The organism is Nonomuraea sp. NPDC049725, assembly GCF_040674795.1.
In the GTDB taxonomy this organism is placed as follows: Bacteria; Actinomycetota; Actinomycetes; order Streptosporangiales; family Streptosporangiaceae; genus Nonomuraea; species Nonomuraea ceibae.
Window position 1 is genome coordinate 1 of record NZ_JBFANJ010000005.1, and the last position, 55,845, is coordinate 55,845.

The following is a 55,845-nucleotide window of genomic DNA, read 5'->3' on the forward strand; positions in this document are numbered from 1 at the left end:
GTGGATGATCAGCTTCAGCGACGTGATCTCGCCGCCCGCGGCCCCGGTGGAGCTCGCCCGCGCCGTGGGACGCACGGTGCTCACCGCGACGACGCCGCGCCGGGCCGCCACCAGGGCGAGCAGGCCCACCACCACGGGAGCGACCAAACCGGCCGCCACGGGGACGGCCCGGCCCAGCGTCACGGGGACGGGCAAGCCGGCCGCCACGGGGACGGCTCGGCCCAGCGTCGCGGTGAGCACCGTGCGTCCCACGGCGCGGGCGAGCTCCACCGGGGCCGCGGGCGGCGAGATCACGTCGCTGAAGCTGATCATCCACCGCCCGGTGAAGCCGAGCGGCTGCTACCCGCGCGGCAACGAGGTGTACGCGATGGTCCGCGGCACGGAGGGCGCCAAGGCCACGTACCGGTGGATCGTCAACGGCGAGGACCAGGGCCGCAGCACCACGTACCTCTCCCGGCGGGAGCTCATGATGCAGGGCAGGCGGCTGGAGGACCCGGGCCGCAACACGGTGGTCCTCAAGTTCGAGACGCCCCGGCGCGTGGAGCGCCGGGTGTCGTTCACCATGTGCGAGGACTACTTCTGACGCTCGCGCAGCTCGTCGAGCAGGCCGAGGGCCGCCTCGGCGATGACCGTGCCGGGCGGGAAGATCGCCGAGGCCCCGGCGGCGCGGAGCTCGTCGAAGTCACCCGGCGGGATCACGCCGCCCACGACGATCATGATGTCGGCGGCGTCCAGGTCGGCGAGCGCCTGGCGGAGGGCGGGCACCAGCGTGAGGTGCCCGGCGGCGAGCGTGGAGACGCCGACGATGTGCACGTCGGCCTCGACCGCCTGCCTGGCCACCTCTTCCGGCGTCTGGAAGAGCGGGCCGACGTCCACGTCGAAGCCCAGGTCGGCGAAGGCGGTGGCGATCACCTTCTGGCCTCGGTCGTGGCCGTCCTGTCCCATCTTGGCCACCAGGATGCGCGGGCGGCGGCCCTCGGCGCGGGCGAAGTCGGCGCACGCCTGCCGGGCGCGTTCGATGTCGGCGGCCGGTCCGGCCTCGTCGCGGTACACGCCGGAAATCGTACGGATCTGCTCGGCGTGCCGGCCGAAGACCCGCTCCAGCGCGGCGGAGATCTCGCCCACCGTGGCCTTGGCGCGGGCGGCGTCGACGGACAGCTTGAGCAGGTTGCCGTCGAGGCCGGGGGCGGGGTCGGCGGCGGCGTCGGTGAGCGCGGCGAGCGCGCGGCGGACGGCGTCCTCGTCGCGTTCGGCGCGCAGCGCGGCCAGCTTGGCGAGCTGCTGGGCGCGTACGGCGCTGTTGTCGACCTTGAGGACCTCGATGGGCTCGTCGGCGGCGGCCCGGTACTTGTTGACGCCGATGACCGGCTGGCGGCCGGAGTCGATGCGGGCCTGGGTGCGGGCGGCCGCCTCCTCGATGCGCAGCTTGGGCAGCCCGGCCTCGATGGCCTTGGCCATGCCTCCGGCCGCCTCGACCTCGTGGATGTGCGCGGAGGCGCGTTCGGCCAGGTCGTGGGTGAGGCGTTCGACGTAGTAGGAGCCGCCCCACGGGTCGATCACCTGGGTGGTGCCGGACTCCTGCTGGAGCAGGAGCTGGGTGTTGCGGGCGATGCGCGCGGAGAAGTCGGTGGGCAGCGCCAGGGCCTCGTCGAGGGCGTTGGTGTGCAGCGACTGGGTGTGGCCCTGGGTGGCGGCCATCGCCTCGACGCAGGTGCGGGCCACGTTGTTGTAGACGTCCTGGGCGGTGAGGGACCAGCCGGAGGTCTGGGAGTGGGTCCGCAGGCTCAGCGATTTCGGATTCTTCGCATCGAAACCGGACACCAGGTTGGCCCAGAGCAGCCGCGCGGCCCGGAGTTTGGCGACCTCCATGAAGAAGTTCATGCCGATGCACCAGAAGAACGACAAACGCGGCGCGAACCGGTCGACGTCCATTCCGGCGGCGATTCCGGCACGCAGGTATTCGACCCCGTCGGCGAGCGTGTAGGCGAGCTCCAGATCGCACGTCGCCCCCGCTTCCTGGATGTGGTAACCAGAAATGCTGATGGAGTTGAATTTCGGCATCTTTTCACTGGTATATGCGAAAATATCCGAAATTATCCGCATCGAGGGGCCCGGCGGGTAGATGTACGTGTTCCGTACCATGAATTCTTTGAGAATGTCGTTCTGGATGGTCCCGGCGAGCTGCTCCGGCGCCACCCCCTGCTCCTCGGCGGCCACGATGTAGAGGGCCAGGATCGGCAGCACGGCGCCGTTCATCGTCATCGACACCGACATGCGGTCCAGCGGGATGCCGTCGAACAGGCGGCGCATGTCGTAGATGGAGTCGATCGCCACCCCGGCCATGCCCACGTCGCCCGCCACCCTCGGGTGGTCGGAGTCGTAGCCCCGGTGCGTGGCCAGGTCGAAGGCCACCGACAGGCCCTTCTGCCCGGCGGCCAGGTTGCGGCGGTAGAAGGCGTTGCTGTCCTCGGCCGTGGAGAAGCCCGCGTACTGGCGGACGGTCCACGGCTGGTTGACGTACATGGTCGGGTACGGGCCCCGCAGGTAGGGGGCGGCGCCCGGGTAGGTGGACAGGAAGTCCAGGCCGTCCAGGTCGCGTGCGGTGTAGAGCGGTTTGACCGCGATGCCCTCGGGGGTCTCCCAGACCGGGCCCGGGGCGGCGGGCTCCCCGGCGGTCGCCGCCGGAGGCGCGCCGTCCAGGGGGACGCCGGTGAAGTCGGGGATCATGCGGTCACCTCCAGGTCGCGGAAGGTCGTGCGGAGCACGTCGAGGGCGTCGCACCCGGCGAACAGGCAGGCGTCGACGCCCGGGTGGCTGCCCTTGCCGGCCAGCCACACCCGGCGGGCGCCCGCCCGGCGCAGCGCGGCGGCCACCTCCTCGGCGTGCTCGGCGTACAGCTTGTCGGTGGAGCACAGGCAGGCGACGGCGGCCCCGCTGGCGGCGAACGCGGCGGCGATCCGCTCGGCGTCGGCGCCCGGGCCCGCGCTCTCCACGGCCAGCCCGCCGGCCTGGAACAGGTTCGCCGCGAACGCCGCCCGCGCGGTGTGGGCGGCGGCGGGGCCGATCGTGGCCAGGAACACCTTGGGCCGCTCCGGCTGGGCGTCGGCCAGGTCGCGCAGCGCCTCGAACTCGGCGGCGTAGCGCACCACCGGCAGCCCGGTCCCCCGCTCCGCGGCCGTGCCGGGCGGCTGGGCGGGGGCCGTCGCGCCGGCGGGCGGCTTCGGGGCGGCGGGGCGGCGGAGGGGCTTCTCGGCGGGGTCGGGGAACTCGCTCACGCCGGTGATCGGGAGGCGGCGGTGGGCGATGTCGGCGGCGCGGCGGGCGCGGGTGGCGGCGACACGGCCGGCCACCTTCCCGGCGGCTGCGCGGATGCCGCCGGCCGCCTCGATCTCCTGGAACCACTCCCAGGCGCGCGCGGCCAGGTCGGCGGTGCGGCGCTCGACGTACCAGGAGCCGCCCGCCGGGTCGGCCACCCGCCCGGCGCCCGCCTCCTCCAGCAGCAGCGCCTGGGTGTTGCGGGCGATGCGCCGGGAGAAGGCGTCGGGCGGGCGCACGGCCGCGTCGAACGGCTGGACGGTGACCGCGTCGGCGCCGCCGATCCCGGCGGCGAAGCAGGCGACGGTGGTGCGCAGCATGTTCACCCACGGGTCGCGCGCGGTCATCATGGCGGAGCTGGTGACGACGTGCTGGGCCTGCGCGTACGCGTCCTGGGGCCCGCCGCCGCACACCTCGGCGACGCGCGCCCACAGCTTGCGGGCGGCGCGCAGCTTGGCGATGGTGGCGAACTGGTCGTCGGTGGCCGAGTAGCGGAACTCGAGCTGCCCGAACGCCTGCTCGACGCTCAGCCCGGCCCCGGTCAGCGCCCGCAGCGCGGCCACGCCGAGCGCGATCGAGCAGCCCAGCTCCTCACCGTCGGAGGCGCCGGCGTCGTGGTAGGGCGTGGCGTCGACGGTGATCGCGCGCAGCCCGGGGTGGCCGGTCACGCACCGGGCCGCCAGCTCCACTCCGGAGTCGTCGAGCGCGGAGGCGCCGAGGTTTCCGCTGAGCGGCGTGTCGCCGGCCAGCGCGAACAGCGCCTCGGCGGCCTCCCGGGTGTGCGGCCCGGCGTCCAGGACGATCGGGGCGAGGTCGAGGAGGACGTCCTTGAGCACCCGGGGCAGCTCCACCACGGGGATCGCGCCGTCTCCGGCCACCAGCCAGAGCGAGGTGACGCCGTTCTCCAGGTCGGTCAGCACCGCTTCGGGGTCGGGGACGGCGTGCCGCTGCCTGACGTCCCATCCGGCGCGGGCGCTCCCCCGGTCGAACGGCGGCATGGGGGGCAGGTCGGAGGCGTCGTAGAGCGGCGCGATCGGCACTCCGTCGTAGGTGAGCGCGCCGAGCGCCTGCTCGGGTGTGGCGGCCTCGACGCCGGACTTGCGCAGGACCGCGAGCGCCAGCGCACGCCAGCCGTCCCGGGTGGTGGCGGGGAAACCCGCTGCCAGATCCATGCTTGGGATCGTAAGCGCAACACGTCACGGAACGTGCACGCGGGGCTGTGACAGGGGTCAGGTCAGGGGGGCTTCCCAGGTGAGACGCCAGGTGACGGGGCCGACGATGCCGTCGTCCTCGATGCCCTGCTGGCGCTGGAACCGCCGGCACACGTCCTTGGACGCGGGTCCGTAGGCGCCGTCGACGTCGATCTCCCAGCCGCGCTCGCGCATCTTGGCCTGCCAGGTCCGTACGTCGTCGCCGCGGGTGACGGGCGGGTATCTCAATAACCGCCCCGGGGGCGGGGGCGACTCGGGGGTGCCGTTGTCGTTGCCGGGCCGGGGCGCGCCGCGCCGGACCCACGCGTAGAGGGCGTCGCCGGGGCAGCTCGTGGAGTAGCCGTCGCGGTGTCCCTTGATCTCCTTGCCGGCCCGGCCCCGGTCGCGGACGTGCTCGACGGCGTCGAGGATGGCGTGGAGCAGCTCGTCGGGCGGCTGGACCAGCCCGGCGTTGCCGACGAGCCCGAGCACGGCGTAGTGGCCGCGGTTGAGGCCGGCGCCGTTGGCGGCGGGCAGGTGGTGCAGCCCCCGCCCCTCGAACACCTTGCGGTGCGGGCAGGCGACAAAGGAATATCCGATGTCGATCCAGCCATTTCCATCCATGTGTGACCCTTGGATGGATTTCACCAATTTCACGCATCCTGCGTGGTCGTCGACGATTCCGGGATCGACCCGTCCACCGGTGTAGTGGACTTTCACCCCTTTGGTGGAATCGAGCTGTGTGTAGGCGCCGCGGGGAGAACGCGCATCCCAATCCGCCCGCTTGATCAGGTCAATGGCCACGATACGCTCCGGAAAGTAGCGTCATTACACAACAGAGCGTAACGCTAGATGCGCGAACTGGTCACGAGTTCGGGATAATTTTAACCTACGGGTGGATTACACGGGTGTCCGTCACGATCGCGGTGATCAGGTCGTGCGGTGTCACGTCGAAAGCGGGATTCAGCGCTTTCGTGCCCTCCGGGGCCACCCGCACGCCCGCCACGCTGACGATCTCCTCGGCGCCCCGGTCCTCGATCTCGATGTGGTCGCCCGACGGGGTGGCCGCGTCGATCGTGCTCTCCGGCGCGACGACGATGAACGGCACCCCGGCCCGCTCCGCGCCGAGCGCGAGCGCGTACGAGCCGATCTTGTTGGCGGTGTCGCCGTTGGCGGCGATCCGGTCGGCGCCGATGAGCACCGCGTCCACGCCGCCCCGCGCCAGCAGGTACGGCCCGGCGGAGTCGGCGACCAGGCGGTGCGGGGCGCCCATGCGGGCCAGCTCCCAGGCGGTGAGCCTGGCGCCCTGGAGCAGGGGCCGGGTCTCCAGGGCGAGCACCTCGGCCAGCCTGCCGCGCTCGTGCAGCGTCCGGACGACGCCGAGCGCCGTGCCGCGCTCGACGGCCGCCAGCGCGCCCGTGTTGCACACGGTCATGATCCGCAGCCGGTCGCCTTCGAGCAGGTCGGCGCCGCGCTCGCCCATGGCCAGGCAGGCGGCGATGTCGTCGTCCCTGATGCGCAGGGCGGCACGCAGCACGGCCTCCTGCCCCTCGCCCAGGTGGGCGGCGGCCCGGTCGACGCCCCAGGCCAGGTTCACGGCGGTGGGGCGGGCGGCCCGCAGCCGGGCGACGGCCTCCTGGTCGCCCCTGGCCAGCACGACGCCGAGCGCCCCGGCCACGCCGAGCGCGGGCGCGCCCCGCACCGCGAGCCGGCGGATGGCCTCGACGAGCTCGTCCACGGTGTGCAGGCGCAGCGTCACGCACTCGGCGGGCAGCCGGGTCTGGTCGATGAGCTCGACGGCGCCGTCCACCCAGTCGATGGTCCTCACGCCGCACACGCTAACCCAGACTCAGTCCTCCGCCAGCACGATGACCGAATCGCGCTCGGACAGGCGGACGAGGTCCGGCTTGGGCGGGTTCAGCACGATGCCGTAGTGGGGCGGGACGTTGCGCCCGGCGGCGTCCCGGTAGCCGATCGCGGTCTCCCCTCTGCGGCGCGCCGCCTCGATGACCGTCGCGAAGCTCACCTCCGTCCCGGTGGTCACGTACGACCCCGCCGGGCGCGGATAGATCTCGGAGCCGCGCGAGTCGAACAGGAAGCCGAACACGTCCGCCAGGTGCCGGTTCTCGGCGAGCTGGGCGAGCAGCAGGCCGATGACGGTGTCGCTGATGACGATGTCGTCGGCCTCGGTGACCTCGGCCAGGGCCCGGTTGTTCTCGTCGTGCATCTCGCTGACGATCGAGTAGTGCTCGTTCATCGCGCTCTGCATGTCGCGCAGCTGCAGCAGCGTCATGAGCGTGCGGGTGTCGGCGTGGTGCAGCGTGAACCGGTCGTCCGACAGCACGATGACGTGCTGGAACAGGCCGGGGCCGAGCGCCTCCAGCGCGTACCTGTCGGTGGTGTCGCAGTCCTTGACGTTGACGGTGAGGTTGCGCAGGCCCTCCAGGCCCGTGCCCGCCTTCGGGTGGTCGGTGGCGATCTCCAGCACCGAGCCGGGGGCCACGTAGCCGTCGAGGTAGCGGATGATGTGGTGCGCCCGGCTGTTCCAGTTGAGCAGCAGCGTGCGCTCCGGCTCCGGGTCGGCGGGCCGGGCGGTGACGATCGCGGCCTCGTCCACGGCGGGCGCGCCCTCGGCCAGCTCGATGCGGGAGTCGTCGTGCGCGATCACGATGACCTCGTCCGCCTCGGTCACCGCGGTGTCCATGGCCGGGTTGAGCACCACGCCCGACGGCCTGCGCAGGCCGATCACCGTGGCCGTCCCGTACGCGTGCAGCGTCTCGCCGTACGTCCGGCCCGCGACCTCCGCGCCCGGCCGCAGGTAGATCTCGCCGCCGTCGAAGTTGAGCAGGTCCATGCAGACGACCGACATGCCCGACTGGCGGGAAGACTGGACGATCAGCCGCGAGGCGGTGTCGTCGGAGTCCACCAGGTGCACGTCCGCGCCCCCGGCCAGGCGGGCGGCGGCCACGTTGCGGCTGGCGGCGATGGCGGCCACCACCGGCGGGTGCGGCCCGTCCCGCTTCTCCAGCGCGAGCAGGATCTTGAACACGTGCGCGTCCGGGTCCTCGCCCTCGGGCGACAGCACGACGACCGACCTGGCGGCGGCCAGGTTCATCAGGTCGAGGTCGTGCGGCTCGGTGGCCGATCCGGTGCGGCACACCAGCCGCGTGCGGCCCAGGTCGACGCGCTCGCGGATGTCCTCCTCCATCGCCAGCTTGTCCCGGTCGGCCAGCACCGCCACGACCGAGCCCGACTCGCTGGCGTGCGCCTTGACCAGCTCGGCCACGATCGTGAACACCTGGTCCGACCAGCCCAGCACCACCGTGTGGCCGGACTCCACGATGCGCGAGCGCCCCCTGCGCAGCCGGTCCACCTTCTGCTCGAAGCCGTTGGCCAGCAGGCCGACGAGCATGCTGACGATGAACAGCCCGCCGAGCGAGCCCACCAGCATGACGGCCATGTACGGCACCGATCCGCTGTCGGCCGCCAGCTCGTCGGGCGACAGCGCGTGCATGAGCGCGATCCACAGGACGTGCCCTGGGCCCCCGACGCCCTGCGGCTCATTAGGCGCCACCCACATCAGTAACCCGGCGACGACCACGACGAGGCCCATCGACACGACGGCCAGCCAGCCGACGAGCGAGACCGTCCCCTTGGACATCGTGTTGTCGAACCAGTAGCGCGCCCGCTCGCGGAACTTCACACCAGACACCCCGTACCTCCGCGTTCAGGTCATTTGATCAACGTCATAAAGTAGCGGGTGATCTATGTCACCGCAGGATGACCTGTAACGTATCGGCCATGGTGACCCCTCTGACGCCGGACGATCCGCCCGAACTGGGCGGACATCGGCTGGCGGGGCGCCTCGGCGAAGGCGGCCAGGGCGTCGTCTACCTGGCCCACACCGAGGCGGGCGAACCGGTCGCCATCAAGCTGCTGAGCACCGGCGACCGCGAGACCCGCGCCCGGCTCGCGCGCGAGCTGGAGGCGCTGGAGAGCATCGCGTCCTTCTGCACGGCGCGCGTCCTGGCCGCCTCCACGGACGGGCCGCGCCCGTACGTGATCAGCGAGTACATCGACGGGCCGTCGCTGGCCGACCGCGTCCGCGACCGGGGGCCGCTGGCGGGCGGCGAACTGGAACGCGTCGTCGTCGGCACGGCCACGGCGCTGGCCGCCATCCACGCGGCCGGGGTCGTGCACCGCGACTTCAAGCCCGCCAACGTGCTGCTCGGGCCCGACGGGCCGCGCGTGGTCGACTTCGGCATCGCGCGCGCCGAGGGCGCGGCCACCCTGACCTCCGGGCTGATCGGCACGCCCGCCTACCTGGCGCCCGAGCAGATCGCCGGCACCCCGGCGTCCCCGGCGTCCGACGTGTTCTCGTGGGCGGCCACGATGGTGTTCGCGGCGGGCGGGGTCAGCCCGTTCGGCGCCGACACGGTCCCGGCGGTGCTGCACCGCGTCCTCCACGCCGAGCCCGACCTGACGCCGCTGCCGCCGCGGCTGCGGGGCGTGCTCGCCTCCTGCCTCGCCAAGGACCCCGCCGCCCGGCCCACGGCCCGCGACCTGATGGTCCACCTCGTCAACCCCAACACCCCCCTCCCGCCCCCCGCCCCGGCCGCACCCGGCGGGGGTGGCGCGCCTGCGGGCGGACCCGGGCACGGCGCAGGGCACGGCGCGGGACACAGCACGGGACAAGGCGCGGGGCACAGCGCGGGACACGGCGCGGGACACGGCGCGGGGCACGGCGTGGGGCACGGCGCGGGACAAGGCGCGGGGCACCGTACGGGACCGCCGGGGCCCGCCGTCACCACGCGGCCGGGACGACGGCGGCGGGGCCTGCTGGTCGGCGCGGCGGCCGCCGTGGTCGCGCTCGTCGCGGGCGGCGGCGCGCTGCTGTGGCTGAACGGCGGCGCCCCGTCCGCCCTGGACCGGCGCACGCCCACCACCTCGACCGCCTCCGTCTCCCCCGTCTCCCCCGCCTCCCCCGGGGACCCGGGCGCGGGCCTCACGGAACTCCTCCCCGAGCTGTCCGTGGGCACCGGCAGGCCCAGCGACACCGTCGACGTCCCCGCCGAGTTCGCGGGCACCTGGACGGGCACGGTCGACGGCGAGGCCGCAGGCAAGCAGTTCGAGAACGAATCGGTCACCCTGATCCTGCGCGCGGGCGAGCCCAAGGGCGTCTGGGACTCCCCAAGCGACGGGCAGAGCGACCCCGGCTGCGGCAAGGGCACCCTGTACGCGACCGAGGTCAAGGACTCCACCCTGCACCTCACGCTCGCCGACCTCGGCGGCGTGTGCGCGTACCTGGGCGGCACCGGCAGCGTCAAGGTCACCCTGGAGCTCAAGGACGACGACCAGGCCGACTACGAGCTCACGATGCCCGTGGGAAGGAGCGAGGGCGAGCTGACGAAGACCGGCTGAAAACGCAAACCCTTCGACAACCCGCCCCGCAAACTGTGATCATTGGAGCCATGTCTGTGATCAGGGAGGTGCCGTTCCCCAGCCAGGATGCCACCGAGCTCCCCATGAACATCTGGATCGACGACTCCGACTCCGCCGTCGACGTGATCGACGCGCTGGCGCTGTCGCCGTTCGCCACGGGGGTGCAGCCGTGGTCGCGCCTGGTCAATCTGGAGCGCGTACGCCCCGACGCCCCGCTGCGCCCGGCGCACGGCAGCGTCGTGCGGACGGCGCAGGTGGAGGACGGTTCGGAGTCGCGGCTGATCTGCGGCGACGGCTGGACGCTGCGGGTGATCCGGCACCGCAACCGGTCGGCGACGGTCAGCGTGACGGCCACCAGCGAGGAGCTGGCCCGGTCGGTGCTGAAGGAGACCGTCGACGGCGCAGAGGAGCCCGAGCCGGAGACCGACCACGTCGACATGGGCTTCTGGTGGCGCGGCTCGCACGGCGGCACCCGTTCGGAGAAGCCGATCACCGCGCAGCCGTGGCCCGAGATCAGCGGCAACTACTCGGCGGAGGCGCGCCGCTCGCTCGACTCCCTGATGAGCGTCACCCCGGCCGACGTGAACGGCCGTCTCATCCTGCTGCACGGCCCGCCCGGCACCGGCAAGACGACGCTGCTGCGCTCGCTGGCCAAACAGTGGCAGGACTGGTGCCAGGTCGACTGCGTGCTCGACCCGGAGCGGCTGTTCGACGAGCCCGGCTACCTCATGGAGGTGGCGGTCGGCTACGACCACGACGAGGACGAGCAGCAGCGCTGGCGGCTGCTCGTGCTGGAGGACTGCGACGAGCTGATCAGCGCCTCGGCCAAGTCGCAGGCCGGCCAGGGCCTGTCGAGGCTGCTCAACCTGACCGACGGCCTGCTCGGCCAGGGCCGTGACGTGCTGGTCGCGATCACCACGAACGAGGACCTGGCCCGCCTGCACCCGGCCGTCGTCCGGCCCGGCCGCTGCCTGGCGCAGCTGGAGATCGGCCCGCTGTCGCGGGACGAGGCGGTCGCCTGGCTCGGCTCGCCCCAGGGCGTCGGCCCGTCGGGGGCGACGCTGGCCGAGCTGTACGCGCTCCGCGCCGGGCGGTCGCTGACCCGCACGGCGAGCACCGAGGGGACGGGCCTCTACCTGTAGGCCCTCACCCGCCGAGGACGCCGGGGCGGTAGCGCCAGACGAACTCCAGCCACGGCGGCGCCACCGACGTGAAGTGCTCCCAGCTCCCCGGCTCCAGGCCGGGCCGATCGCTGCGCACCTCGGCCAGGCGCTCCAGCAGGAACCCCGCCCCGGTCAGGCCGTTGACGATCCGGCTCATCGTCTGCCGGTATTCGCGGGGCCCGCTGACCTCCCGGCCGGGCCGCCGCTCGTACACCCACGCCTCGACGAGCGCCTCCCAGCGGGCCTGGTTGTAGCGGGAGGCGTCGTCACGCATGACGATCACCCTGGCGGCCGGGGCGCCCCGGCCGCCAGGGCTCAGGCGAGGAGGGCGTGCAGGCGGCGGGCCTCACGGACGAAGCCGCTCGTCGCCTTCCTGGCCGCGATCCGCGCCACGCACGGCAGCTCGCCCCCGGCCCGCGCCCATCCCGCCGCCCGGACCGCGAACGTCAGCATCTGCGTGTGCCCCGAGTGCGCCCGCTCACCCGGCCCCGGCAGGTAGACGGGCAGGAACCCCGTCAGCACCCGCCACACCTCCGCGTGGGCGCCGCGCCGGGCCGCCGTCTCCAGCGCCTCCCGCATGGCCGCCGGCTGATGCCAGGTGCGCCGCAGCAGCAGCCCGAGCTGCCGCCCGGTCTCCTCGGCGGGCAGCTCTCCCCGCGCGGCCAGCTCCAGCAGCGGACGCACCCCGTCGTCGCGCCGCCACCACTCGCGGTGCAGCAGGAAGTACGCCACCAGCAGCGCCACCGCCTCCCCCGCGGGCCCGCCGGCCGACGCCACCGCCTGCACCTCGGCCAGCCGCACGTGCGACCCGTGGGTACGGCAGAGCAGCCGCGGCAGCAGATGCAGCGCCGCGACCTCCCGGTCGTGCGGAAGCACGGCGGGCCAGTCGACGGGATCATCGCCGTCGGCCTGCCAGCGCGACGCCCGCGGATCGGACAGCAGCCGGTCGACCAGCTCCAGCCCGGTCGCCTCCCCCCGGATCCGCGGGACCAGCGACGGCTCCCGCCCCTCCCCCGTCCCTCCGCTCGCCTTCCGCGCCCCGGACGCGGCCTCCGCTCCGGGGGCCGCGCGGTCGCTCGCGTACGGGACCCCGCCGTCGATCCAGTCGATCCCGGTGCTGATCGAGGGCCTGTCGCGCATCCACGCCGCGACGGTCGCGCCCGCCCCGGAACGCAGCCTCGCCGCCCGCGCCACCACCCCGGGTTCGATGTCGCGCGGCAGCCGGAGCAGCGCCTGCTGCAGATCGGCGTCCAGCGCCTCGGCCCCGGCCCGCTCGTACCCCGCCACCCTCTCCACCAGCTCGGCCGCGCCGACCCCGCCGGCGCCGGTGGTGGGCGTGGCGAGCAGGTACGGCGGCAGCGCCCCGGGCCCGGCGGCGGCATGCACCTCGGCCAGCCGGCGCAGCAGCATCCAGTGCGGCGCCGTCACCCGCGACGCGTCCGGCAACCGCCCCCGCCGCCGCCCATGCTGCTCAGCCCCGAGCACCGGCCCAGATGCGGGTCCAGATGCAGGTCCGGCCCCTGGGCCCGGCGCTGGCCCGGGCGTGGGTCCGGGCGTGGGTCCGGACGCTGGGTCGGATGCGGGCGCGGGCTCGGCCGACGCGCCCCCGGGAACGGGAAGCACCCCGAGAGCGGCGGGAAGCAGAGCGGGCCCCGGCCGGGGCGGCGGCTCGGCCCCCGGGTCGACGAGCCGCCGCGCGATCGCCTCGGCCCATTGGCCCGGATGCTCCCATTCGCGCTCCTTGTACAGCCGCGACGGCTCCCCGGTCAGCGACTTGAGCACCACCCGGAGCGCCTCAGGATCCTCCGCGTGCAGCCGCACCACGCCGTCCAGCCACCGCTCCAGCTCCTGCCACCCGACCCGGTAGGGCAACGCGGTCAACTCACCGGGCGCACCGACCGGCGCCGGCAACGCCCCCGCCCGCGCCACCCGAGGCAACGCCCGGCGCACGAACCCGTCCCCCTGCCTGAGCTCCGAGCCCGCCCCAGACGCGGAGACGCCACCAGCACGCCCCGCCTCAGATGCGGAGGTGTCCCCCACTGCACCAAGCCCGGAGACGTCCCCCGCTGTCCCAGACCCGGAGACGGCCCCCGGCGTCCCAGGCCCGGAGTTCACGGTCACACGTCCGAGTCCCCTCGAACCGGCACCCAGGGCACCCGCCACCGGATCCAGCCCGCCCGTCCCGGGTCCCGCGGGGGTCGCCCCCGGGTGGACCGCTTCCGCCTCCCCAGCGCCGGCGGGCACCGGCGCGCGGGCCACGTCCGTCTCCCCGCCCTGGTACGCGGTCCCGCCCGTGGAGGTCGTCGGGCCCGGGAAGGCCGTGGTGAGGCGGGCGGCGAGGTCCGGGGGAAGCTGGGCGGCGGCCTCCCTCAGGGTCATCGCGCCTGCCGCGCCGAAGCGGGCGGCGTGGCGCAGGGCGAGGCGCACGGCACGGGCCTGGACGTCGTACGACCGGCAGGAGAAGGCCTGGGCGAGCGCCGGCGCGAACTCGTCCACAGGGCCGCGCCGCCCCCGTACCGCCTGGTCGAGCCAGCCGAGCCCGCCGTCGACGAGCTTGCGCTCCGGCCGGAACAGGGCGGCGTGCAGCCCTTCCACCAGGTCGTCGTGGCCGAGCCGGCCCGCTCGGCGCAGGTGGCGCAGCGCCAGGTCGGCCACCGAGGTGGGCGCGGCCGGCAGCAGCCTCAGGTAGTCGGCGGCCCGCCGGGCGGACTCGGTGTCGGCAGGATCGAGCAGGTCGTGCAGGCGTACGAAGAAGCGCAGGTCAGGGCCGGAGCCGCCGCGCAGGAACCGGCGTACGCACCCGTCGAGCAGCAGGTCGCGCGACACCCGCCCGGTGTCGGCGAGGTCCTTCAGGGCGACGAGCCAGGTCGGCGGCCGGGGCTCGTGCCCGGCACGGCCGCCGTCCGGGGGCTGCTCGTGGCGGAGGACGCGGCCGACGCCGTCCGCCTCGAACAGGCGCGGGAGCAGATGGTCGAGCAGCGGGTCGCCGCCCAGGCCCGCAGGCGATCCGGCGGCCCAGGCGACGGTCAGCGGGTCGTGGCCGGGCGGGGTCGCGCCGGTGCGGCGCAGCATGGCCAGGGCCAGGGCGCCGGAGACGCGGGCGTCGCGCTGCGTGCGCAGGCGCAGGGCGGCGCGTACGGCGAAGTCCACCTGCCAGCGGTGCGGCCGGGCGGCGAGGACGCGTTCGACGAGCCCGGTGTGGTCGAGGCCGCCCCAGCCCTGGAAGTCGCGCCGGTGCAGCCAGGCCACCACCGCCGCGGCGCCGCCGATCGTGCCCGCGCCCGCCACCCGCATCGGCCCCACCCACGCGTCGACCCTCGCATGCTCCCACCCCGGGCCGCCCTCCTGGCTGCCGCCCGCCGCCACCTCGTAGCGGCCGGCGCCACCGTGACCGCCGACGCCACCTTGGCTCTCGGCACTGCCTGGGGCGTTGGTGTCGATCTGGGCGGCTGTGCTGCCGGTGGGTGTCACGCGCTCCTGCGTGCGGCGGGCCTGGCGGCGGCGTCGTTCTCGGTCCCACGCCCGGTTGCGTGCCACGGGGATGTGGCCGGGCAGGGCGGCGGCCACCTCGCGCCGCCCCGCCTCGTCCAGGGCGAGCACCAGCTCGGCCACCCGAAGCTCGTCCCCCGCGTCGATCGCCGCCTCGACCTCCGCCCAGGCAGTGCCCTCCCCCACACCATCCCCTCGTTCGGGAGTCCCCCTGGAGACCCCTGTGCCGCTGCCGGGCCCATCCGGCGCTCCTGTGGACGACCGACCGGGAGGCTGCCGTGCGGAAGTGCCGCCTGATGCCCGGGCGGCGCTGTCGCGGGCGTCGGACGCGACGGAGGGGCCGCCACCGGAGGCGCGCGGGACGACGGCGCGCTCCTCGGTGGGCGTCCGCTCCCAGGCACCGGCAGACGTCCGCCCGGAACCTTCGCCGGGCAACCGGCCAGGGCCTTCGCCGACCACCCGTACGGGGCCGTCCGCCGCCCGTACGGGACCGTTGCCAGGTGGCCGGGCGGGGCCGCCGTCGGGTCCTGCCCCACGGGCGGGGGCAGGAGGGTGGACGGAGGCGGCGGATCGGGCGCCCGGGTCGGCCCGTCGGGAGCCCGGGTCCGCGAGCCGGGAGCCCGGGTCGGTGAACCAAGGGCCCGGGTCGGCGGGCCGGGAGCCCGGGTCGGTGGGCCAGGGGGTGGGGGGTGGGGTGGGGGTCATAGGAGGGCGTCCGCGGTGTGGCGGGAGGCGATGCGGGCGGCGAGGACGTGCTTGCAAGGGCCCCGGGAGCCGCGGTGGTCGAACCACCACTCGCACGTGCAGCTCCCGTCGGCGATGCCGACCTGGCGGGTGCCGCCGGACGTGGTGACGCGGGCGTGGTCGCCGTCGAGGGTGACGGCGCCCGCTTCGACGAGCGCCCGGGCGGCCGTGAGGCGCGGGTTGAGCTGCGCCACCTGGTCGCGGTCGTAGGGCAGCTCGCGGTGGAAGTGGCCCGCCTCGTACAGGTCGTAGCCGACGCGCCCCGCGGTGCCGAGCTGGGTGAGCGCGGCGCGTACGCGGGCGGCGGGGAGCCCGGAGCGGTCGGCGAGCAGGCCGATCTCGACGGCGGGCTCGAAGTTGAGCAGCATCCCGATCACGTCGGCGTCGCCGGCGGCCTCGTCGGTGGCGAGGTCGTCGAGGACGGCGCCTTCGCCGGAGAAGCCGCGCCAGGGCTGGGGCGAGACGGCGAGCGTGTAGCGCATGCCGGGCAGTTCGAGCTCCCAGGCGCTGGCCTGGTGGCCGGCGTCGGCGCCGGCGGGCGGGCCGTAGACGCGCAGGGCCTTGGCGAAGCGCAGCAGCGGCATGAGGGTGGCGACGCGGCCGGCGCCGGACAGGCAGACGGAGCCGCGGCCGGGCCCGGCGGCCAGGCGCAGGTCGCCGCCGGCGGGGACGGCCCACACGGTGGCGGACGCCTTGCGCGGCAGGGAGCGCAGGAAGCGGACGGCCTGCGGCCCCTTGAGCTCGGCGCGCAGGTCGAAGCCGGCGGCGATCACCTGGACCTCGGCGAAGCCGCGCAGCCACCGGCTGGGCAGCGGCACCTTCTTCTCGACGACGGCGCCGTCGAGGGTGGTGACGGTGAGCTCGTCGGGGCCGACGCCGAGGTGGAGGGGGTCGCGTCCGCCGACGCGGGCGAGCGATTCGCGCAGCGGCCCGTTGACGTCGACGTTGGTGGTGCCCCGGTCGAGCACGTCGCCGTCGAGGGCGAGCACGTCGAGGCGGGCGTAGACGCCGCCGCAGGCGGAGAACGACTCGAATCTGAGCCGGTAGCCGTCGCAGGTCACCACCGGGTCGCGGGTCCAGCCGGGGCGGGGCTGGTGGTAGCGGGCCATGGCCACGTCGGCGACGGCCAGCAGGCCGGCGGCTGCGGGGGCGGCCTGGGTGAGGAGCCCGCTGAAGAACCGGGGATGGGTCTGGGGGCCCGACAGGGCCGTGCCGCCGGAGGTGGACAGGCCGAGCCGGCCGTCGGCGAGCACGGAGGGCCCGGCGTAGGAGTACGCCTGCACCGCTTGAGTCATGGCCCGGACGATAGTGATCACCACCGACACAATCGGGTCCGGTACGTAAAACCTCCGATGCGCGGGGCGGGAGAGGGTTCCACAATGAGCCTGGTGCTCACCGTCGACCTGGCCCGTGTCTGTTTCGCCCGCTTCTCCGTGCCGGCGGGCCAGGCGTCGTGGACCAGTGCCGAGCACCCGATCGGCTTCGCGGCGACGCAGCTCGTGGCCTCGTGGACGGCGCGGACGCCGCCGGGCTCGTGGATCGAGGTGGAGCTTCAGGCGACGACGGCGGCGGGTTCGCGGACCAGGTGGTACGTGATGGGCCGCTGGTCGGAGCACGGCGAGCCGCGCACGTCGGTCCCGGGGCAGGGGGACGAGGACGGGGACGTGGCGGTCGACACGTTCGTGGCGCGGCGGCCGGTGACGGCGTTCCGGGTGCGGGTGACGGCGCACGGCGCGGGGGCGCGCGTGCACGGGCTGGGCGTGATGGCCTCGGCGCTGCCGGCCCGGCCCGCGCCGAGCGCGCCGGGGCCGGGCGGGGCGTTCCATCTGGTGGTGCCGGCGCATTCGCAGCACGAGCACGCCGGGCATCACCCGCAGTGGGACGGCGGCGGCGCGAACTGGTGCGGCCCGGCGGCGGTGGCCATGGTGCTCGCCTACTGGGGCCGTGGCCCGGCGGCTGACGAGCTGGGCTGGGTGGGCGCGGGCGACCCGTGCCCGGCGGTGGACCACGCGGCGCGCGGCGCCTACGACACCAGCTACCAGGGCACCGGCAACTGGCCGTTCAACGTGGCGTACGCGGGCACGTACGGGCTGGCCGGGCTCGTGACGAGGCTGCGGTCGGCGGCGGAACTGGAAGTGCTGGTGCGCGCCGGGATCCCGGTGATCACGTCGCAGTCGTTCAAGGAGCACGAGCTGCCGGGCTCCGGCTATTCCACGGGCGGGCACATCATGGTCGTCACGGGGTTCACGGCCGCGGGCGACGTCATGGTCAACGATCCGGCCGCGCCGGGCGACGCGCAGGTGCGCCGGGTCTATCCGCGTGCCGCGTTCGAGCGGGTGTGGCTGCGGAGCTCCGGCAGCGGCGGGATCGCGTACGTGCTGCACCCACCCGAGATGTCCTTGCCCCCGTCAAATGGCAATTGGTGAAATATGAGTATTCGACCGATCGATGTGGCCCGGACCGACGGCGGCCCCCAGTGGGTTGAGGCGGTGGCCACGCCGGAAGGCGTCGAGGTGTGGTGGGACGAGCCGCGCCCGCACGAGGGCGGCCGGCGTTGCGTGGTGCGGCGCCTGCCGGGCGGCGAGCGGGTGGACGCCCTGCCGGACGGCTGGAACGCGCGCAACCGGGTGATCGAGTACGGCGGCCGTTCGTGGCGCCCGCTGCCCGGTGGCGGCCTGGTGTTCACGAACTGGGCCGACCAGCGCGTCTACCGGATCGGCGGCGGTGACCCGGTGGCGCTGACGCCGGCGGGCCCGGCCCGTTACGCCGACCTCTACCTGCCGCCGGGCCGCGACGAGGTGTGGGCGGTGCGGGAGAGCGCGGACGTGCGCGACCTGGTGGCGATCCCGCTGGACGGCGGGCCGCTGACGGTGATCGCCGAGGCGCAGCGTTTCCTGATGAATCCGCGTTTGTCGCCCGACGGGCGGCATGTCGCCTGGATCGGCTGGGACCATCCGGCGATGCCGTGGGACGGCACCGAGTTGTGCGTGGCGCCGCTCGGCCCCGGCGGGCAGGCGGGGCCGTACGAGGTGGTCGCGGGCGGGCCGGACGAGTCGGTGGTGCAGGCCGAGTGGCGCGACGACGACACGCTGTACGCGATCACCGACCCGACGGGCTGGTGGAACGTGCACCTGATCGGCAGGGACGGCACGCGGATCCGCAACCTGACGCCGGTCGAGGCGGAATTCGGCCACGCGGCGTGGAAGCCGGGCTCGGGCTGCCTGGCGGTGGCCGGTGACCGGCTGGCGGTCGTGTACGGCACGCCGGACCGGCGCAGGCTGGCCGTGCTGGACCCGGGCGGCGGCGAGCTGCGCGACATCGGCGGGGAGGCCACCTACTGGGCCTCGACGGTGTCGGCGGCCGGGGGCAAGGTCGCGGCGGTGTCGGCGACCCCGTACACGCCTCTGGAGGTGATGCTCGTCGACCTCGACGGCGGCGGGCACGAGGTGGTGTCGGCGCCCAAGGAGCTGCCGGAGCGGGACCTGCTGCCGGTGCCGGAGGCGGTGACGGTCGAGGGCGTGCACGCGCACCTGTATCCGCCGGCGGGGACGCGCGGCCCGGCCCCGTACGTGATCTTCGTGCACGGCGGGCCGACCGGCAACCACCCGGTGATGCTGGACCTGGAGATCGCCTACTTCACCAGCCGGGGGCTGGGCGTGGCGGTGGTCAACTACGGCGGCTCCACCGGCTACGGCCGCGCCTACCGCGAGCGGCTGCGGCACCAGTGGGGCGTGGTCGACGTGCAGGACTGCGCCAAGGTGGCGCGCGGGCTGGTGGAGCTGGGCCGGGCCGACGCGGCGCGGATCGCGATCCGGGGCGGCAGCGCGGGCGGCTGGACGACGGTGGCGGCGCTGGTGCACAGCGACGTGTTCGCGGGCGGCGTCGCCCATTACGCGATCACCGACCCGGAGAGCTGGGCGGCCGAGACGCACGACTTCGAGTCGCGCTACCTCGACGGCCTGATCGGCCCGCTGCCGGAGACGCGGCAGCGCTACAGCGAGCGCTCGCCGCTGCTGCACGCGCACCGGGCGTCGGGGCCGTGCCTGATGCTGCACGGGCTGGAGGACGCGATCGTGGACGTCGGTCAGGCCGAGCGGTTCGTCGCGGAGCTGGACAGGAACGGCAAAGAGTGGGCCCTGCTCACCTTCGAGGGCGAGCAGCACGGCTGGCGCAGGGAAGAGACGATCGTGGCGGTGCTGGAGGCCGAGCTGGCCTTCTACGGACTGATCTTCGGGTTCGAGACGCCCGAGGTGGCGCCGCTGAAGCTGGAGGGCAGGAAGTGAAGAGCGTCGCCGAGATCTGCTCGGACCTGATCAGGTTCGACACCACCAATCCGGGCTCCGGGGAGCGGCCGGCCGCCGAGTACGTGGCCACGCTGCTGGCCGACGCCGGGCTGGAGCCGGAGGTGTTCGAGTCCGCGCCGCGCCGCACCACGGTGGTGGCGCGGATGGCGGGCGACTCCCCGGACGCGCTGCTGGTGCACGGGCACCTGGACGTGGTCCCGGCCGACCCGGCCGAGTGGCGGATGCACCCGTTCTCGGGCGAGATCGTCGACGGGTGCGTCTACGGCAGGGGCGCGGTCGACATGAAGGGCTCGTGCGCGATGACCCTGTCGGCGGTGCTGGGCATGCGGGCACTGGGCGTGCGGCCCCGGCGGGACGTGGTGCTGGCGTTCCTGGCCGACGAGGAGGCGACCGGCGACTTCGGCTCGCGGCACGCGGTGACCGAGCACCGGGAGCTGTTCGACGGGGTCACGCAGGCGATCAGCGAGTCGGGCGGGTTCAGCGTCGACTCCGGCGGCCACCGCGTCTACCCGGTGGCGGTGGGCGAGCGCGGCACCGCGTGGATGAAGCTCACCGCGCACGGCGTGGCCGGGCACGGCTCCCGGCCCGCGGTGGACAACCCGGTCGCGACGCTGGTGCACGCGCTGTCGCGCATCGCCTCCTACCAGTGGCCGGTACGGGTCACGCCGTCGGTCGCGGCGCTGCTCGACAGCCTGTCGGAGATCACCGGGCAGCCGATCGACCTGGACCGGCTGGACGCCGAGGCGCGGCGGCTCGGCTCGCTCGGCAAGCTGTTCGAGGGGCAGATCCGTAACTCGGCCAACCCGACGATGCTGGAGGCCGGCTACAAGGTGAACGTGGTGCCCTCGACCGCCGAGGCGCACGTGGACGGCCGCTACCTGCCGGGGCTGCAGGAGGAGTTCCTGGCGACGATCGACGAGCTGCTCGGGCCGAAGATCACCCGGGAGTTCGTCAACCTGGAGGACGCCCCGGCCGCGCCGTACCCGTCGTCGTTCTTCGACGAGCTGGCCGCCAGCCTCGTGGCCGAGGACCCGCTGGCCAGGCCCGTGCCGTACGTGATGAGCGGCGGCACGGACGCCAAGTCGTTCGCCAGGATCGGGATCGAGGGGTACGGGTTCGCGCCGCTCATGCTGCGGCCGGATCTGGACTACTTCGGAATGTTCCACGGCAAGGACGAGCGGGTGCCGGTGGAGGGACTGGAGTTCGGCGTCCGGGTGCTGACGCGGCTGCTGTCGTGAGCTCCCGGTAGCCGGGTGCCGCCCGCCGTGCGGCGCAGCGTGATCCGCACGGCCAGGCCGCCCAGGACGGCCGACGCCAGGAGCAGGATTCCCGCCTCGGTCCACTGGAAGCGCCAGAACATCGACGGCGGGTGGTAGGTCACCGCGTAGCGGTAACCCGCGTCGAACAGGCACTTGTGCCACGCGTCGGTGTTGCGGCTGGCGCGCCCGGCGTCCAGCCGCCGCTCGCAGGCCGCGGGCGTGTCCGCCGTGCCGACCTCGCGCCCGGCCGGGTCCACCCAGGTGCCGCCGCCGACGAGCCGGGCGTCGGGGTCGCCGAGCACCACGCTGCCGGTCAGCTCGGTGCGCTGCGGGGTGGCGTAATGGTCGCTGAGCGCGAACAGCGCGAACATGGTCGCCGCCACCCCGGCCACGACCAGCGCCATCGCCGGGAGCGTCCGCCTGAGCACCGCCCCGGCCAGCGTCCCCAGCGCGAACGCGTACAGCCACCAGGCGGCCGGGGCCACCCCGGTCATGTTGAAGATCCCGATGTTGCCGAACCCGGAGTCGATCCCCTCCCGGAACACCGGCCGCCACAGGCTGACCATCAGCGACAGCAGCAGCCCGCCGGCCACCACCGCGCCGCCGAGCACGGCCAGCTTGACCGCCAGCCACCGCCGCACCGGCACCCGCTGGGTCCAGGCCAGCAGGTGGGTGCCGCGCTCGTACTCCCTGCCGAGCAGCGGCGCCCCCCAGAACGCGCCGATCAGCGCGGGCAGCACGAGCGGCATCCAGCCGAACACCGAGTAGACCGTGTCGTAGCGCTCCCCGAGGCCGACGGCCGCCTCCAGCGACCCGCAGAACGCGGTGCCCCCGGGGCAGCCGCCGGGCACGTGCGCGGCCACGAACGACCGCGCTTCGAGGGCGGAGCCGAGCAGCAGCAGGCCGAGCGCGGCCAGGAAACCGGCAGTGACGAGGATCTGCGCCCGGTGCTGGCGCCAGGTGACCCAGATCATCCGGCCACCTCCGCGGGCGCGGGCAGCGCCGCCGACGCGGGGCTGCGCAGGTAGCCCATGACGAGCTCGTCCAGGCCCGGCCGCCGGGCGTTCCAGCGCGGGTCGGGCGGCGGCCCGCCGCGCACGAGCAGGCTCACCTGCCTGCCGGTGCGGCTCTCCCCGACGACGTCGCACCCGGCGGCGGAGGCGCCGGCCGGGCCGGTCAGCACGCTGTGCCCGCCGAGCAGGTCCTCGATGTCGCCGCTGACCTGGAGCCGCCCGCCGTTGAGCACGACCAGCCAGTCGCAGGTGTCCTCCAGGTCGGAGACGACGTGCGAGGACAGCAGCACGGTCAGCCCGCGCTCGGCCACCTCGGCCATGATCGAGCGCATCACGTCGTGCCGGGCGACCGGGTCGAGGTTGGCCAGCGGCTCGTCCAGCACCAGCAGGTCGGGCAGCCGGGCCAGTGCGAGGGTCAGCGCGACCTGTGCCCGCTGCCCGCCGGACAGCCGGCCGACCCTGCCGCCGAGCGGGATGCCGAGCCGGTCCAGCCGTCTCCTGGCCGCCTCCTCGTCCCAGCGGTCGTTGGTGCGGCGGCCGAAGCGCAGCGTCTCCGCGACCGTGAACGTCTCGTACAGCGGCTTGTCCTGGGCCACGAACGCGGCCTGCCCGTACACGGTGACGCCGCCCCGGGCGGGGGCGAGCAGGCCGACGGCGGCGTGCATGAGCGTGGTCTTGCCGGCGCCGTTGGGGCCGACCAGCGCGGCCACGCGCCCGGCCGGGACCGCCAGCGAGCAGTCGCGCAGCACCCAGGAGCGGCGGCGGCGCACGGCCAGCCCGGTGACCTCCAGCGCGTTCACGCGACGCCCTCACGCGCGGAGCCGGCCAGCACCGCGCCGAACAGCGCCCGCAGGTCCTCCTCGTCCAGCCCGGCGGCGCGGGCCTGGCGCACCCATTCCTCCAGCCCGCGCCGCAGCCGGTGGTGGTCGGCCAGCGTCGGCCCGGCGATCCCCTGCTCGACGAACGTGCCCAGTCCCGGCCGGCCCGCCACCAGGCCCTCGCGCTCCAGCTCCCGGTACGCCTTGAGCACGGTGTTGGGGTTGATGGCCAGGCTCTCGACGACCTCGCGCGCGGTGGGCAGCTGGTCGCCGGGCCGCAGCGTGCCGAGCCGCAGCGCCTGTTTGACCTGGTGGACGAGCTGGAGGTAGGTCGCCACCCCCGATCCCCGGTCGAGCTGGAACTCGATCACGAAACCACCCTTTCACTATTCGGATAGTGAAAGGGTGGTGGATCGGGATGGCGGCTGTCAACCGGCCCTGTCCTCCAGCACGCCGTCGACGTAGACGTCGAGCTTCTCGTTGTAGAAGGCGATCAGGCCCGCGACGCGCTCGCTCTCCGGCAGCGGCGTGCGGTAGGACCAGGCCAGGTCCTCGTGGCCGTTGACCGACCAGTATTCGGCCGTGCCCTTGTACGGGCAGCGCGTGACCGTGGCGGTGGGCTCCAGCAGGTCGAGCCGGACGTCGGTCTTCGGCAGGTAGTAGCGGGGCCGCAGGCCGGTCTCGAACAGGACCCGGGCGTTGCGCGAGTCGGCCACCGTCACCCCGTCGACCTCCACCCGCACGTGCCGCGAGCTGGGCAGGATGTCGACGCGCGTGTACGGGTCGCGCGCGTGCACGTACACCTCCTCGTCCTCCTCGAACCAGGCGTCCATCGCGTCCCAGTCGAAGCGGACGTGACCCCGTACCGGCTCCAGGGGCGCGTCGTCGCCGTAGACGAGCGCCTCGCCGCCGCCCGGGGCGAGCGTGTGGACGGCGGCCTCGCCCCGGCTCGGCGAGCGGCGGGTCTCGCCCGTGGGCTTGAGCGCGTCCCGCTCGACGTCCTCCAGCGGGAAGTAGTAGGTCGGGTAGTGCGGGCTCTCCCACACCATCAGGGCGCGGGTGGTGTCGGCGACCGCGCGGCCGCCCAGATAGGTCCTGACTCGCTTGGCCGTGCGCTCGACGCGCACCCGGCCCCGGCTCGTGGCGTCCATGCCCGCCGCAACCGCGCGGCAGGCTCCCCTATTCCGGTGTTCCGCGCCGCTATCCGATGCCGAACGCCGCCAGCGTGCCCCACGTGACGAGCGTCCCGACGAGCGCCCCGGCGGCCACCTGGGCCCACGTGTGGTGCGTCAGCCGCACCCGGGCCCAGCACACCAGCGCCACCACCGCCGCCCCCGCCGCCAGCGTCGGCGCCGCGGGCAGCACGTGGGCCAGCACCACCACCGTGCCCGCCGACACCGCCGCGTGGAAGGAGATCTTCCAGCGCAGCGTCACCGGGATCGTCACGGCCAGCGCGGCCAGCATGGCCGTCACCGTCGCCACCAGCAGCGTCGGCGCGCCGAGCACCCCCAGCAGCAGCAGCGCGAACAGCACCGCGCCGACGGCGGCCAGCAGCGGGCCGGTGCGGCGGGCCCGGTCGACGATGTGGTGGGAGTCGAGCCGCCCCGAGCGCACGCCCACGGCGATCACCGCGGCGGGCACGCCGCCGCACAGCACGGAGGCCACCAGCCCCCACACCGCCCCCGCCCAGCCCTCCGCGATGAGCCCCACGGCGGGCGGCATGGCGATCACCAGCACCTGCGGCGCCAGCAGGTCCGTCACCCTCCGCGCCAGGAGATCGGCCGTCATGTGACGGAAGATTACGCGATCATGGGAGCGGGGCCGCGTCAGCCCTTGCCCGCGGCGTTGACGATGCGCGTCGTCGACCGGTCGGGGATGGCCTCCAGCTCCCAGCACTCGGCGCCGAGCAGCGCCGCCGCCGCGCACCGGCCGCCCGCGTGCGGGTCGCCCGCGGTGTGCGCGAGCGCGCCGGGCCGCATCGGGGTGAGCAGGTCGATGTAGTCCTCGGGCCCGTGCGCCTCCGGCGGCCCCGTCACGATGAACACCCCCGTCACGAACCGCAGCGCCGCCAGCAGCTCGGCGCGCTCGGCCGCCGGGTTGAACGGCCGCGAGGGGCCCTTCCACGCGCGCACCCGCGGGTCGTCCTCCACGCCGACGACGAGCGGCAGCCCGCGCGCGGCCACCGCGCCCAGGTAGCGCACGTGGCCCACGTGCAGGATGTCGAAGACTCCGGTCACGACCGCTGCCCCCGGGTGGTCGTACCGCTGCACCCAGACGGCCTCCAGGCTGCTCACGCAGGCACTCCTCCTAGTCGACTCGTCGATCGCAGCGTACTAGGCGCTCGCGCCTCGTGACCTGCCGGGGACGCGCTACCCCGCCTCCCCCGCGCGACATCGGGCCTGGTGCCGCGCGGGCAAGGGCTTTCGCACCTTTTCGCGACCATCCTCCGCCCCGGCGTGGCGCGTCTCATGACGTCGCCGCAATCAGGGGGGTTCCACCGTGGCCACGCCGGACTCGCAACACGATCTCGCGCTCCGCTTCCCGGGGGTGCCGTCGCAGGTCGCGGGGGCGCGCGGCCTGGTGACGGCCGTGCTTGGCCGCGATCACCCGCTGCACGACGACTGCGCGCTGCTGACCAGCGAGCTGGCCACCAACGCGATCCTGCACTCGCGCTCGGGCGACGGCGGCTCGTTCACGGTGGCGGTGCGGGTCTCCGGGGACCTGGTGCGCGTGTGGGTGGAGGACGGCGGCTCGGAGGCGCCGCCGTGCGTGTGCCGGGCCGACCCGTACGCGACGGGCGGGCGGGGGCTGCCGCTACTGGAGGCGCTCAGCCACCGCTGGGGCTTCACCCGGCACGACGGCGCCACCCGCGTGTGGTTCGAGCTGCTGCTGGTGACCGTGCCCGCCGGGTGGAGCGCCCGGAGCCGTACCGGAACCGGCTGAGCCCCGGGCCGCCCGCGTCAGTGGTGGGAGCCCTCGCGGCCGAGGGTCTTCTCGGGCGTGGCGCCGGGGCGGGTCCACTGCGGCACCGGGCGGCTGTCCGGCCCCCAGGTGGCGGCGCCGTCCACGTCGGAGCGCCAGTACCAGCACGGGTGACGACCCTCGGGGCGGCCCTCCGGGTTGTCCTCCCACGCCTCGCCGCGCCCGTACGGCGTCATGTCGAGCAGCCCGAAGCAGCCGTTGGCCGGCTCGTTGCCCCGGCCGGTCGTGGAGTAGGTCAGGAACACCCGCTCGCCCTCGCGCAGGAAGCAGGAGAGGGCGGCCATGCCGCCGCCGAGCGGCTCGTCCAGGCCGCGCACCGAGTACCACGGCTGGGTGTAGCCCATGAACGCGGTGAAGGCGGCCACCTCGTCCCAGCGGCCCGGGGTCAGCACGGCGAACGAGACGCCCCGCGTGCCGAGGTAGCCGACGGAGTCCTTCAGATGCCAGGCCATCGTGGTGCAGCCCTCGCACTGCCCCTGGTGCGGCGCGCCGTCGTACCACATGTGCTTGTAGACCACGAGCTCCTCGCGCCCCTGGAACAGGTCCAGGAACGGCACCGGCCCGTCGGCCCCGACGACCTCGGCCGTCCCGTCGAACTCCACCATCGGCAGCCGGCGGCGCGCCGCCGCGATGGCGTCGCCCTCACGGGTGTGGGCCTTCTCCCGGACCAGCAGCTCGTCCCTGGCCGCCTGCCAGGTCGCCAGGTCGACGACGGGCGGGCGGCCGGGCAGCGCCCCGGCCGGGTCGCTCGGCGTGGTCGTCATCATGTCCTCCGTGGTGTCTCGTGCCGGACGGCGACGGTCGCCGTCCTGATCAGCGGACTTCCCCGAAAACAACGAGCGGTGTTCAGACGTCCAGCCGGCACAGGCCCTCGGCCAGCGCCTTGGTGCTGAGCCGGGTGCGGCTGTCGCAGCCCAGCTTGGCGAAGATGTGCTCCAGGTGCGTGGTGACCGTGCGGACGCTGAGCACCAGCGCGGCGGCGATCTGCGGGTTGGAGTCACCGGCCGCGACCCGGGTGAGCACGTCCACCTCGCGCCCGGTCAGCTCATACGGCAGCGCGCAGGGCCGTTCGGCCACCACAGCGCCCTGCAGCCCGCCCTGGAAGCCGACCCCGGCCCGCAGCAGCCGCATCTCGTGCCAGCGGCCCTGCCCGTCGAGCCAGAGGCCGTGCCGGTTGAGCTCGCGCGAGTCGATGAACGCCCGCGCGTAGGCGGCGATCGCCGGGTCGTCCCACAGCTCCGGCGAGGTCTCCAGGCCGGGCACGCCGCGCCGGACGCCGAGCCGGTCGAACGCCACCGCCCGGAACCCGCCCGGCAGCCCCACCGGGTCGATCACGCACCGGGTCAGGTCGGTGACGTGCGCCAGCATGGGGCTCACCGCGCCGACCAGCGCGGCGGTCAGCTCGGGGAAGGCGTCGCGGGTGGCCAGGTGCAGCAGCCCGGTGTAGCGGCCCCCGGTCAGGAACAGCGGCGCCGTCAGCCCGGCCCGCCAGCCGTACGGGGCCAGGTGGCGGCGGAAGTAGCGCTCGGTGCCCGGCTCGGGCATCGCGACCGGCGCCCGGGTGGCCATCGCCCTGCGGTACGCCTCCAGCGCCGCGTACTCCTCGGCCGCGTCGCCGTCGATGCGCCGGTGGCCGTCGGAGACGACGCTGTGGTGGCGGCCGGTGGCGGGGTCGAAGGCGACGAACTCGTAGGCGTCCAGCGGCACGACCTCGCGCAGCGCCGCCATCGCGCCGTGCGCTCCGCTCCCCCCGGCGACCTGGTAGCCGACCTCGGCGAACGCCCGCAACTGGCGCACGGGCAGGGTGATCTCGGCCACGGTTCTTTATATCATTTGCCGTTTTTTGCACGGCCTTGGCGAGGCCACCGGTGTTAGGGTGCCCGTATGCAGCGCGCTTCCGTCACGACGACGCCGGACCCCGTCCCGGCGCGCTGACTTCTGTCTCCCGGGCGAATGCCCGGGATCGGATCGGTCGTTCGCCCTTTCACCGCAAAGGACGATCATGAACGACCACCGCAAACTCGGCCGCGAGCTGGGCGTCTTCGACACCGACCCGCTGATCGGCTCCGGGCTGCCGTTCCTGCTGCCCGCCGGGGCCGCCGTGCGCAAGGCCGTCGAGGACTACGTGCACGAGCTCGAACGCCGCAACGGCTACCAGCACGTCCACTCGCCCGTGCTCGGCAAACGCGAGCTGTACGAGCGGTCCGGGCACTGGGCGCACTACGCCGAGGACATGTTCCCGCCGATGCGCGTCGGCGGCGAGGAGTACGTGCTGCGGCCCAGCCTGTGCCCGCACCACGCGCTCGTCTACCGCTCCCGCCAGCGCAGCCACCGCGACCTGCCGCTGCGCCTGGCCGAGCTCGGCGGCATGTACCGCTCGGAGCTGTCGGGCGTGCTCGGCGGCCTCACCCGGGTGCGCGCCATCCAGCTCAACGACGGGCACGTGTTCTGCCGCCCCGAGCAGGCGGCCGGCGAGGTGTCGGCGGCGCTCGACCTGATCGAGGCCGCGCACGCCCAGCTCGGCATCCGGGCCGCCCGCTACCGGCTGTCGCTGCGCGGCGACGGCGCCAAGTTCGTCGACGACCCGGAGCTGTGGGCGCGCTCGGAGGCCGTGCTGCGCGAGGTGCTCCAGCGGCGCGGGCGCCCGTACGACGAGGAACGCGGCGAGGGTGCCTTCTACGGGCCGAAGATCGACATCCAGATCGCCGACCCGGCGGGCCGCGAGTCCACCCTGTCCACCGTGCAGGTCGACTACTTCCAGCCGGAGCGCTTCGAGCTGTCCTACGCCGGCGGCGGGCGTCCCGTCATGGTGCACCGCAGCGTCGTCGGCGGCCTGGAACGGCTGCTCGCCCACCTGGTCGAGGTGCACGCCGGCGCGTTCCCCGCCTGGCTCGCGCCCGTGCAGGCCGTCGTCCTGCCGCTGTCGGACGCCGAGCAGCCCGCCGCCGAGGCCCTGGTACGGCGGGCCGTCGCCGAAGGGCTGCGGGCCGAGCTGGCCCCCGCGGCCAAGGGCAGCCTCGGCGCCCGCATCCGGGCCCACCGGCTGGTGCCGTACCAGCTCGTGGTGGGCCCGCGTGAGGCGGCGAGCGGGGCGGCGTCGGTGCGGCTGCGGGACGGCAGCCAGGCGGGCGCGGTGCCGCTCGCCGAATTGGCCGCTCGGGCCAGGCCACGGTTTTCAGGCGGACAATAATCCCATAAAGGTAACGGAGTCTTCCCACGGCCTGTAAACCCCTCGTAAATTGCCCCCAGTGCCGTGTCGGGAGGAATCGTTGTGACCGAGCTGAGCGACCGAGAGGCCGACCTGGTTTCGGCGCACGAACAAGAACGGCCCGCCCGGCGGCTCGGCGGAATCCTGCGGCTCGCCGTGTGGATCGTCGGAGCCCTGCTGTCGGCCTACTCGATCGCGGTGGTCTTCTGGCCGGTCGAGGCGTTGCAGCATCGGATGACGTTCCTGGCGGTGGCGCTGCCGCTGGTGTTCCTGGCCTACCGCTCCGGGCTGGGACCCGCGCTCCACCGCCTGCGCCGCCGCCGGCCGTCGCCGTCCCCGGACGGGGCGGTGGCGCCGACGCTCCCGGAGTTCCCCGCGCCCGACGACGCCACCGTGGAGGTCCCCACCGCCGCCCCCGCCGTCGCCCCCACCGTCGAGCTGCCCGCCGCCGCCTCGGGCGCGGCCGCCACCGTGGAGACGGTCACCCCCACGGAGACGCTCCCCGCGGCGACGGCGGCCGCACCGGACGAGCCGGCGTCCGGCGGGGGCGCGGGATCGGAAGCGGACACGGGATCGGAGGCGGGCTCGAAGGCGGGCCCGGAGTGGCCGACCGTCGGCGACTGGGTGCTGGCCGTGCTGTCGGTGGCGGTGCTGGTCTATCCGCTGGCCGACATCGACGCCTTCCGGGACCGCGGGTCCGGGGCGGCGCTGACCGGGCTGGACGTGGTGGCGGGGCTGGCGCTGACCGGGCTGCTGCTGGAGGCGGTACGGCGGACCGTCGGCTGGGCCCTGGCCGCCATATGCGCATTTTTCCTGGCTTATGCCTATTTCGGGGTGTATTTGCCCATTGACTGGACCATCGGTCACCGCGGATTCGACCTGGCCCAGATCGTCTCCCAGCTCTACACGGGCACCGAAGGCTTTTTCGGCGTCCCTTTGCAGGTCGCCGCCAGCTACATCATCCTTTTCACCGTCTACGGCGCCGTCCTCGACTTCTCCGGCGCCAGCAAGTTCTTCATCGACCTGAGCTTCGCCGCCTTCCGCAAATCGCGCGCCGCCCCCGGCCGGACGGTCACCACGGCGGGCTTCCTGCTCGGCACCGTGTCGGGCTCGGGCGTGGCCACGACCGTGAGCCTCGGCAGCGTCGCCTGGCCGGTGCTGCGCCGGGCCGGCTACCCGAGGGAGCCCGCGGCCGGGATCCTGGCGGCGAGCGGCATCGGCGCGATCCTGTCGCCGCCGACGCTGGGCGCGGCGGCGTTCATCATCGCCGAGCGCCTCAACGTCGGCTACCTGGAGGTGCTGATCTACGCGACGGTCCCGACGATCCTGTACTACCTGGGGATCTTCCTGGCCATCGAGATCGACTCGCGCCGGTTCGGGACCCGCGCGGTGCCGGTGGACGCGCCGCCCGTCGGCAGGCTGCTGCTGCGCTTCGGCTACCACTTCAGCTCGCTGCTGATCATCGTGGTGCTGATGGCGCTGGACTACTCGGCCTTCCTGTCGGTGGTGATCGCCACGGTGGTGGCGTTCGGGCTGTCGTTCCTGGACCCGGCGCACCGGATGGGCCCGCGGCGGGTCTGGCACGCGCTGGCCAAGGGCACGCTGGAGGTGCTGCCGGTCACGGCGGTGTGCGCGGCGGCGGGCATCATCGTGGGCGTCATCACCCAGACCGGGCTCGGACTCAACCTGAGCAAGATCATCGTGGACTTCGCCGCGGGCAGCCTGGTGCTCACCACGCTGCTGGCGGCCGGGGCGGTCATGCTGCTCGGCCTGGCCGTGCCGGTGACCGCGAGCTTCATCATCGCCGCGGTCATCATCAGCCCGGCGCTCATGACGCTGGGCGTGACCGAGCCCGAGGCGTACATGTTCGTCTTCTACTACGCGGTCCTGTCGGAGGTGAGCCCGCCGACGGCGCTGTCGGCGGTGGCGGCGTCGGCGATCACGGGCGGCAACACGTACCGGACGATGCTGCTGACCTGGCGCTACACGCTGCCGGCGTTCCTGGTGCCGTTCGCGTTCGTGCTGACGCCCAACGGGCAGGCGCTGCTCGGCCAGGGACCGATCGGCACGGTGCTGGCGATGACGGCGGTCTCGGCGGTCGCGGTGGCGGCGCTGGCGATGGCCACCGGCGGGCTGAGCGGCGTGCCCGAGCGGCTGCTGGCCGCCTGCGCCGCCGTGCTGCTGCTGTTCCTCGAACCCGTCCCGATCGCGGCCGGCCTGGCCGTCCTGGCGGTCGCGACTGCCGTACACCTCATCAGGAGAAGGAGAACCCCAGCGTGAAGCGGATCTTTGCGGTGCTCGCCGCGCTCGCCCTGATCGCGGGCTGCGGCGGTGCGGGGAACCGGCTGTCCGTCGCCACCGGCGGCACCACGGGCGTCTACTACGTCTACGGCGGCGGCCTGGCCGCGCAGCTGTCGAACAACATCGCCAACACCCAGGCCACCGCGTCCGTCACCTCGGCCTCGATCGAGAACATCAAGCTGCTGGCCACCGGCAAGGCCGACATCGGCTTCTCCCAGTCCGACACGGCGGCCGACGCGGTCGCGGGCACCGGCTCGTTCACCGGGAAGCAGCCGGTCAAGGCGCTGGCCCGGATCTACGACAACTACTCGCACGTGGTGGTGGCGCCCGGCGTCGCGGCGGAGAAGGTCGCCGACCTCAAGGGCAAGACGGTCTCGCTCGGCCCGCCGAACTCCGGCACCCAGGTCGTGGCCCGCCGCATGCTGGAGGCCGCGGGCCTGAACCCCGACAGCGACATCACCAAGCAGCAGCTGTCGATCAACGAGTCGGTTCAGGCGATCAAGGACGGCACCATCGACGCGTTCGTGTGGGTCGGCGGCCTGCCCACGGCCGGGGTGGTCGACCTGGCCACCACCAAGCCCGACATGAAGATGCTCGACACCAGCGACGTGCTGGCCGGGATGCAGGCCAAGTACGGCAAGCAGTACGTGGGGCTCGACATCGACATGAGCGTCTACAAGCTCCAGGGCAAGGTCACGACGGTCGGCATCGCCAACGTGCTGCTGGTGCCCGACGCGATGCCCGAACAGCTCGCCTACGACATCACCCGGACCCTGTTCGAGAAGAAGGCCGAGCTGGTCAAGGTGCACCCGGAGGCCGAGAAGCTCGACCGGGCGCTGGCCCAGCAGGTGGAGCCGGTCGCGCTGCACCCGGGCGCGGCCCGCTACTACAAGGAGAAGGGCTGAGCAGGGCGGCCCTCGCGCTCGCCGCGCTCGTGCTGGCGGCCGGCTCCGGCGACGGGGCCGGCCGCCCGGCGGTCAACGGGCTGCCGCTGCCCGCCTCCGGCGTGTTCGCGCTCGGCTACGTGCACAGCGTCTACCGGGCGCCGTCGGCCGAGGTGTTCACGGCCGAGGGCCGCCGGTTCACCATGCGGGCGGTCGTCTCGACCGGCGGCGGGGTGCTCGACTACTACGCACTGGAGGGCGAGCGTCGCCGCCTGCCGGGCGGCGGGTGGCTGCTGGTCCTGGCCGAGCCCGTCACGTACGAGGAGCTGCCGCTGCTGGCCACCCCGATCGGCCGGCGGACGCTGCTGGCCGGGGGCCGCTGCCTGCCGCTGCACCCGGAGCGGGGCGCGCGGGCGGTGCGCGTCGCGGTGGGCGCCGCCAGGGCCGGGCGGGGCGGCCCGTGCCCGCCGCCCTACAACCAGTCCCTCTTCTTGAACGCCGCGTACAGCGCCACCGAGGCCAGCGCCACCAGCAACAGCGACATCCAGAAGCCCCACGGCTGGCCCTCGCCCGGGTAGGGCACGTTCTGGCCGTAGAAGCCGGTGATCATGGTGGGGACGGCGATGATGGCGGCCCAGCCGGTCAGCCGCTTCATGATCTCGTTCAGCCGGAAGCCCTGCTGGGCCAGCCGCGTCTCACGCATGTTGGCCACCAGGTCGCGCAGCGACTCCACCCATTCGGCGGTGCGCAGCACGTGGTCGTAGACGTCCTCGTAGTAGGGGGCCATGCCGGTGCCGGCGATCAGCTCCTGGTCGCGGCGGAGCAGCGTGGAGACGATCTCCCGCATCGGCACCGCGATCTTGCGGAACCTGACGGTGGTCTTGCGCAGCTCGTACATCCTGCGCTGGAGCTCGCGGCCGTCGGCGAGCCGCTCCTCGAACAGCTCGTCCTCCAGGTCCTCGGCCTGCTGGTCGAGCTCCTGCACGAGCGCGAAGTGCCCGTCGACGACGGTGTCGAGCAGCCCGTGCAGCAGGAACGCCACGCCGTGGGAGGCCAGGTGGGCGGCCTTGTCCCAGCGCCTGACGACCTCGCCGATGTCGAAGGCGGCGCTCTGCCTGACCGTCACCAGCGCGTTCGGGGTGATGAACACGTCGATCTCGACCGGCGCGAACCGCCCGCCGTCGAAGTGCACCGCGTGCACGGTGATGAACAGGTGGTTGTCGTAGATGTCCAGCTTGGGGCGCTGGTACTCGTGGAGCACGTCCTCGACGGCCAGCTCGTGCAGCCCGAGCTCCTCGCCGATCGCCGCGACCTCCTCCTCCGTCGGCGCGCAGAGGTCGAACCAGACGACGTTGCCCCGGTCAGCCACGTGGTCGGAGACCTCCGCGATGGGGAAGCCCTCCTTCACCAGACGGCCGTTCCTGTACAGACGGGTGCGCATTCAAAGGAGTCTGGCAAACCGCGCGGCGTTCCGCACCGCCGCGCCGCCCGGATCGTTGTTGAAGTAGACGTACGCGTCCCGCCAGCCGGACTCGCGGACCCGCCTGGCCCACGTCTTCAGGGACGTGTCGCCGTACGCGAAACCGGCCCGCCCCTCGTGCAGCCGCACGTAGCCCCAGCCGGCGGTGTCCCAGAACGGGTTGCGCGGGCGGCCGAGCCGGTCGGCCCAGCACAGCGCCGCCCCGCGCGCCTCCAGGACGGCGCGCGTCTCGTCCGTCCACCAGGACGGGTGCCGGAACTCCACCGCCACCCGCGTCCCGGCCGGGAAGCAGCGCAGGCACCGGTCCAGGCGGCCGAGGTCGGCCCGGAGCGTGGGCGGGAGCTGCAGCAGGATCGGCCCGAGCTTGCCGCCGAGCCCGGCGACGGCCGCCATCAGCCGGGCGACCGGCTCCTCCGGCTCGGCCAGCCGCCGGATGTGGGTGAGGAACCGGCTGGCCTTGACCGCCATCACGAAACCGTCCGGGGTCCGCTCGCGCCAGGCGGCGAACGTGCGCGGCGGCGGCAGCCGGTAGAAGGCGTTGTTGCTCTCGACGGTGGCGAACTCGGCCGCGTACGTCTCCAGCCACAGCCGCTGCGGGACGCCCTCGGGGTAGAGCACGCCGCGCCAGTCGCGATACTGCCATCCGGAGGTGCCCACCAACGTGCCCATGCACACGGGCTACCCCACCCGCGCGGGTGCAGTACTGTCGCACTTCGGAGTCCTGAGGAGGCCTTGGGGGATGGGCGCTGACCACGCGCACGGCACACGGGTGCGCACGTCGCGGCGGGCCGTCGTGGCGACCCTGGCGGTGCTGGTGCCACTGGCTCTGGCCACGCTCGCGGCGCTGGTGTGGCTGTGGCCCGAGGGGCGGCAGGAGGCGGCCCAGCAGCACGCGGGCTTCGAGCGGCTCACCGGCACGGTCACCGCCGTCGTGCTGGAGCCGTGCCCGGAGGACGCGCCCGAGGCACCCCGGCCCGACCCGGCGACCTGCGGCAAGGCGAGCGTGATGCTCGACGACGGCAAGACCGTGACGATGGCGCTGCCGAGCGCGCCGGGCTCGCAGCGGTTCGCGGCGGGCGACGCGGTCGTGCTGCTGCACCACGCCGAGGCGGAGCCCGGCACGCCCGCCTACCAGCTGTCCGACCACGACAGGACGAGCCCGCTGTGGCTGCTGGGCGTGGCGTTCACGCTGGCGGTCATCGCCTTCGGCCGGTGGCGCGGGCTGACGGCGCTGGCCGGGCTGGGCATCACGTTCGTGCTGCTGCTGACGTTCGTGATCCCGGGCATCCTGGAGGGCAAGCCGCCCATGCTGGTGGCCATCGCGGGCGCGGCGGCCATCATGCTGACGGTCCTCTACCTGACCCACGGCTTCACCGCCGCCACGTCGATGGCGGTGCTCGGCACGCTGGCCAGCCTCACCCTGACCGGCGTGCTGTCCTACCTGGTGATCGGGTTCGCCAGGCTCAACGGCGTCACCGACGACAGCGCGTTCACGCTGGGCATGAGCCTGTCGATCGACACGCAGGGGCTGCTGCTGGCCAGCATCATCATCGGCGCGCTCGGCGTGCTCGACGACGTGACCGTCACCCAGGCCGTCACCGTCGCGGAGCTGGCCGCCGCCAACCCCTCCTACGGCTTCCGCCGCCTCTACCGGGCGGGCAGCCGGGTGGGGCGGGCGCACATCGCCTCCGTCATCAACACGATCATCCTGGCGTACGCGGGCGCGTCGCTGCCGTTGCTGCTGCTGTTCAGCGTCGGCGAGCAGCCGCTCGGCGAGGTGCTGACGACGCCCGTCATCACGCAGGAGATCGCCCGCAGCGTGGTCGGCACGCTCGGCCTGATCGCCGCCGTGCCGATCACCACGGCGCTGGCCGCGCTGGTCTCCAGCCGCCGCGACCCGCACGAGCACGACGAGCCGCCCGGCGACCCGCACGACCACCCGCCCGCGCCCGGCCACGCGCCGCCGCCCTCACGGGCACGGCACCGCCGGGCGGCGGATCAGAGCGCCTCCGCGCTCCCGCCGACGCGCAGCTTGCGCCGGGCGCGCTCGTAGAAGGTGGTGCCGAGCCGCACCACCTTGGCCGCGCCGGGCACCGCCGACACCGTGACGCCGTCACCCGGGCACAGGTGGCCCACCACCGCGCCGTCGAGCTCGACGGCCAGCCGCCCGCTGGAGGGCAGCACCTCCAGCGTGACCTCCTCGTCGGCGGGCAGCACGAGCGCCCGGTTGAACGCCGAGTGCGCCGCCGCCGGCACCACCAGCACGGCCTCCACCCGGGGCGAGACCACCGGCCCGCCGGCCGAGAAGCTGTAGGCGGTCGAGCCGGTGGAGGTCGCCACGATCACCGCGTCGGCGGTGTAGCTGACGAACGGGTGACCCGACGGCTTGACCGTGACCGCCGCCAGCCCCTCCCCCGGGATGCGGGCCAGCGCGATGTCGTTGAACGCGGTCAGCTCCGGCTCCCCCGCCAGCCGGGTGCGGATCGCCATGCGCGGCTCGACCGAGTAGTGGTGGCCGTCGATGGCCGACAGCGTCGCGGCCAGCTCGGCCACGTCGATCTCGGCCAGGAAGCCCAGCCGCCCCAGGTTCACCCCCAGCACCGGGGTGTCCCGCCCGGCGATGAGCCGCATGGTGCGCAGCATCGTGCCGTCGCCGCCGAGGCTCACCAGCAGGTCGGACCGCCCGGCCAGCGTCGCCGCGTCGACCGCGACCGCGCTGCAGTCGATCCGCCCCACCTCGTCGGGCAGCCCGAGCACGGTGGCGTCACGCGCGCCCGCCCAGCGCAGGATGGTGTCGATCGCCTGCTTGGAGTCGCGCCTGGGGTGCAGCACCAGCCCGACCGTCCCGACCATGCCCATGGGGCAAGCCTAGAGCCCGGCCTCCGGCCGCCCGCGGCGAGGCACCCGAGGGCGGCGGGGCCGTCACCGGATCGGGCCGCGTACGGGGGAATCCGTGCGGTTCGCCCCCGGGCGGGCCCGGTAAAGGTGGCGCTGAGAGGTGCGCCGCCCGTGGTAGTGTTTTCCCCGCAAGGCCACGCAGGACCGGCACAAAAGGTTCAGCTCAGCGGCCTGGCGGGACGTAGCGCAGCTTGGTAGCGCACCTGACTGGGGGTCAGGGGGTCGCAGGTTCAAATCCTGTCGTCCCGACGCATTTCTCACCCGATCATCGCCTGGCGATGATCGGGTGATTCCATGTCCGGGGAGGTGCCGGGTGGGGCGCAGGCCGACGATCGACCGGGCGGAGCTGGCCAGGCTCGTCGCCGAAGGGCTGAGCGTGCAGGAGCTGGCCGCCCGCTTCGGGGTGAGCGAGTCCGGGGTGCTCCAGGCCAAACGGGCCGCCGGGCTGGCCAAGCCGATGCTCGACCACAGCGCCGCGCTGCCGTGGAAGCTGGCCCGCGCGCACGCCCAGTCGGGCCCCGCCACCAACCTGCGCAACCTGTCGGCCGCCGCGCAGGGCAGGCCGCCGGCGGCCGAACGGCTCAACACGGCGCTGCGCTGGGCGCGCAGGCTCGTCGACGCCGGGCTGGACGTGACCTACGACCCGGCCGCCGGGTTCGCGGAGACCCCGGCCGCCCCTGAGGGCTCACACGTCGCATCGGTGCTGGCAGCGGCCCTGGAGGGCCTCGAAGAGCGCTGACATACGGGTTTCGCGAGCCCGTTCGAGGGCAGTCGCCGGTCCCCGACAAAAGACCGGAGGCGAACATCATGTCCACCTGGATCTGGGTGGCCGTCGTCGTGCTCGCGGTCGTGGCGCTCGCCGCGGTGGCCTATGTCGCGCTGCAGCAGCAGCGCCGGGGCCGGCTCCGCGAGCGCTTCGGCCCCGAATACGAGCGCATGATGGCCGAGCACGACAACAAACGGGACGTCGAGCAGGAGCTGCTCGCCCGTGAGCAGCGGCACGCCGAGCTCGACATCCGGCCGCTGCCGGAGGAGTCCCGCGAGACCTACGCGACGCGCTGGACGGAGGTCCAGGAGCGCTTCGTCGACGCCCCCGGCTTCGCCGTGACGGAGGCTGACCAGCTCGTCACCGCCGTCATGGCCGAGCGCGGCTACCCGACGGAGAACTTCGAGCAGCGGCTGTCCGATCTGTCGGTCGGGCACGCGGCGACGCTCGACCACTACCGCAAGGCGCACGAGATCAGCGGGCGGGCGGCCCGCAAGGAGGCGTCCACCGAGGAGCTGCGGCAGGCGATGGTGCACTACCGCTCGCTCTTCGAGGAGCTGCTTCACGAGACATCCCGAGGACGGTGACGACAGATGAACCGCGATGAGCTGAAGGTGCCGTCGCAGCGGGCCGACCGGCCCGGCGACGACCGCTCCCCCACGGATCACGAGACCCACGACCGCGACACGCACGACCGTGACCCTCTCGGCCACGACCCGCTCGACCGGGACGCCGATGGCCGCGCGGACCAGGGGGCGGACGTGCTCGCCGACGAGCCGTACCGCGACCCGTACGCCAGGACCGGCGAGGACATGATCGCCGACCCGGATCCGGCGCATCGGCCGGAGGACGTCCACGTGGCCGGGCCCGTCCCCGAGACGGAGCCCGCCCGCCGGACGCCCGACCGGCCCGAGCACGAGACGCCCGCGCACAGCACACCCGGACACCAGACGCCCGGGCACGAGACGCCCGATCACGACCGGCCCGGGCACGAGCGGGTGCCGGGCCACGAGGGGACGCCCGAGCCGGTGCCCGCGACCGCGGTGGCCGGCGAGCCGCCCGCGCACGCGGCCCCGCAGGAGCGGGCCCTGTTCGACCAGGACCCCGCCGAGGTGCAGGCGCGCTGGCGCGACCTGCAGACGGCGTTCGTCGACGACCCCGGAGAGGCGGTCCAGCGGGCCGACGGGCTGGTCGGCGAGGTCGTCGAGACGCTGACGAGCACGCTCAACGCCCGCACCGGCGAGCTGCGCGAGCGCTGGAAGGGCGCCGGCGACGGCGACACCGAACAGCTCCGGCTGGCGCTGCGCGAGTACCGCGGCATGCTGGAGCAGCTGCTCGCCCTGACCGGCTCCGGATCGAGGTGAGGTGACATGCTCGCCATCGTCGCGGCCATCGTCTTCGGCCTCGGATTCCTGCTCGACCTGCTGAACGCCCGCATCGCCGCGGGCATCTCCGGCACCACGTTCATGCTGCTCGGACTGACGCTGCTGGCGCTGCACCAGGCCGGCATCGGCACCGCGAGCATCAAGAGCTACGGCGGCTGGCGCGGCGGACGCACCCGCCGGTGACCTGCGCGCACACCGCGCCCGGCGTGCTCGAAGGCGAGCACGCCGGGCGCGCCGGACGCGTCAGTTCTTGCCCGGGAAGCGCATGATGACCGTGCTTCCCCCGCTCCCGATCCGCAGCGTGAGATCGCTGGACAGCAGCCGGGCCACCCACAGCCCCATGCCGCCCACCGCGCCGGGCATCGGGCCGGGCTTCCACGAGCCGTCGTCGTGCACCTCGACGACCAGGTCGCCGCTGTCGGGCCAGGCACGCACGTGCGCGTGGTCGTCGCCGTGGGTCACCGCGTTGGTGGCGACCTCGTTCACGGCGATGACCACGTCGTTGACGGCCTCGTCGGGCATGCCGAAGCCACGGGCCTCGGACTCGGCGAACTCCCGGACCCGCGGCAGGTCCGCGAGCCGGAACGGCAGCTTGCGCACGGGCGCACCGGGTGGCGGGCCCGTGGAGCCCGCCCGAGGATCTGTGTCCTCCGTCATCACCCGGTGACCGCCTTCTCAACCGACCAGCAGCTCTGCGCGGAGCTGGTCGAGTACCTTACGCAGAATCCTGGACACGTGCATCTGCGATATGCCGAACTCCGCCGCGATCTCGGCCTGCGTCATGTTGCCGAAGAACCGCAGCAGGAGGATGTGCTTCTCCCGCGAGGGGAGCGCGTCGATGAGCGGTTTGACGGCCTCCCGGTCGACCATCGTGCTCAGCGTGTCGTCGTCCTCGGGGATGACGTCCCCGAGCGAGGCGGCGTCGTCGTCGGTGCCCAGCGGCGCGTCCAGCGACAGCGTGCTGTAGGCGGCGGAGGCGTCGAGCGTGAGCAGCACGTCCTCCTCCGAGATGTTCATCTTCGCCGCCAGCTCGGCCACGGTCGGCGAGCGGCCGAGGTCCTGGCTGAGGTCGGCGACGAGCCGGTTCAGCTCGGAACGGCGCTCCTGGTAGAGGCGCGGCACCCGGATGGCCCAGGTGCGGTCGCGGAAGTGGCGCTTGACCTCACCGGTCATGGTCACCACCGCGTAGCCCCTGAAGGCGTGGCCGAGGGTCGGGTCGAAACCGTTGACCGCCTTCATGAGGCCAACGTACGCGGCCTGGAGCAGGTCCTCCAGCGGTTCGCCCCGATAACGGTAGCGCCGGGCGATTTCCATGGCGAGCGGCCGGTGCATCTCCACGATGCGCTCGCGCAGCCGTTCCCGCAGACCGTCGGGGGTGTCTTCGCGGACCATCTCGGCCAGGAGTTCTTCCGCGGTCATGTCTTCGAGGACGAGGTCCTGCACAGCCATGGCTGCTCCTCATATGGGTTGCAGGCGCCCTCCGCAACGGGAAAAAGCCCATGCAGAGGCACGCCTCGCTCGTTCGAGACGGAAGCCCTCTGCTGGACTTCGGACTCCAGTATCCCCCACTCCGGTGGAAGTATTCCTCTCCACTTGAGTGACAGTAAAGTTGCCCCGTGACAATGCCCGAAAACGGCAGCGGGTCCGTCGCGGCCCTCAGCCTGACATCGTCGACCGTGGACGACATCGCGGTCATCAAGGTCGACGGTGTCCTCGACGCCACCACCCGCGAGCAGTTCGCCGACTACCTGGCGCTCGCCGGCCCGGACCTCATCCTGGACCTCGGCGGGGTGACGTTCATGGACTCGCGGGCGCTCGGGCTGATCGTCCACCACTGGCAGACGAGCCTCGGCGCGGGCGCGAAGTTCGCCCTCATCGGGGTCGAATACTCCAAGTCCAAGGTGATGTGGATCACCGGGCTGGCCCAGCGCCTGCCCATCTACGACACGCTCGACGAAGCGCTGGCGGCGATCGGCTAGCGGCGGTTCTTGCGCTGGTGTTCCTCGACCAGGAGCCGGGCCAGGTCGGCCACCTTGACCTGGTGGTGCTGGGAGATCCGGCGCAGCTCCTCGAAGGCCGCCTCGGCGGTGCAGCCGCTGGTCTGCATGATGATGCCCTTGGCCTGATCGATGAGCGCCCGGCCGGCCAGAGCCTCCTGGAGCTGCGCGGCGTCGGTGCGCACCTCCTCGAAGTCCCACATGTTGGCCAGGGCCACGCCGACCTGCTCGGTCAGCATGTCGGCCAGGGCGTGCGAGCCCTGCGGGGAGAACGCGCCGCGCCGTACCGAGTACAGGCCCACGACCAGCAGGGCCGGCGGGATGTGGATGGGGACGGCGAGCACCGAACGGACGCCGCTGCGGGTGGCGAGCGCCGCGTAACGCGGCCAGCGGGTGTCGGTGAGCACGTCTCCGACGGCGATGCGGGCGCCGGTCTTCCTGGCCTCGGTCGACGGGCCCTCGCCGAGCGCGCGCTCCCCCTCGACGAGCATGATGAGCTCGCTGTGCGAACCCGACACCAGGACGCGGTGCTCGTGCCAGTGCTCGGCCGAGCCGCCCGAGCAGCCGGGCACGCCGTCGGCCAGCGCGGTCGTAAGGCCGCGCAGCACGCTCTCGGTCGAGGTGTCCTCACCGAGCCTGCCCAGTGCCGCCAGGTTGCGGGCGAGCCCGGGAGTGATCATCACGGTCGATTCCATAGCTATTCTGCCCCTACCCCTTATGGCTGCCATTATCCCGTGTGGCGTAGCGTCGGAGGATGACCATGCCGGACCTCGAACACGCCCTCGACGCACTGGCCGGGCGTGTCTCGTCGTTGCGGGAGGCGCGTGCGGCCTACCCCGCCGACCTCGCGCCGACGCTCGACGCCGCGCTGGCGGAGCTCGACACCGCCGCCGAGCTGCTGGCCGAGGCCCGCGAGCAGTTGCGCCGGTCGCCGAAGCGGGCGGCGGGCAAGAAGGACGGCTCCCAGCGGGAGCTGAAGCTGCTGCGCCAGGTGTTCCGGGCGTTCCCCGTGCCGGTCGTCGTGCTCGACGGCGGCGGCGTGGTCCGGCGGATCAACCCGGAGACCTCCCGGGTGCTGGGCAGCCCCGACGGCTACCTGGTGGGACGCTCGTTCCCGCTGCTGGTGGACGTGTCGCGGCGGGCGGCGTTCCGCTCGCACCTGACGGCGGTGCTGCGGACCGGGCAGCCGGCGGCGTTCGAGACGCGGCTGGCCCACCAGGGCCGTACGCACACGGTGCAGCTCGCGCTGACCCGGCTGACGATGCCCGGCGAGCCGCAGCAGATGGTGGCCGTGGTGGCGCTGCCGACGGAGACGCAGCTGCCTGAGCCGGGGACCGGCGGGCCGCAGGACTCCGACGGCGCGCTGCTGCTGGCGGCGGCCCGGCGGCAGGACCTGCTGGCCAGGATGGCGGCGCTGCTGCTGGACGAGGAGGCGATGCGCCAGCCGGTGGCGCTGCCTCGGGCGACGCGGCTGCTGGCCGCCGGGTGGGCCGACTGGGTGGTGGCCGACCAGCTGCGTGACGGGCTGCCGCGCCGCTCGGCGGTCGTGGCGCCGAAGAACGTGCCGCTCGGCGGCCTGGTCCGCCAGGTGGAGGCGAGCGACCCGGCGGGCGCGCAGGTGGTGGCGCAGGTGCTGGAGCGCGGCTCGGGCGTGGTGCACGAGATGGTCGACGACGAGACGCTGCTCGGCTTCTGCCCGGACGGGCCGCTGCTGACGGCGATGGGCGCGGGCTCGCTGCTGTGCGTGCCGATCGGGGCCGGTGACGGGGCGCTGACGCTGGTGCGGGGGCACGACCGGCCGCCGTTCACGCTGGCCGACCTGAGCGTGATGGAGGAGGTCGGGGTGCAGCTCGGGCTGGCGCTCCGCGCTCAGACGAGCTTCCAGAGCCGGTCGCGGGCCGCCGACGCGCTGTCGGCGAGCGTGGCCCCGCGCAGCCTGCCGGACGTGCCCGGCTACGAGGCGGCGGCGATCTACCATCCGGGCTCGTCGGTGGGCGCCGAGTTCTACGACGTGTTCCCGATGGCGGGCGGCTGGGGCTTCGCGATGGGCGGCGCGGCCGGCAAGGGCGAGGAGGCCGCCTCGGTCAGCGCGATGGTACGCGGCGGGCTGCGGGTGCTCGGCACCTGGGAGTCCGACCCGGACGCGGTGGTGCGCAAGGTGAACGAGGCGCTGGTGGAGCAGGGCACCGGTATGTTCGTCATGGCCGTGGCCGGGCTCGTCAAGGGGCGGCGGATCCGCATGTCGTCGGCCGGGCACCACCCGGCGGCGCTGGTGCAGCCCGACGGGCACGTGCGCTTCGCGGCGGGCGGCGGGGTGCCGCTCGGCATCGCGCCGGAGGCGGAGACCAGCACCGAGGAGATCACACTGGCGGCCGGGGAGACGCTGGTGCTGTATTCGGAGGGCCTCATCTCCTCCAGGAACGAGGTGGGCGAGCCCTACGGCGAGGAGCGGCTGGCCGACGTGCTGGGCAGATCCGCAGGTCAGGCTCCTTCGACGGTGGTCAAGGCGATCGAGGCCGACCGCAACGCCTTCTCCGGCGGGCAGGTGTGGGACGAGATCGTGATCCTCGCGCTCCGCGGCGTGTGATCACCTGACTCATGAGGCATGGTTTGCGATTCGCGGGAAAGTGGGTATGGTCGTCCGTAGTTAGATCGTGCCTAAGACGCAGGCACACCTTGAAGGCTTTTTCACGCTGAGGTGTGCCATGAATATCGCGATCGTCGCTTCCGGCTCGGGCAGCAAGCGCCACCACATCCTCTCCGTGGCGCGCGAACTCGGCCGCGACCACCACGTCACCATTTACTCCCGCCGCGAGAGCGCCGACGGCAAGCCCAGGACGCGGGTGGCCCCGGGCGTCACGGTGGAGTACATCGACGTGGGCCCGGCCCGCAGCCTGACCCCCGATGACGTCGCCCCCTACCTGAACGACGTGGGCGGCTATCTGATGCGCCGCTGGCAGCAGGAGCGGCCGGACGTGATCCACGCGCACTCGTGGACCTGCGGCCTGGCCGCCGTCTCCGGCGCCAAGGGCTTGGACGTGCCCGTCACGCACACCTTCCACACCGTCGACCCCGCGCACGTGAAGCTGGAGCGGGCGCTGGGCCGCCGGGCCAACGCGGTCATCGCGGGCTCGGGCGACGAGGAGTCGGCGCTGATCCGCATCGGCGTCCCCCGCACCAGCATCGCGATCGTCCCCTACGGCGTCGACACCGAGCGCTTCCACCGCCAGGGCATGGCCGTCTCGCGCGGCACCCGCAAGCGGCTGCTGCACGTCGGCCCGCTCTCCCCCGACCGGGGCGCGCACACGATCGTGCGGGCGCTGCCGGGGCTGGCGGACGTGGAGCTCGTGGTGGCCGGCGGCCCCGCCCCCGAGGACCTCGGCGACGACAGGGACGCGCGGCGGCTGCGCGCCCTGGCCGAGCAGCTCGGCGTGGCCGACCGGGTGACGCTGCTGGGCCAGGTGAAGCGGGCGGCGGTGCCCAAGCTGATGCGCGGCGCGGACGCCGTCGTGTCGGTGCCGCGCGAGACGACGAGCGGCATCGTCGCGCTGGAGGCGATGGCCTGCGGCGTGCCGGTGATCGCCTCGGCCGTGGGCGCGCACCTGGACTCCGTGATCGACGGCGTCACCGGGCTGCTGGTGCCGCCGGACCGGCCCGCCAGGACCGCGCGGCTGGCCAGGGAGCTGCTGACCGACCCGACGCTGCGCACCGCGCTCGGCTACGCCGGCGCGGACCGGGCGCGCTCGCGCTACTCGTGGGAGCGGGTCAGCCAGGAGCTGCTGCGGGTGTACGAGGCGGCCTGCGCCTAGAACCCCCCTATATCGTCATCCCATGCTGATCCACCCTTGGGATGCCGGTTCCGGCGAGCAGTCGCTCGCCTATCTCCGGGAGAACGCGTTCGGGCACCTCATCGCCTCGGGCAGGGGGCGTGAGGTGCCCGTCGTCGTGCCCACCCAGTTCCTGCTCGTGGACGAGCACACGATCTGGCTGCACCTGGCCAGGCCGAACCCGATCTGGGCGGCCGTCGAGGAGAACCCGAAGGTGCTGCTGTCGGTCGCCGGGCCGTGGTCGTACATCCCGGGGTCCTGGCGGGCCGAGCCCGGCACGGACCCGTCGCTGGGCGTGCCGACCACCTACTACTCCTCGGTCCAGGTGACCTGCCGGGCCGAGATCGTCGCCGACGCGGCGGGCAAGCTGGAGATCCTGCGCGCCCAGCTCGGCGACCTGGAGCCGGGCCACGGCGACCCGGCGGAGATGCCCCGGCTGCTGTCCGGCCTCCAGGGGCTGCGGCTGGCGGTGGAGGAGATCCGCGGCAAGTTCAAGTACGACGGCCACAAGGACGCGGCGCTGCGCGGCCAGGTCGCCAAGGGCCTGGCCGGCCGGGGCGGCCCCGGCGACGAGAACGCCCTGCGCCACCTGGCCTGAGCCCGCCGGCCCGCCCTACGCGCGCAGCCGGGCGGCCTTCAGCCCCAGGTGGACGGTGAGCCGGTCGTCGCCGTCGGTCAGGTCGCGGTGCGTCAGCCGTTCGGCCTTGCCCAGCCGGTAGTAGAGCGTCTGGCGGTGGATGCCGAGCGCGGCGGCGGCCTTCTGGGCGTGGCCGCCCAGGTCCAGGTACGTCTCGACGGTCTGGGCCAGCTCGGGGTCCAGCACGGCGACCTCGCCGGCGAGCTCGCGCAGGTCGCCCTGGCCGAGCCTGGCCAGCAGCCGGTGCGCGCCCAGGTCCTCCCAGCGGGCGACGGGCGCGAAGCGCGGGAAGTGCTCAGCGACGCGCAGCGCGTGGCGGGCCTCGCGCCAGCTCTGCCAGGCGTCGGCCGGATCGGCGCGGGTGCCGCCGACGCCCGCCGCGGTCCCGTACGCGCCGAGGACGGTCTGCGCGACCTCGGCGGCCAGGTGCGCCGGGGCGAGCAGCGCCACCGGAGAGCCGGCGCGGGCGAGCACGCCGCGCGGCAGCGTCCACAGGGCGGCCACGCGCTCCGGCGACTCGCGCACCGCGATCGCGGTCACCGGTCCCGGCATCTCGATGGAGGCGCCGGCGCGCTCCTCCGGGTCGTCCGACAGCAGCGCGCGCAGCCCGTAGCCGAGGTCGCGGCGGCTCCTGGCCTCCTGGGCGAGCGCGGCGGCGGCGCGGGCGACCAGCGGCGCCACCCGGTCCAGGGCGGCGTCGGTGAGGCTGCCGGAGTCGAGCAGCCACAGGTAGCCGTAGACGACCTCGCCGTGACGCAGCGGCCAGCACACGCGGGCCAGCACGCCCAGGTCGGCGTCGGCCGGGATGCGGACCCGGCCGTGCGCGCGGGCGATGCCGTAGCGTTCGAAGTAGTCGCGCACCTCGCCGGTGGCGCGGCGGCGCAGGATCGACTCCTGGCGGACGGTGTCGATGTCGCCGTGCTGCGCGCCGTAGGCGAGCAGCCGGAACGAGCGGTCCTCCAGCGTGGCCGACGCGCCGAGCAGGCCCGCGACCTCGTCGACGATCTCCTGCAGATCCGTGGTGTTGTGCATTTGTATGACAGCCTGCCACACCCGCCGTTACGCCCGTTCATGGCCCCGTTTGAGCTGCGGTTTTAGGCTGGAAGCATGTTGGGTCAACTGCTGCTCGCCACATCCCGGAGCGCGCTCGTGCGCCGCTCCGTGTCAGGCTTCCCGCTCACGCGCAAGGTGGTCGACCGCTTCGTCGCCGGCGAGACGGTCCAGGAGGCCCGCGACGCGATCGAACGACTGCGCGACACCGGGCTCGCGGTGACCGTCGACCATCTCGGCGAGGAGACCCGCGACGCCGGCGCCGCCGCCGCCACCGCGAAGGCGTACATCACGCTGCTGGAGCAGCTGCGCCCGCTGGAGCTGGGCCGCCGCGGCGAGGTGTCGGTCAAGCTGTCGGCCGTCGGCCAGGAGCTCGACGACGCGATGGCGCTGGAGCACGCGCGCGAGATCTGCGCCGCCGCCGACGCCATCGGCGCCACCGTCACGCTCGACATGGAGGACCACACCACGGTCGACTCCACGCTCGGCATCCTGCGCGCGCTGCGCGAGGACTACCCGTCGACCGGCGTGGCCATCCAGGCGTACCTGTTCCGCAGTGAGGACGACTGCCGCGCGCTGTCCGGCGAGGGCTCGCGCGTCCGGCTGGTCAAGGGCGCCTACCGGGAGCCCGCCTCCGTCGCCCACCAGGGCAAGTCCGCCGTGGACAAGGCGTACGTGCGATGCCTGCGCATCCTCATGGCGGGGAAGGGGTACCCCATGGTGGCCACCCACGACGACCGCCTGATCTCCATCACCGAGCTGCTCGCCGACCGGTTCGGGCGCTCCAGGGGCGACTACGAGTATCAGATGCTGTACGGGATCCGCACCGACCGGCAGGAGGCCCTGGCCGGGGCCGGTCACACGATGCGCGTCTACGTCCCCTACGGCGACGACTGGTACGGCTACTTCATGCGCCGGCTGGCCGAGCGCCCCGCCAATGTCGCCTTCTTCCTTCGTGCCCTTGGGGGTAAGTGAACATGGATGCCATCAGCAACGTGCCCGTTCCCGCCAACGAGCGGGTCTACGGCTACGCGCCGGGCAGCGCCGAGCGCACCGCCCTGGAGAACCGGATCAAGGAGCTGGCCGGCGCCTCGATCGACCTGACGATGACGATCGACGGCGAGCAGCGGCTCGGCGGCGGCGCGCCCATCGACGTGGTGCAGCCGCACAACAAGACCGCCGTCCTGGGGCGTACCAACGACGCTACGGCCCAGGACGTGCAGGACGCGATCGGGAGCGCGCTGCGGGCGGCCCCCGCCTGGCGGGCGCTCTCCTTCGACGAGCGGGCGGCGATCTTCCTCAAGGCCGCCGACCTGCTGGCGGGGCCGTGGCGGGCGACGCTCAACGCGGCGACGATGCTCGGCCAGTCGAAGTCGGTGCAGCAGGCGGAGATCGACGCCGCCTGTGAGCTGATCGACTTCCTGCGCTTCAACGTCTCCTACGCCCGTCAGCTCTACTCCGACCAGCCGATCTCCTCGCCGGGCGTGTGGAACCGGATGGAGTACCGGCCGCTCGAGGGCTTCGTGCTGGCGATCACGCCGTTCAACTTCACCGCCATCGCCGGCAACCTGCCGACGTCGGCCGCGCTCATGGGCAACGTCGTGGTGTGGAAGCCGTCGCCGACACAGCAGTTCGCGGCGCACTTCACCATGCGCCTGCTGGAGGCGGCCGGACTGCCTCCCGGCGTCATCAACCTGGTGACGGGCAACGGCCAGGCGATCTCCGAGGTGGCGCTGACGCATCCGGAGCTCGCGGGCATCCACTTCACCGGCTCGACGGCGACCTTCCAGCACCTGTGGGGCACGGTGGGCGCCAACATCGCCGGCTACCGGAGCTACCCGCGCCTCGTCGGCGAGACCGGCGGCAAGGACTTCGTGCTGGCCCACCCGTCGGCCGACCCGGGCGTGCTCGCCACGGCCCTGGTCCGGGGCGCGTTCGAGTACCAGGGGCAGAAGTGCTCGGCGGCCTCGCGGGCGTACGTGCCGCGCTCGGTGTGGAGCCGGATGCGCGACGACCTCGTGGGCGTGGCCGAGTCGCTGACCGTGGGCGACGTGACGGCCGACCTGTCGACGTTCATGGGCGCGGTCATCGACGAGCGGGCCTTCGCCAAGCACAAGGAGGCCATCGACCGGGCGCGCGCCGCGTCGAACATCGACGTGCTGACGGGCTCGTACGACGACTCCGCCGGATATTTCGTGAAGCCGACCATCCTGGAGTGCGCGGACCCGGCCGACGAGATCTTCGTCAAGGAGTACTTCGGCCCGATCCTGGGCGTGCACGTCTACGACGACGCCGACTTCGACGCCGTCCTGGACCAGATGGAGGGCATCGCCCCGTACGCGCTGACCGGGTCGATCATCGCCCAGGACCGCTACGCGATCGCCTCGGCGTCGGAGCGGCTGCGCTTCGCGGCCGGCAACTTCTACGTCAACGACAAGCCGACCGGCGCCGTGGTCGGGCAGCAGCCGTTCGGCGGCGCCCGCGCCTCCGGCACCAACGACAAGGCGGGCTCGATCTTCAACCTGATCCGGTGGGTGAACTCCCGCACGATCAAGGAGACGTTCGTGCCGCCGACGGATCACCGCTACCCGCACATGGGCTGATCCCCGCGAGCAGCGCCCCCGGTTCCAGCAGGAGCCGGGGGCGTTTTCAACGCTGTGCTCCGTAATCGTGCCGATCTTCCGGCGTTCCCCTGTGCCCTCCTCCGCGCCGCCCTCCCCAGCACCGTCCTCCCCCCGTGCAGGCGTGCGGGACCGTAGAGGCGCTGATCCACGTCGACCTCGGCGCACTGCCGTGCACCACCGCCGGGGACGCCGGCCTCGGGCTGCCCGCCTCCGTCGGGTGACGGGGCGACGGCTCCACAGGCGACCTGGCCTGGTGAGGACCCGGCTCACCGGGCCGCGCGGAAACTGTCGGCGGGGCCCGTTACCGTCCGCGACATGGATCACTGGGGCGAGGTCAGGAAGCTGATCGAGGCGCGGCGGCCCGACCGGGTCGCCGAGAAGGTCGCGGCGCTCGACGGCGCGGCTCGCCAGGACGTGGCAGCGCGGCTGCCGGGGCTGCTGAAGGAGCTGCGCGGCCGGTTCGACCGCTGGGACGACGGCCTGATCGGCTACGCGGCGGCGCTGCGCGTGGCGGGCGCGGCCACGATCGGCGGCGCGGCGGCCGTGGCGGCCTGGCTGCTCCGGCGCGACTTCACGCCCCGGTGGGGCCGCGCGGAGCCCGGCACGCGCCTGGTCCTGGCGGTGCTCGCCGACCGGCCGGCCGCCTGGCGGGCCGACCTGGCCGAGCGCCTGGCGCTGCGCGTGCGCGCCGGTGACGAGGCCGGCGCCGCGCTCGCCCTCGCCGTGCTGGGCGAGACCGGCATCGAGCCGCCGCACCACGATCCGCTGGTCGTCGCCTGGGTGACGCGCGGGGCTGGCGGCCTGGCGGACGACCCGCTGCTCGACCACCTGCTGCCGCGCCTGTTCGAGGCCACGGGCGTGGGCCGGGCGCTCCAGTGGGACAGCACGCCCGGCGCGGGCTGGCTGGGCGCCCTAACGGCGCTGGCCGAGGCCGGGCGGATCAAGCGCGAGGCGCTGATCGAGGGCTGCGTGCGCCGGTTCCTGCTCGGCGGCTCGGCCGTCGACCTGCGGTTCTTCGTCCGCCTGCACGAGGCGCTCGACCCGGCACCCGCCGAGACGGCCCCGCACGCCCGCGACTACCGGTGCCTGCTGGCGTCCGCGCCCGGCCCGGTCGCCGAGCTGGCGATGAAGCGGCTGCGCCGGGTCACCGGCCTGTCCGCCGACGACCTGGGCGAGGCGTGGGAGTCGCTGCTGTTCAGGGCGGAGCGCAAGCTGGTGCGCGGCGGGCTGTCGTGGCTCGAACGCTCGGTCCGTCAGGAGCCGTCGCTGGCCGCCGTGGCCGCCGCGCCGCTGGCCCGCGCGTTCGCCGCCGACTCCGCCGAGCTGCGGGACAAGGCCGTCGAGCTCGTCCTGGCCTGCGCGGGCGGCATGGACGAGGAGGGGCGCGCCGCCGTCCGCGAGGCGGTCGGGCTGCTGCCCGCCGGCCTCGGGCGGCAGGTGGCCGAGGCCGTGGGCGGTGGGGAGGTGGCGGAGGCCGAGCCCGTGTTCACGCCGCCGCCGCTGCCGTCCGCGCCCGCGCGCTCCCAGGAGGCCGAGCCCCCGATCGAGACGGTGGAGGAGCTCGGGCGGCTGCTCATGGCGGGCGCGCCGCGGTCCTGGCAGGCGTGGGAGCGGCTGCTCGCCGGGTTCGTCACGCTCGCCTATCACGACCGCGCGGGCGTGGCGGCGGAGATGTATCCCCGCCTCTTCTCCTCGTCCGTGGACGACTACCGCTCGGGCGAGTGGACGCGGCCCGGCCAGTGGCTGCTCGGCGCCGCCCGCTCCCTCTCGGGCACCGCCCCGGCGCGGGGCGTCTGGCAGGCCTTCCTGCCGCGGCGGGTCGCCGTGCCGCACCTGCTGCTGCTCCACCGGGGCGCCGAGGTGCTGCGGGCCGTCGAGGACGACACGCTGCCGCCGCTGCTGCTGGCCACGCCGACGCACACCACCGGGCACGTGGCGGCGGCCGAGCTGGTCCGCCGCATGGAGGTGCTGGAGGCGGCCGGAGCCCGGCCGCCGGCCGCCGACCTGCAGCAGGCGCTGCTGCGCCTGCCCCGGACCCCCGACCCGGACGCGGCGGAGCGGGCGTCCCGCCTGACGTCGGCCGCCGGCCGGGTGGTAGCCGCGTGGACCTGCCCGGAGGCCGAGGTCGGGCTGGCGTGGGAGTGCGGCAGCGCGAGCGGCGACCACGACTGCCACCGGCGCCACGGCCACACCCTGCGCCCGGTGGTCTCGATCGACGCGACCGCCACGGGGCTCCCGCTGGTCGACGCGATGCTCAGCCTCCCCTGGCCGCACTCGCAGGCCGAGCACTGCGCCTGGTGGCCCTCGACGCTGCCCTCGCACCGCGAGGTCGCCGCCGCCCACCTCATGCCGCACCTGCTCACCCGGGGCTGGGGGCCGCTCCACGTCGGGGCGGAGCAGGCCCGGCAGCTCGCCCGGGCCGAGGGGCCCGCCGGGGAGGCGTGCGCGGCGGTGCTGGCCCGCGTCCTGGGCGACCCGGAGCTGCCCGAGTCCGTCGGCGTGCTGCTGGAGGCGGCCGCGCGGGACGAGCTGCCCGCCGCCGGGATCGGCCGCCAGGCCGGGCTCATGGCGGCCCAGGGCACGATCCGGCTGACCGACCTGACCGCCGCGCTCGACGCCGCCGCCTCGCAGGGCGCGCACGCGCACGTGTGGCGGATCGCCGCCGCCGCGCTGCCCCTGCTGCTGCCCAGGCCGGGCGAGCGCCCGCGCCACGGCCTGGCCGCGTTCGTGGCGCTCGCCGGCGCCGCCGCCGGCTGGTCCGGCGCTCGCGGCGAGATCCCCGAGGTACGCGACCTGGCGGCCCGCAAGGGCGCCGGCGACCTGCTCCGCGAGATCCGCGCCCTGCACGACCGGCTCACCGCCCAGGAAGGATGACCATGAGAACGAAGCGGATCCGGGGCCGGAGGCACACCCGCTACGACGAGGGGCACGACCTGTGCCTGACGATCGGCGAGATGGCCCGCGCCGCCGCCGCGCCCGGCTGGTCGCGGCTGGCCGTCCACCACGCCCAGGTCGGCGCGCACGCGCGGACCCGGCTCACGTGCGACGGGCGGGAGCTGGCCGCCGAGGGCCTGAACGAGCCGTTCCGGCGGCTGCGCGAGCTGTCCTACCGGGCGGGCGACGGCACCTGGTTCACCTGCGAGCTGGAATACACGCCCGGCAGCCGGGCCTACCACGGCCGCGTCGACGCCGCCGGGCCACCGTTCGCCGACGTGCCGCCCGCCGCCGCGCTGGTGGAGCTGACCGCGTTCCCCCGCGCGGAGCCGCCCGGGTGGCTGCTGGACGCGCTGCCGACGGCCGCGCCGCTCGGGCTGCCCGTCACCTACGGCGAGCGCTACGACCGGCTCCACAGCCACCGAGGCGGGCAGGAGCCCGGGCCCCTGCTGCCGATCGGCGGGGAGCTGGCCTACCGGCCGCCGTCAGCCCTGACCGCGCGCGTGTTGGAGCACCGGCAGAGGGTGGGCGAGCACCTGCTCTACCTGGGCGAGCGCGACGGCGACCGGAAGGCCGGGCATCTGCTGGTGCTGCGGCGCGGCGCCGAGTGGTTCGTGAGCCGCGCCGACCAAGACACGACCGGCGACGGGGTCCGCGCCATCACGCTGGACGGCGCCGTCCTCCGGCTGGAGCTGACCCCCGAGGCCGCCGACGACCTGGGCACGGAGGCCGGCTACGAGGTCCTGCTCGACCTGCCGCCCGCCACGGTCGACGAGCTGCGCACCGTGCTGCCCGGCGTCCTGCGGCCCGTCAGGGACCACCCGGAGCTGACCGGCTTCTGACCGCTCCCCCCCGGGCACGGCCGCTCCCCGGGGACGGGCGGCTACGGGCGGCGGTCGCCCGGGGTGACGACGCCCGACTCGTAGGCCAGGACCACCGCCTGCACCCGGTCGCGCAGCCCGAACTTCGTCAGGATGCGGCCGACGTGCGTCTTGACCGTGGCCTCCGACAGGAACAGCTCGGCGCCGATCTCCGCGTTGGAGGCACCCCTGGCCAGGCCGAGGAAGACCTCGCGCTCCCGCTGCGTGAGGGCGCCCAGCAGGGCGTCGGGGTCGCCGCCGCCCGGGGCGACCAGCCTGCCGACGAGGCGCCGGGTCGTGGCGGGCGCGATGATCGCGTCGCCCCGGTGCACGTGCCGGATGGCCGCGATGATCTCCTCGCCGGGGGCGTCCTTCAGCATGAACCCGCTCGCGCCCGCCCGCAGCGCGGCCAGCGCGTGCTCGTCGAGGTCGAACGTGGTCAGCGCCAGCACCCTGGGCGGGTCGGCCAGCCGCTGGATCTCCCTGGTGGCGGTGACGCCGTCCATGCGGGGCATCCGGATGTCCATCACCACCACGTCGACGCGCAGCGCCTTCAGCCTCTCCAGGGCTTCCGCGCCGTCGGCCGCCTCGGCGACCACCTCCATGTCGGGCTGGGAGCGCACCACCATGGTGACGCCGTGGCGCAGCAGCTCCTGGTCGTCGACGATCATGATGCGGATGATGGGAGGCTCCTCGGCTCGTAGGGGACGACGGCCGACAGCTCGAAGCCGCCGCCGGGCCGCGCGCCGGTCTCCAGGGCGCCGCCGACCATGCGGAGGCGTTCGCGCATCCCGGTCAGCCCGGCGCCCGATCCGCCGCCCGGCTCGCCGTCCGGTCCGCCGCCCGGTCCGCCGTCCCGCCCGCCGCCGGCGTTCCGGACGGTGATGCGCAGCGCGCCGGGGCTCCACGCCAGCGCCAGCTCCGCCGTGGCCTCGGGCCCGGCGTGCTTGATGACGTTGGTGAGCGCCTCCTGGACGACGCGGTAGGCGGTCAGGTCGGCGGCGGGCCTCAGCGGGCGCGGCTCGCCGCTCTCCGCCACGGACAGCCGTACGCCGGTCGTGCGCACGTGGTCGAGCAGGGCGGGCAGGTCGCCGAGGCCGGGCTGCGGCGCGGTGCCGCCGTCGGCGCGCAGCACGCCCAGCAGGCCGCGCATGTCGCGCAGGGCGTCGCGGCCGACACCGGCGATGGTGGCGAACACGGCGGCCCCGGGCGAGCCCGGATCGGACAGCCTGCCGCCCTCGGCCTGGCTGACCATGACGGCGAGCGAATGGGACACCACGTCGTGCATCTCCCGGCTGATCCGGTCGCGTTCGGCCCGTGCCGCCTCGGCCCGCTCCCGGACGCGGTCGGCCTCGGCGCGCTCGGCCTTGGCCCGGAGCTCGGCCACGTACAGCGCGCGCACGCGGCTGAGGCGGCCCAGCCACCACAGGCACGCGGTCACGGCGACCAGGCCGGCCGACAGCCCGATCCGCCAGGCGGCCAGGCCGTAGCCGCCCGACGAGCCGCCCCACGAGGCCGGGGCCCACACCCGCGCCAGGACCACGACCACCCCGGCCAGGGCGACGCCCAGGCAGGCCAGCCCGAGCCGCAGGCCGAGCCGGGCCGACGCCGTGTAGAGGAGCAGCCCGAAGACGAGCGAGCTGGGCAGCATCACCGCCGGGTAGTAGGCGCCGGCCGGGTCGTGCAGGGGCGGCAGCAGCCCCAGCAGCAGCATCGCCGCGGCGGCCACGCCGTACGCGGCGAGCGGGCGGACGCGGCGCGGGATCACGCACGCGTGCACCACCAGCACCGCCGCGCCCGCCAGCAGGCGCAGGGAGAGCGGGCTGTCGGAGGCCCGGAGCAGGCCGGAGGAGACGAGGCCGAGCGGCACGGCGAGCAGCACGGCGAGCACGGCGTCGACGCTCAGCCGGTGCCGGCCGAGGAACGAGTCCACCGCGGCCTCGGCCTGGGACAGGGACTCGCGCACACCCGCCATTATGGTCGGCGGCGCGGCCGGATCGCGGTGGCGGGGTCGCGGCGCCGGGCCAGGTAGGCGAGCCCGGCGACGGCGAGGGCGGCGCCCCACAGCGGCCACAGCATCTCCGGCAGCCAGGCGCCCAGCTCGTCGACGGCTCCCGGCGGGCCGGCCTGCTCACCTGTGAGCTTCTTGCGTACGTACATCAGCCCGGCGGACGTGATGGGCATGGCGACGATCAGCGCCGCGTAGGCGGGAAGGCGGGCCGGGACGGGACGGCCGCGCAGGAACGGCACCCAGCGCGGCCAGATCTCGCCCCACGGCCGGACCAGGCCGAGCGTGAGGACCGCGCCGAGCAGGCCGAGCGTGGCGAGTCCCGCGCCGATCGGGGTGATCGAGGCGATGCTCGCGAGGAAGTCGTCGCTGATGCCGACGGGGATCCCGAGCAGCCAGCCGACGCGGGTGATCGCGTAGACGACGGGGACGGCGACCGCGACGGCGACGGCCCACCGCCCGGCCCGCAGCGCCCCCTCCACGCCACCGGCGCGCTGCGCCCCTTCCGCGCCACCGGCGCGCTCTGCCCCTTCCGCGCCGCCGGCGCGCTGGGCCCCCGCGAGCAGGGTGCGCGTTCCCAGCGCCATCAGGGCGACCCCGGCCGCCATCAGGATCAGCAGGTTGACCGTCGGCCAGGTCAGCATGGACACGATCAGCGAGAACTCGGCCTGCCCGGAGAGCACGGCCACGAGCATCACCGGCAGGTAGCCGGCGGTCATCATGATGCGCACGTCGGGCAGGAGCACCGCCAGCGCGGCGCCCGCCACGACGGCCACGACGGCGGCGGGCCGGGCGAGCGGCCCCCTGGCGGCGAGCGCGGCGACGACGCCCGCCACGAGCGCCGCCCCCGCCAGCGCGCCGCCCCCGGCCGCCGCGGGGAGGGGGTCGAGCAGCGTGTTGCCCACGCCCTCCCCGCCCGCGTCGAAGGGGTATCCCGGCCCGCCGGACGCCCAGAGGAGGCCGAGAACCAGGTAGCTCACCGACCAGGCGGCGACGATCACGAGGGGCACGGCGGAACGCCGGTGTCCTGGTTGAGAGGTGTTCACCGGCCCAGAGTGCCGCCCCGCCGCCCCCGCGCACATCGTCACCAGGTCGCGCCGGGGTCATCCTCAGGTCGCGCCTCCGCGGCCGGCGGCGGCTACCAGGCGACCGGGAGCCGCCGCACCCCGTACACCAGCGCCGTGTCCCGCATCGGCACCTCGTCCGGCGCGACCGCGAGGCGCAGCCCCGGGAAGCGGTCGAACAGCGCGCGGAAGCCGATGCGCAT

The 55,845-nt window shown here is 74.2% G+C and carries 52 protein-coding genes and 1 tRNA gene (1 of these 53 only partly in view); 25 read left to right on the forward strand and 28 right to left on the reverse strand.

The features are described from left to right. Positions 1-312: hypothetical protein (locus tag AB0J53_RS14210; RefSeq protein ID WP_364172008.1), on the reverse strand; the 312-nt coding region annotated here is incomplete at its 3' end. A 10-nt stretch (positions 313-322) separates the two neighbouring features. On the opposite strand from AB0J53_RS14210, the gene AB0J53_RS14215 reads away from it, so the two are divergent. After that, a complete protein-coding gene (locus AB0J53_RS14215) occupies positions 323-583 on the forward strand; it encodes a hypothetical protein (RefSeq protein WP_364172010.1) in 261 nt (86 codons plus the stop codon). On the opposite strand, the gene scpA is transcribed toward AB0J53_RS14215, so the two are convergent. From scpA to AB0J53_RS14240, 5 genes are all read right to left on the reverse strand, one after another. Next, positions 574-2,727: a methylmalonyl-CoA mutase gene (gene scpA, locus AB0J53_RS14220; RefSeq protein ID WP_364172012.1), complete on the reverse strand. Its 2,154-nt coding sequence runs from the start codon at positions 2,725-2,727 to the stop codon at positions 574-576. The two genes, AB0J53_RS14215 and scpA, sit on opposite strands and share 10 nt — an antisense overlap. Further along, entirely contained in the window at positions 2,724-4,487 is a 1,764-nt protein-coding gene (locus AB0J53_RS14225) for a methylmalonyl-CoA mutase subunit beta (RefSeq protein ID WP_364172013.1), read from the reverse strand. The genes scpA and AB0J53_RS14225 overlap by 4 nt, the downstream gene beginning before the upstream one ends. A 57-nt stretch (positions 4,488-4,544) precedes the next feature. After that, on the reverse strand, positions 4,545-5,129 hold the full coding sequence (locus AB0J53_RS14230; protein ID WP_246646748.1) for an N-acetylmuramoyl-L-alanine amidase: 585 nt from the start codon (positions 5,127-5,129) through the stop codon (positions 4,545-4,547). 265 nt (positions 5,130-5,394) lie between these two features. Next, positions 5,395-6,333 (reverse strand): S-methyl-5-thioribose-1-phosphate isomerase, encoded by a 939-nt coding sequence (gene mtnA / locus AB0J53_RS14235; RefSeq protein WP_364172016.1) that lies wholly within the window; start codon positions 6,331-6,333, stop codon positions 5,395-5,397. A gap of 21 nt (positions 6,334-6,354) precedes the next feature. Then, the gene (locus tag AB0J53_RS14240; RefSeq protein ID WP_364172018.1) at positions 6,355-8,208 is read right to left on the reverse strand and encodes a potassium transporter TrkA; all 1,854 of its coding nucleotides are present in this window, start codon (positions 8,206-8,208) and stop codon (positions 6,355-6,357) included. Positions 8,209-8,306: 98 nt separating this feature from the next. On the opposite strand from AB0J53_RS14240, the gene AB0J53_RS14245 reads away from it, so the two are divergent. Together AB0J53_RS14245 and AB0J53_RS14250 are read left to right on the forward strand one after the other, a co-directional pair. After that, positions 8,307-9,926, forward strand: coding sequence for a serine/threonine-protein kinase (locus AB0J53_RS14245; protein ID WP_364172019.1), 1,620 nt, complete (start codon positions 8,307-8,309; stop codon positions 9,924-9,926). Positions 9,927-9,976: 50 nt separating this feature from the next. Beyond that, positions 9,977-11,089, forward strand: a complete 1,113-nt coding sequence (locus tag AB0J53_RS14250) for a DUF5925 domain-containing protein (RefSeq protein ID WP_364172020.1) — start codon at positions 9,977-9,979, stop codon at positions 11,087-11,089. A gap of 4 nt (positions 11,090-11,093) precedes the next feature. Here AB0J53_RS14250 and AB0J53_RS14255 read toward each other — a convergent pair whose 3' ends face one another. The 3 genes from AB0J53_RS14255 to AB0J53_RS14265 all read right to left on the reverse strand — a co-directional run bounded on the left by AB0J53_RS14255 (position 11,094) and on the right by AB0J53_RS14265 (position 16,638). Beyond that, complete coding sequence (locus tag AB0J53_RS14255; protein ID WP_364172021.1) at positions 11,094-11,384, reverse strand: hypothetical protein; 291 nt, start codon at positions 11,382-11,384, stop codon at positions 11,094-11,096. Between the two features lie 41 nt (positions 11,385-11,425). Next, positions 11,426-14,785, reverse strand: coding sequence for a hypothetical protein (locus AB0J53_RS14260; protein ID WP_364172023.1), 3,360 nt, complete (start codon positions 14,783-14,785; stop codon positions 11,426-11,428). Between the two features lie 515 nt (positions 14,786-15,300). Continuing rightward, positions 15,301-16,638, reverse strand: a complete 1,338-nt coding sequence (locus AB0J53_RS14265; protein ID WP_364172025.1) for an SWIM zinc finger family protein — start codon at positions 16,636-16,638, stop codon at positions 15,301-15,303. An 84-nt stretch (positions 16,639-16,722) separates the two neighbouring features. Between AB0J53_RS14265 and AB0J53_RS14270 the strand changes: the two genes are divergently transcribed. From AB0J53_RS14270 to AB0J53_RS14280, 3 genes are read left to right on the forward strand one after another with little or no spacing between them, the layout of a single operon-like run. Further along, entirely contained in the window at positions 16,723-17,769 is a 1,047-nt protein-coding gene (locus tag AB0J53_RS14270; RefSeq protein WP_357590869.1) for a C39 family peptidase, read from the forward strand. Positions 17,770-17,772: 3 nt separating this feature from the next. Beyond that, positions 17,773-19,626, forward strand: coding sequence for a prolyl oligopeptidase family serine peptidase (locus AB0J53_RS14275; protein ID WP_364172028.1), 1,854 nt, complete (start codon positions 17,773-17,775; stop codon positions 19,624-19,626). Continuing rightward, positions 19,623-20,885, forward strand: coding sequence for a M20/M25/M40 family metallo-hydrolase (locus AB0J53_RS14280; protein WP_219517820.1), 1,263 nt, complete (start codon positions 19,623-19,625; stop codon positions 20,883-20,885). The genes AB0J53_RS14275 and AB0J53_RS14280 overlap by 4 nt, the downstream gene beginning before the upstream one ends. On the opposite strand, the gene AB0J53_RS14285 is transcribed toward AB0J53_RS14280, so the two are convergent. From AB0J53_RS14285 to AB0J53_RS14310, 6 genes are read right to left on the reverse strand one after another with little or no spacing between them, the layout of a single operon-like run. Beyond that, on the reverse strand, positions 20,795-21,880 hold the full coding sequence (locus tag AB0J53_RS14285) for a hypothetical protein (protein WP_364172030.1): 1,086 nt from the start codon (positions 21,878-21,880) through the stop codon (positions 20,795-20,797). The two genes, AB0J53_RS14280 and AB0J53_RS14285, sit on opposite strands and share 91 nt — an antisense overlap. After that, the gene (locus tag AB0J53_RS14290) at positions 21,877-22,719 is read right to left on the reverse strand and encodes an ABC transporter ATP-binding protein (RefSeq protein ID WP_364172032.1); all 843 of its coding nucleotides are present in this window, start codon (positions 22,717-22,719) and stop codon (positions 21,877-21,879) included. Before AB0J53_RS14290 ends, AB0J53_RS14285 begins: the two co-directional genes overlap by 4 nt. Further along, positions 22,716-23,108, reverse strand: a complete 393-nt coding sequence (locus AB0J53_RS14295; RefSeq protein WP_219517814.1) for a GntR family transcriptional regulator — start codon at positions 23,106-23,108, stop codon at positions 22,716-22,718. The genes AB0J53_RS14290 and AB0J53_RS14295 overlap by 4 nt, the downstream gene beginning before the upstream one ends. A gap of 57 nt (positions 23,109-23,165) precedes the next feature. Further along, a complete protein-coding gene (locus AB0J53_RS14300) occupies positions 23,166-23,888 on the reverse strand; it encodes a DUF427 domain-containing protein (RefSeq protein ID WP_364172035.1) in 723 nt (240 codons plus the stop codon). 49 nt (positions 23,889-23,937) lie between these two features. Beyond that, positions 23,938-24,525 carry a hypothetical protein gene (locus AB0J53_RS14305; RefSeq protein WP_219517810.1) on the reverse strand — a complete coding sequence of 196 codons (588 nt, stop codon included), beginning with the start codon at positions 24,523-24,525 and terminating at the stop codon, positions 23,938-23,940. Positions 24,526-24,563: 38 nt separating this feature from the next. Beyond that, entirely contained in the window at positions 24,564-25,031 is a 468-nt protein-coding gene (locus tag AB0J53_RS14310; protein WP_219517809.1) for an adenylyltransferase/cytidyltransferase family protein, read from the reverse strand. Positions 25,032-25,236: 205 nt separating this feature from the next. On the opposite strand from AB0J53_RS14310, the gene AB0J53_RS14315 reads away from it, so the two are divergent. Then, positions 25,237-25,680: an ATP-binding protein gene (locus AB0J53_RS14315; protein WP_364172038.1), complete on the forward strand. Its 444-nt coding sequence runs from the start codon at positions 25,237-25,239 to the stop codon at positions 25,678-25,680. Positions 25,681-25,697: 17 nt separating this feature from the next. Here AB0J53_RS14315 and AB0J53_RS14320 read toward each other — a convergent pair whose 3' ends face one another. Beyond that, complete coding sequence (locus AB0J53_RS14320; protein ID WP_364172040.1) at positions 25,698-26,483, reverse strand: DUF899 family protein; 786 nt, start codon at positions 26,481-26,483, stop codon at positions 25,698-25,700. An 82-nt stretch (positions 26,484-26,565) separates the two neighbouring features. Beyond that, positions 26,566-27,537, reverse strand: coding sequence for a LuxR C-terminal-related transcriptional regulator (locus tag AB0J53_RS14325; RefSeq protein WP_364172042.1), 972 nt, complete (start codon positions 27,535-27,537; stop codon positions 26,566-26,568). A 184-nt stretch (positions 27,538-27,721) separates the two neighbouring features. On the opposite strand from AB0J53_RS14325, the gene thrS reads away from it, so the two are divergent. The 4 genes from thrS to AB0J53_RS14345 all read left to right on the forward strand — a co-directional run bounded on the left by thrS (position 27,722) and on the right by AB0J53_RS14345 (position 32,690). Next, on the forward strand, positions 27,722-28,909 hold the full coding sequence (gene thrS / locus AB0J53_RS14330) for a threonine--tRNA ligase (protein ID WP_364172044.1): 1,188 nt from the start codon (positions 27,722-27,724) through the stop codon (positions 28,907-28,909). Between the two features lie 81 nt (positions 28,910-28,990). Further along, entirely contained in the window at positions 28,991-31,207 is a 2,217-nt protein-coding gene (locus AB0J53_RS14335; protein ID WP_364172046.1) for a TRAP transporter fused permease subunit, read from the forward strand. After that, the gene (locus AB0J53_RS14340) at positions 31,204-32,133 is read left to right on the forward strand and encodes a TAXI family TRAP transporter solute-binding subunit (RefSeq protein ID WP_364172048.1); all 930 of its coding nucleotides are present in this window, start codon (positions 31,204-31,206) and stop codon (positions 32,131-32,133) included. Before AB0J53_RS14335 ends, AB0J53_RS14340 begins: the two co-directional genes overlap by 4 nt. Positions 32,134-32,162: 29 nt before the next feature. Beyond that, a complete protein-coding gene (locus tag AB0J53_RS14345; RefSeq protein WP_219517803.1) occupies positions 32,163-32,690 on the forward strand; it encodes a DUF1850 domain-containing protein in 528 nt (175 codons plus the stop codon). Here AB0J53_RS14345 and AB0J53_RS14350 read toward each other — a convergent pair. Both AB0J53_RS14350 and AB0J53_RS14355 read right to left on the reverse strand, forming a co-directional pair. Beyond that, entirely contained in the window at positions 32,585-33,553 is a 969-nt protein-coding gene (locus AB0J53_RS14350) for a magnesium transporter CorA family protein (RefSeq protein ID WP_219517802.1), read from the reverse strand. The two genes, AB0J53_RS14345 and AB0J53_RS14350, sit on opposite strands and share 106 nt — an antisense overlap. Beyond that, the gene (locus AB0J53_RS14355; protein ID WP_364172050.1) at positions 33,554-34,261 is read right to left on the reverse strand and encodes a DUF72 domain-containing protein; all 708 of its coding nucleotides are present in this window, start codon (positions 34,259-34,261) and stop codon (positions 33,554-33,556) included. Positions 34,262-34,331: 70 nt separating this feature from the next. On the opposite strand from AB0J53_RS14355, the gene AB0J53_RS14360 reads away from it, so the two are divergent. Further along, positions 34,332-35,645 carry a YibE/F family protein gene (locus AB0J53_RS14360; RefSeq protein WP_364172052.1) on the forward strand — a complete coding sequence of 438 codons (1,314 nt, stop codon included), beginning with the start codon at positions 34,332-34,334 and terminating at the stop codon, positions 35,643-35,645. On the opposite strand, the gene AB0J53_RS14365 is transcribed toward AB0J53_RS14360, so the two are convergent. Next, positions 35,591-36,451: an NAD(+)/NADH kinase gene (locus tag AB0J53_RS14365; protein WP_364172054.1), complete on the reverse strand. Its 861-nt coding sequence runs from the start codon at positions 36,449-36,451 to the stop codon at positions 35,591-35,593. The genes AB0J53_RS14360 and AB0J53_RS14365 overlap by 55 nt on opposite strands. Positions 36,452-36,665: 214 nt before the next feature. On the opposite strand from AB0J53_RS14365, the gene AB0J53_RS14370 reads away from it, so the two are divergent. The 5 genes from AB0J53_RS14370 (at position 36,666) to AB0J53_RS14390 (ending at position 38,824) form a co-directional block, all read left to right on the forward strand. Further along, positions 36,666-36,739, forward strand: a tRNA-Pro gene (locus tag AB0J53_RS14370). Positions 36,740-36,803: 64 nt separating this feature from the next. Then, the gene (locus AB0J53_RS14375; RefSeq protein ID WP_364172056.1) at positions 36,804-37,229 is read left to right on the forward strand and encodes a helix-turn-helix domain-containing protein; all 426 of its coding nucleotides are present in this window, start codon (positions 36,804-36,806) and stop codon (positions 37,227-37,229) included. Between the two features lie 68 nt (positions 37,230-37,297). Beyond that, positions 37,298-37,843, forward strand: coding sequence for a hypothetical protein (locus AB0J53_RS14380; protein ID WP_219519912.1), 546 nt, complete (start codon positions 37,298-37,300; stop codon positions 37,841-37,843). A gap of 6 nt (positions 37,844-37,849) precedes the next feature. Beyond that, the gene (locus tag AB0J53_RS14385) at positions 37,850-38,620 is read left to right on the forward strand and encodes a hypothetical protein (RefSeq protein WP_364172058.1); all 771 of its coding nucleotides are present in this window, start codon (positions 37,850-37,852) and stop codon (positions 38,618-38,620) included. Between the two features lie 6 nt (positions 38,621-38,626). Continuing rightward, positions 38,627-38,824, forward strand: a complete 198-nt coding sequence (locus tag AB0J53_RS14390) for a hypothetical protein (protein WP_219519906.1) — start codon at positions 38,627-38,629, stop codon at positions 38,822-38,824. 60 nt (positions 38,825-38,884) lie between these two features. Here AB0J53_RS14390 and AB0J53_RS14395 read toward each other — a convergent pair whose 3' ends face one another. After that, positions 38,885-39,241 carry an ATP-binding protein gene (locus AB0J53_RS14395; RefSeq protein WP_308126270.1) on the reverse strand — a complete coding sequence of 119 codons (357 nt, stop codon included), beginning with the start codon at positions 39,239-39,241 and terminating at the stop codon, positions 38,885-38,887. Between the two features lie 75 nt (positions 39,242-39,316). Next, positions 39,317-40,090 carry a SigB/SigF/SigG family RNA polymerase sigma factor gene (locus tag AB0J53_RS14400; protein ID WP_219519899.1) on the reverse strand — a complete coding sequence of 258 codons (774 nt, stop codon included), beginning with the start codon at positions 40,088-40,090 and terminating at the stop codon, positions 39,317-39,319. A 173-nt stretch (positions 40,091-40,263) separates the two neighbouring features. On the opposite strand from AB0J53_RS14400, the gene AB0J53_RS14405 reads away from it, so the two are divergent. After that, positions 40,264-40,620: an STAS domain-containing protein gene (locus AB0J53_RS14405; protein WP_219519923.1), complete on the forward strand. Its 357-nt coding sequence runs from the start codon at positions 40,264-40,266 to the stop codon at positions 40,618-40,620. Here AB0J53_RS14405 and AB0J53_RS14410 read toward each other — a convergent pair. Then, positions 40,617-41,318 (reverse strand): GAF and ANTAR domain-containing protein, encoded by a 702-nt coding sequence (locus AB0J53_RS14410; protein ID WP_364172908.1) that lies wholly within the window; start codon positions 41,316-41,318, stop codon positions 40,617-40,619. The two genes, AB0J53_RS14405 and AB0J53_RS14410, sit on opposite strands and share 4 nt — an antisense overlap. Positions 41,319-41,392: 74 nt before the next feature. Here AB0J53_RS14410 and AB0J53_RS14415 point away from each other — a divergent pair, with 74 nt between their 5' ends. The 3 genes from AB0J53_RS14415 (at position 41,393) to AB0J53_RS14425 (ending at position 45,063) form a co-directional block, all read left to right on the forward strand. Beyond that, positions 41,393-43,225 carry a GAF domain-containing SpoIIE family protein phosphatase gene (locus tag AB0J53_RS14415; RefSeq protein ID WP_364172060.1) on the forward strand — a complete coding sequence of 611 codons (1,833 nt, stop codon included), beginning with the start codon at positions 41,393-41,395 and terminating at the stop codon, positions 43,223-43,225. 118 nt (positions 43,226-43,343) lie between these two features. After that, the gene (locus AB0J53_RS14420; protein ID WP_219513274.1) at positions 43,344-44,447 is read left to right on the forward strand and encodes a glycosyltransferase; all 1,104 of its coding nucleotides are present in this window, start codon (positions 43,344-43,346) and stop codon (positions 44,445-44,447) included. 22 nt (positions 44,448-44,469) lie between these two features. Further along, positions 44,470-45,063: an FMN-binding negative transcriptional regulator gene (locus AB0J53_RS14425; protein ID WP_364172062.1), complete on the forward strand. Its 594-nt coding sequence runs from the start codon at positions 44,470-44,472 to the stop codon at positions 45,061-45,063. Between the two features lie 15 nt (positions 45,064-45,078). Here AB0J53_RS14425 and AB0J53_RS14430 read toward each other — a convergent pair whose 3' ends face one another. Continuing rightward, positions 45,079-46,134: a helix-turn-helix domain-containing protein gene (locus AB0J53_RS14430; RefSeq protein WP_219513276.1), complete on the reverse strand. Its 1,056-nt coding sequence runs from the start codon at positions 46,132-46,134 to the stop codon at positions 45,079-45,081. Positions 46,135-46,209: 75 nt separating this feature from the next. On the opposite strand from AB0J53_RS14430, the gene AB0J53_RS14435 reads away from it, so the two are divergent. The 4 genes from AB0J53_RS14435 to AB0J53_RS14450 all read left to right on the forward strand — a co-directional run bounded on the left by AB0J53_RS14435 (position 46,210) and on the right by AB0J53_RS14450 (position 52,552). Beyond that, a complete protein-coding gene (locus tag AB0J53_RS14435) occupies positions 46,210-47,127 on the forward strand; it encodes a proline dehydrogenase family protein (protein ID WP_219513279.1) in 918 nt (305 codons plus the stop codon). Between the two features lie 2 nt (positions 47,128-47,129). Next, positions 47,130-48,755: an L-glutamate gamma-semialdehyde dehydrogenase gene (pruA, locus tag AB0J53_RS14440; protein ID WP_364172065.1), complete on the forward strand. Its 1,626-nt coding sequence runs from the start codon at positions 47,130-47,132 to the stop codon at positions 48,753-48,755. A gap of 336 nt (positions 48,756-49,091) precedes the next feature. Beyond that, positions 49,092-51,650, forward strand: coding sequence for a DUF6493 family protein (locus tag AB0J53_RS14445; RefSeq protein ID WP_364172067.1), 2,559 nt, complete (start codon positions 49,092-49,094; stop codon positions 51,648-51,650). 2 nt (positions 51,651-51,652) lie between these two features. Beyond that, a complete protein-coding gene (locus AB0J53_RS14450; RefSeq protein WP_364172069.1) occupies positions 51,653-52,552 on the forward strand; it encodes a hypothetical protein in 900 nt (299 codons plus the stop codon). A gap of 41 nt (positions 52,553-52,593) precedes the next feature. On the opposite strand, the gene AB0J53_RS14455 is transcribed toward AB0J53_RS14450, so the two are convergent. The 4 genes from AB0J53_RS14455 to AB0J53_RS14470 all read right to left on the reverse strand — a co-directional run. After that, positions 52,594-53,241 carry a response regulator transcription factor gene (locus tag AB0J53_RS14455; RefSeq protein WP_364172071.1) on the reverse strand — a complete coding sequence of 216 codons (648 nt, stop codon included), beginning with the start codon at positions 53,239-53,241 and terminating at the stop codon, positions 52,594-52,596. After that, positions 53,238-54,536 carry a histidine kinase gene (locus AB0J53_RS14460; protein ID WP_364172073.1) on the reverse strand — a complete coding sequence of 433 codons (1,299 nt, stop codon included), beginning with the start codon at positions 54,534-54,536 and terminating at the stop codon, positions 53,238-53,240. Before AB0J53_RS14460 ends, AB0J53_RS14455 begins: the two co-directional genes overlap by 4 nt. 8 nt (positions 54,537-54,544) lie before the next feature. Continuing rightward, complete coding sequence (locus tag AB0J53_RS14465; protein ID WP_364172075.1) at positions 54,545-55,588, reverse strand: hypothetical protein; 1,044 nt, start codon at positions 55,586-55,588, stop codon at positions 54,545-54,547. Between the two features lie 128 nt (positions 55,589-55,716). Next, a protein-coding gene (locus tag AB0J53_RS14470; protein ID WP_364172077.1) for a cytochrome P450 crosses the window boundary here: on the reverse strand, positions 55,717-55,845 show its end. 1,059 nt of this gene lie beyond the right edge of the window; the window shows 129 of its 1,188 coding nt (coding positions 1,060-1,188); the start codon falls outside the window, past its right edge — the gene reads right to left on this strand; it ends in the stop codon at positions 55,717-55,719.

Excerpts from the sequence above, each read along its gene's own strand:
- AB0J53_RS14245 (WP_364172019.1), top strand. The coding sequence starts at position 8,307 with ATGGTGACCCCTCTGACGCCGGACGATCCGCCCGAACTGGGCGGACAT.
- AB0J53_RS14435 (WP_219513279.1), top strand. The coding sequence starts at position 46,210 with ATGTTGGGTCAACTGCTGCTCGCCACATCCCGGAGCGCGCTCGTGCGC.
- AB0J53_RS14255 (WP_364172021.1), bottom strand. The coding sequence starts at position 11,384 with ATGCGTGACGACGCCTCCCGCTACAACCAGGCCCGCTGGGAGGCGCTC.
- AB0J53_RS14250 (WP_364172020.1), top strand. The coding sequence starts at position 9,977 with ATGTCTGTGATCAGGGAGGTGCCGTTCCCCAGCCAGGATGCCACCGAG.
- AB0J53_RS14390 (WP_219519906.1), top strand. The coding sequence starts at position 38,627 with ATGCTCGCCATCGTCGCGGCCATCGTCTTCGGCCTCGGATTCCTGCTC.
- AB0J53_RS14265 (WP_364172025.1), bottom strand. The coding sequence starts at position 16,638 with ATGACTCAAGCGGTGCAGGCGTACTCCTACGCCGGGCCCTCCGTGCTC.
- AB0J53_RS14350 (WP_219517802.1), bottom strand. The coding sequence starts at position 33,553 with ATGCGCACCCGTCTGTACAGGAACGGCCGTCTGGTGAAGGAGGGCTTC.
- AB0J53_RS14360 (WP_364172052.1), top strand. The coding sequence starts at position 34,332 with ATGGGCGCTGACCACGCGCACGGCACACGGGTGCGCACGTCGCGGCGG.
- AB0J53_RS14380 (WP_219519912.1), top strand. The coding sequence starts at position 37,298 with ATGTCCACCTGGATCTGGGTGGCCGTCGTCGTGCTCGCGGTCGTGGCG.
- AB0J53_RS14270 (WP_357590869.1), top strand. The coding sequence starts at position 16,723 with ATGAGCCTGGTGCTCACCGTCGACCTGGCCCGTGTCTGTTTCGCCCGC.
- AB0J53_RS14410 (WP_364172908.1), bottom strand. The coding sequence starts at position 41,318 with ATGATCACTCCCGGGCTCGCCCGCAACCTGGCGGCACTGGGCAGGCTC.
- AB0J53_RS14285 (WP_364172030.1), bottom strand. The coding sequence starts at position 21,880 with ATGATCTGGGTCACCTGGCGCCAGCACCGGGCGCAGATCCTCGTCACT.
- AB0J53_RS14230 (WP_246646748.1), bottom strand. The coding sequence starts at position 5,129 with ATGGATGGAAATGGCTGGATCGACATCGGATATTCCTTTGTCGCCTGC.
- AB0J53_RS14275 (WP_364172028.1), top strand. The coding sequence starts at position 17,773 with ATGAGTATTCGACCGATCGATGTGGCCCGGACCGACGGCGGCCCCCAG.
- AB0J53_RS14430 (WP_219513276.1), bottom strand. The coding sequence starts at position 46,134 with ATGCACAACACCACGGATCTGCAGGAGATCGTCGACGAGGTCGCGGGC.
- AB0J53_RS14420 (WP_219513274.1), top strand. The coding sequence starts at position 43,344 with ATGAATATCGCGATCGTCGCTTCCGGCTCGGGCAGCAAGCGCCACCAC.
- scpA (WP_364172012.1), bottom strand. The coding sequence starts at position 2,727 with ATGATCCCCGACTTCACCGGCGTCCCCCTGGACGGCGCGCCTCCGGCG.
- AB0J53_RS14455 (WP_364172071.1), bottom strand. The coding sequence starts at position 53,241 with ATGATCGTCGACGACCAGGAGCTGCTGCGCCACGGCGTCACCATGGTG.
- AB0J53_RS14405 (WP_219519923.1), top strand. The coding sequence starts at position 40,264 with ATGCCCGAAAACGGCAGCGGGTCCGTCGCGGCCCTCAGCCTGACATCG.
- AB0J53_RS14400 (WP_219519899.1), bottom strand. The coding sequence starts at position 40,090 with ATGGCTGTGCAGGACCTCGTCCTCGAAGACATGACCGCGGAAGAACTC.
- thrS (WP_364172044.1), top strand. The coding sequence starts at position 27,722 with ATGAACGACCACCGCAAACTCGGCCGCGAGCTGGGCGTCTTCGACACC.
- AB0J53_RS14300 (WP_364172035.1), bottom strand. The coding sequence starts at position 23,888 with ATGGACGCCACGAGCCGGGGCCGGGTGCGCGTCGAGCGCACGGCCAAG.
- AB0J53_RS14425 (WP_364172062.1), top strand. The coding sequence starts at position 44,470 with ATGCTGATCCACCCTTGGGATGCCGGTTCCGGCGAGCAGTCGCTCGCC.
- AB0J53_RS14385 (WP_364172058.1), top strand. The coding sequence starts at position 37,850 with ATGAACCGCGATGAGCTGAAGGTGCCGTCGCAGCGGGCCGACCGGCCC.
- AB0J53_RS14320 (WP_364172040.1), bottom strand. The coding sequence starts at position 26,483 with ATGACGACCACGCCGAGCGACCCGGCCGGGGCGCTGCCCGGCCGCCCG.
- AB0J53_RS14415 (WP_364172060.1), top strand. The coding sequence starts at position 41,393 with ATGACCATGCCGGACCTCGAACACGCCCTCGACGCACTGGCCGGGCGT.
- AB0J53_RS14305 (WP_219517810.1), bottom strand. The coding sequence starts at position 24,525 with ATGACGGCCGATCTCCTGGCGCGGAGGGTGACGGACCTGCTGGCGCCG.
- AB0J53_RS14450 (WP_364172069.1), top strand. The coding sequence starts at position 51,653 with ATGAGAACGAAGCGGATCCGGGGCCGGAGGCACACCCGCTACGACGAG.
- AB0J53_RS14355 (WP_364172050.1), bottom strand. The coding sequence starts at position 34,261 with ATGGGCACGTTGGTGGGCACCTCCGGATGGCAGTATCGCGACTGGCGC.
- AB0J53_RS14365 (WP_364172054.1), bottom strand. The coding sequence starts at position 36,451 with ATGGGCATGGTCGGGACGGTCGGGCTGGTGCTGCACCCCAGGCGCGAC.
- AB0J53_RS14225 (WP_364172013.1), bottom strand. The coding sequence starts at position 4,487 with ATGGATCTGGCAGCGGGTTTCCCCGCCACCACCCGGGACGGCTGGCGT.
- AB0J53_RS14445 (WP_364172067.1), top strand. The coding sequence starts at position 49,092 with ATGGATCACTGGGGCGAGGTCAGGAAGCTGATCGAGGCGCGGCGGCCC.
- pruA (WP_364172065.1), top strand. The coding sequence starts at position 47,130 with ATGGATGCCATCAGCAACGTGCCCGTTCCCGCCAACGAGCGGGTCTAC.